Origin of the sequence: Actinotalea subterranea, assembly GCF_008364845.1 — a bacterium.
Lineage (GTDB): Bacteria > Actinomycetota > Actinomycetes > Actinomycetales > Cellulomonadaceae > Actinotalea > Actinotalea subterranea.
On record NZ_VTTP01000004.1, the window covers coordinates 56,372 to 113,440 of the forward strand.

Annotated in this window: 50 protein-coding genes and 1 tRNA gene (2 of these 51 only partly in view); 37 read left to right on the plus strand and 14 right to left on the minus strand. The window is 75.1% G+C overall.

All coding sequences use genetic code 11. The features are described 5' to 3' along the window. The 5 genes from FZ988_RS08955 to FZ988_RS08975 form a co-directional block, all read left to right on the plus strand. On the plus strand, positions 1-394 hold the 3' portion of the coding sequence (locus FZ988_RS08955; RefSeq protein WP_149203686.1) for an ABC transporter ATP-binding protein. Its footprint begins 362 nt before the window's first position; the window shows 394 of its 756 coding nt (coding positions 363-756); its start codon lies beyond the left edge, outside the window; the stop codon is at positions 392-394. Beyond that, positions 391-1,623, plus strand: coding sequence for an ABC transporter permease (locus FZ988_RS08960; RefSeq protein ID WP_149203687.1), 1,233 nt, complete (start codon positions 391-393; stop codon positions 1,621-1,623). Before FZ988_RS08955 ends, FZ988_RS08960 begins: the two co-directional genes overlap by 4 nt. 127 nt (positions 1,624-1,750) lie before the next feature. After that, a complete protein-coding gene (locus tag FZ988_RS08965) occupies positions 1,751-2,869 on the plus strand; it encodes a hypothetical protein (RefSeq protein ID WP_149203688.1) in 1,119 nt (372 codons plus the stop codon). Between the two features lie 154 nt (positions 2,870-3,023). Further along, on the plus strand, positions 3,024-5,036 hold the full coding sequence (locus FZ988_RS08970) for an efflux RND transporter periplasmic adaptor subunit (protein ID WP_188079050.1): 2,013 nt from the start codon (positions 3,024-3,026) through the stop codon (positions 5,034-5,036). 478 nt (positions 5,037-5,514) lie between these two features. Further along, on the plus strand, positions 5,515-6,252 hold the full coding sequence (locus FZ988_RS08975; RefSeq protein WP_149203690.1) for a hypothetical protein: 738 nt from the start codon (positions 5,515-5,517) through the stop codon (positions 6,250-6,252). Positions 6,253-6,382: 130 nt separating this feature from the next. Here FZ988_RS08975 and FZ988_RS08980 read toward each other — a convergent pair whose 3' ends face one another. Together FZ988_RS08980 and FZ988_RS08985 are read right to left on the minus strand one after the other, a co-directional pair. Next, a complete protein-coding gene (locus FZ988_RS08980; RefSeq protein WP_223145079.1) occupies positions 6,383-8,014 on the minus strand; it encodes a sensor histidine kinase in 1,632 nt (543 codons plus the stop codon). Then, positions 8,011-8,796 (minus strand): response regulator transcription factor, encoded by a 786-nt coding sequence (locus FZ988_RS08985; protein WP_149203691.1) that lies wholly within the window; start codon positions 8,794-8,796, stop codon positions 8,011-8,013. Before FZ988_RS08985 ends, FZ988_RS08980 begins: the two co-directional genes overlap by 4 nt. A gap of 144 nt (positions 8,797-8,940) precedes the next feature. Between FZ988_RS08985 and FZ988_RS08990 the strand changes: the two genes are divergently transcribed. Both FZ988_RS08990 and topA read left to right on the plus strand, forming a co-directional pair. Beyond that, a complete protein-coding gene (locus FZ988_RS08990; RefSeq protein ID WP_149203692.1) occupies positions 8,941-9,876 on the plus strand; it encodes a phosphatase PAP2 family protein in 936 nt (311 codons plus the stop codon). Positions 9,877-10,079: 203 nt separating this feature from the next. Next, the gene (gene topA / locus FZ988_RS08995) at positions 10,080-12,926 is read left to right on the plus strand and encodes a type I DNA topoisomerase (protein WP_149203693.1); all 2,847 of its coding nucleotides are present in this window, start codon (positions 10,080-10,082) and stop codon (positions 12,924-12,926) included. A 36-nt stretch (positions 12,927-12,962) separates the two neighbouring features. Here topA and FZ988_RS09000 read toward each other — a convergent pair whose 3' ends face one another. Beyond that, positions 12,963-13,241, minus strand: a complete 279-nt coding sequence (locus FZ988_RS09000; protein WP_246169361.1) for a CDGSH iron-sulfur domain-containing protein — start codon at positions 13,239-13,241, stop codon at positions 12,963-12,965. 149 nt (positions 13,242-13,390) lie between these two features. On the opposite strand from FZ988_RS09000, the gene FZ988_RS09005 reads away from it, so the two are divergent. The 9 genes from FZ988_RS09005 to FZ988_RS09045 all read left to right on the plus strand — a co-directional run bounded on the left by FZ988_RS09005 (position 13,391) and on the right by FZ988_RS09045 (position 23,936). Then, the gene (locus FZ988_RS09005; RefSeq protein WP_149203694.1) at positions 13,391-14,413 is read left to right on the plus strand and encodes an iron-containing redox enzyme family protein; all 1,023 of its coding nucleotides are present in this window, start codon (positions 13,391-13,393) and stop codon (positions 14,411-14,413) included. 19 nt (positions 14,414-14,432) lie between these two features. Further along, positions 14,433-15,440 (plus strand): Gfo/Idh/MocA family protein, encoded by a 1,008-nt coding sequence (locus tag FZ988_RS09010; RefSeq protein WP_149203695.1) that lies wholly within the window; start codon positions 14,433-14,435, stop codon positions 15,438-15,440. Between the two features lie 55 nt (positions 15,441-15,495). Further along, entirely contained in the window at positions 15,496-16,218 is a 723-nt protein-coding gene (gene tmk / locus FZ988_RS09015) for a dTMP kinase (RefSeq protein ID WP_149203696.1), read from the plus strand. Continuing rightward, the gene (locus FZ988_RS09020) at positions 16,215-17,351 is read left to right on the plus strand and encodes a DNA polymerase III subunit delta' (protein WP_149203697.1); all 1,137 of its coding nucleotides are present in this window, start codon (positions 16,215-16,217) and stop codon (positions 17,349-17,351) included. Before tmk ends, FZ988_RS09020 begins: the two co-directional genes overlap by 4 nt. A 281-nt stretch (positions 17,352-17,632) precedes the next feature. Further along, positions 17,633-19,144 (plus strand): alpha/beta hydrolase, encoded by a 1,512-nt coding sequence (locus FZ988_RS09025; protein WP_246169362.1) that lies wholly within the window; start codon positions 17,633-17,635, stop codon positions 19,142-19,144. Between the two features lie 103 nt (positions 19,145-19,247). After that, positions 19,248-19,320, plus strand: a tRNA-Thr gene (locus tag FZ988_RS09030). 135 nt (positions 19,321-19,455) lie between these two features. Beyond that, positions 19,456-19,890: a VOC family protein gene (locus FZ988_RS09035; protein ID WP_149203698.1), complete on the plus strand. Its 435-nt coding sequence runs from the start codon at positions 19,456-19,458 to the stop codon at positions 19,888-19,890. A gap of 215 nt (positions 19,891-20,105) precedes the next feature. Next, positions 20,106-22,034 (plus strand): S8 family peptidase, encoded by a 1,929-nt coding sequence (locus FZ988_RS09040; protein ID WP_149203699.1) that lies wholly within the window; start codon positions 20,106-20,108, stop codon positions 22,032-22,034. Positions 22,035-22,574: 540 nt separating this feature from the next. Further along, positions 22,575-23,936, plus strand: a complete 1,362-nt coding sequence (locus tag FZ988_RS09045; protein WP_246169364.1) for a DUF4153 domain-containing protein — start codon at positions 22,575-22,577, stop codon at positions 23,934-23,936. Positions 23,937-24,048: 112 nt separating this feature from the next. On the opposite strand, the gene FZ988_RS09050 is transcribed toward FZ988_RS09045, so the two are convergent. Then, positions 24,049-24,282: a PLDc N-terminal domain-containing protein gene (locus FZ988_RS09050; protein ID WP_149203701.1), complete on the minus strand. Its 234-nt coding sequence runs from the start codon at positions 24,280-24,282 to the stop codon at positions 24,049-24,051. A gap of 217 nt (positions 24,283-24,499) precedes the next feature. Here FZ988_RS09050 and FZ988_RS09055 point away from each other — a divergent pair, with 217 nt between their 5' ends. The 4 genes from FZ988_RS09055 (at position 24,500) to FZ988_RS09070 (ending at position 27,514) form a co-directional block, all read left to right on the plus strand. Then, positions 24,500-24,721, plus strand: a complete 222-nt coding sequence (locus tag FZ988_RS09055; protein ID WP_149203702.1) for a hypothetical protein — start codon at positions 24,500-24,502, stop codon at positions 24,719-24,721. A 76-nt stretch (positions 24,722-24,797) separates the two neighbouring features. After that, positions 24,798-25,847 carry a LacI family DNA-binding transcriptional regulator gene (locus FZ988_RS09060; protein WP_246169365.1) on the plus strand — a complete coding sequence of 350 codons (1,050 nt, stop codon included), beginning with the start codon at positions 24,798-24,800 and terminating at the stop codon, positions 25,845-25,847. A gap of 94 nt (positions 25,848-25,941) precedes the next feature. Then, complete coding sequence (locus FZ988_RS09065; RefSeq protein WP_149203704.1) at positions 25,942-26,628, plus strand: DUF4956 domain-containing protein; 687 nt, start codon at positions 25,942-25,944, stop codon at positions 26,626-26,628. Between the two features lie 10 nt (positions 26,629-26,638). Further along, positions 26,639-27,514, plus strand: a complete 876-nt coding sequence (locus FZ988_RS09070) for a VTC domain-containing protein (protein ID WP_246169367.1) — start codon at positions 26,639-26,641, stop codon at positions 27,512-27,514. Positions 27,515-27,652: 138 nt separating this feature from the next. On the opposite strand, the gene ligD is transcribed toward FZ988_RS09070, so the two are convergent. The 4 genes from ligD to FZ988_RS09090 all read right to left on the minus strand — a co-directional run bounded on the left by ligD (position 27,653) and on the right by FZ988_RS09090 (position 32,866). Then, positions 27,653-28,780 carry a non-homologous end-joining DNA ligase gene (gene ligD, locus FZ988_RS09075; protein WP_149203705.1) on the minus strand — a complete coding sequence of 376 codons (1,128 nt, stop codon included), beginning with the start codon at positions 28,778-28,780 and terminating at the stop codon, positions 27,653-27,655. 154 nt (positions 28,781-28,934) lie between these two features. Then, entirely contained in the window at positions 28,935-31,853 is a 2,919-nt protein-coding gene (locus FZ988_RS09080) for a helix-turn-helix transcriptional regulator (protein WP_246169368.1), read from the minus strand. Between the two features lie 415 nt (positions 31,854-32,268). After that, complete coding sequence (locus FZ988_RS09085; RefSeq protein WP_149203707.1) at positions 32,269-32,505, minus strand: hypothetical protein; 237 nt, start codon at positions 32,503-32,505, stop codon at positions 32,269-32,271. Positions 32,506-32,596: 91 nt separating this feature from the next. Then, the gene (locus FZ988_RS09090; protein WP_149203708.1) at positions 32,597-32,866 is read right to left on the minus strand and encodes a DUF2277 domain-containing protein; all 270 of its coding nucleotides are present in this window, start codon (positions 32,864-32,866) and stop codon (positions 32,597-32,599) included. Positions 32,867-32,940: 74 nt separating this feature from the next. On the opposite strand from FZ988_RS09090, the gene FZ988_RS09095 reads away from it, so the two are divergent. The 6 genes from FZ988_RS09095 to FZ988_RS09120 all read left to right on the plus strand — a co-directional run bounded on the left by FZ988_RS09095 (position 32,941) and on the right by FZ988_RS09120 (position 38,150). Further along, positions 32,941-33,558: a pentapeptide repeat-containing protein gene (locus FZ988_RS09095; RefSeq protein WP_149203709.1), complete on the plus strand. Its 618-nt coding sequence runs from the start codon at positions 32,941-32,943 to the stop codon at positions 33,556-33,558. 9 nt (positions 33,559-33,567) lie between these two features. Then, entirely contained in the window at positions 33,568-34,554 is a 987-nt protein-coding gene (locus FZ988_RS09100) for a hypothetical protein (RefSeq protein ID WP_149203710.1), read from the plus strand. 25 nt (positions 34,555-34,579) lie between these two features. Further along, a complete protein-coding gene (locus FZ988_RS09105) occupies positions 34,580-34,843 on the plus strand; it encodes a hypothetical protein (protein WP_149203711.1) in 264 nt (87 codons plus the stop codon). 229 nt (positions 34,844-35,072) lie between these two features. Then, complete coding sequence (locus FZ988_RS09110; RefSeq protein ID WP_149203712.1) at positions 35,073-35,609, plus strand: ATP-binding protein; 537 nt, start codon at positions 35,073-35,075, stop codon at positions 35,607-35,609. A 78-nt stretch (positions 35,610-35,687) separates the two neighbouring features. Continuing rightward, the gene (locus FZ988_RS09115) at positions 35,688-37,187 is read left to right on the plus strand and encodes a thioredoxin domain-containing protein (protein ID WP_149203713.1); all 1,500 of its coding nucleotides are present in this window, start codon (positions 35,688-35,690) and stop codon (positions 37,185-37,187) included. Positions 37,188-37,253: 66 nt separating this feature from the next. After that, positions 37,254-38,150: a CPBP family intramembrane metalloprotease gene (locus FZ988_RS09120; protein WP_246169370.1), complete on the plus strand. Its 897-nt coding sequence runs from the start codon at positions 37,254-37,256 to the stop codon at positions 38,148-38,150. A gap of 88 nt (positions 38,151-38,238) precedes the next feature. On the opposite strand, the gene FZ988_RS09125 is transcribed toward FZ988_RS09120, so the two are convergent. After that, positions 38,239-42,219, minus strand: a complete 3,981-nt coding sequence (locus tag FZ988_RS09125; RefSeq protein ID WP_149203714.1) for a S8 family serine peptidase — start codon at positions 42,217-42,219, stop codon at positions 38,239-38,241. A 351-nt stretch (positions 42,220-42,570) separates the two neighbouring features. Here FZ988_RS09125 and FZ988_RS09130 point away from each other — a divergent pair, with 351 nt between their 5' ends. Then, complete coding sequence (locus tag FZ988_RS09130) at positions 42,571-42,948, plus strand: PspC domain-containing protein (RefSeq protein WP_149203715.1); 378 nt, start codon at positions 42,571-42,573, stop codon at positions 42,946-42,948. Here FZ988_RS09130 and FZ988_RS09135 read toward each other — a convergent pair. Next, positions 42,927-43,169: a hypothetical protein gene (locus tag FZ988_RS09135; RefSeq protein WP_149203716.1), complete on the minus strand. Its 243-nt coding sequence runs from the start codon at positions 43,167-43,169 to the stop codon at positions 42,927-42,929. The genes FZ988_RS09130 and FZ988_RS09135 overlap by 22 nt on opposite strands. A gap of 209 nt (positions 43,170-43,378) precedes the next feature. On the opposite strand from FZ988_RS09135, the gene surE reads away from it, so the two are divergent. After that, complete coding sequence (gene surE / locus FZ988_RS09140; protein ID WP_149203717.1) at positions 43,379-44,158, plus strand: 5'/3'-nucleotidase SurE; 780 nt, start codon at positions 43,379-43,381, stop codon at positions 44,156-44,158. Positions 44,159-44,204: 46 nt separating this feature from the next. Here surE and FZ988_RS09145 read toward each other — a convergent pair whose 3' ends face one another. After that, positions 44,205-45,704 (minus strand): MFS transporter, encoded by a 1,500-nt coding sequence (locus tag FZ988_RS09145; protein WP_246169371.1) that lies wholly within the window; start codon positions 45,702-45,704, stop codon positions 44,205-44,207. A 79-nt stretch (positions 45,705-45,783) separates the two neighbouring features. Here FZ988_RS09145 and soxR point away from each other — a divergent pair, with 79 nt between their 5' ends. From soxR to FZ988_RS09165, 4 genes are all read left to right on the plus strand, one after another. Further along, positions 45,784-46,245: a redox-sensitive transcriptional activator SoxR gene (gene soxR, locus FZ988_RS09150; protein ID WP_149203718.1), complete on the plus strand. Its 462-nt coding sequence runs from the start codon at positions 45,784-45,786 to the stop codon at positions 46,243-46,245. Positions 46,246-46,264: 19 nt separating this feature from the next. Continuing rightward, complete coding sequence (locus FZ988_RS09155) at positions 46,265-46,828, plus strand: GNAT family N-acetyltransferase (protein ID WP_246169373.1); 564 nt, start codon at positions 46,265-46,267, stop codon at positions 46,826-46,828. Positions 46,829-46,912: 84 nt separating this feature from the next. Next, positions 46,913-47,905: a hypothetical protein gene (locus FZ988_RS09160; protein WP_188079051.1), complete on the plus strand. Its 993-nt coding sequence runs from the start codon at positions 46,913-46,915 to the stop codon at positions 47,903-47,905. Then, positions 47,902-48,261 (plus strand): GntR family transcriptional regulator, encoded by a 360-nt coding sequence (locus FZ988_RS09165; protein WP_149203720.1) that lies wholly within the window; start codon positions 47,902-47,904, stop codon positions 48,259-48,261. Before FZ988_RS09160 ends, FZ988_RS09165 begins: the two co-directional genes overlap by 4 nt. Before the next feature lie 96 nt (positions 48,262-48,357). On the opposite strand, the gene FZ988_RS09170 is transcribed toward FZ988_RS09165, so the two are convergent. Continuing rightward, on the minus strand, positions 48,358-49,089 hold the full coding sequence (locus FZ988_RS09170) for a glutamine amidotransferase (protein WP_149203721.1): 732 nt from the start codon (positions 49,087-49,089) through the stop codon (positions 48,358-48,360). A 212-nt stretch (positions 49,090-49,301) separates the two neighbouring features. On the opposite strand from FZ988_RS09170, the gene FZ988_RS09175 reads away from it, so the two are divergent. Further along, positions 49,302-49,505 (plus strand): cold-shock protein, encoded by a 204-nt coding sequence (locus FZ988_RS09175; RefSeq protein ID WP_024285769.1) that lies wholly within the window; start codon positions 49,302-49,304, stop codon positions 49,503-49,505. A gap of 47 nt (positions 49,506-49,552) precedes the next feature. Here the strand turns inward: FZ988_RS09175 and FZ988_RS09180 are convergent, their stop codons facing one another. Beyond that, positions 49,553-50,803 carry a sensor domain-containing diguanylate cyclase gene (locus tag FZ988_RS09180; RefSeq protein ID WP_246169404.1) on the minus strand — a complete coding sequence of 417 codons (1,251 nt, stop codon included), beginning with the start codon at positions 50,801-50,803 and terminating at the stop codon, positions 49,553-49,555. A 198-nt stretch (positions 50,804-51,001) separates the two neighbouring features. On the opposite strand from FZ988_RS09180, the gene FZ988_RS09185 reads away from it, so the two are divergent. The 4 genes from FZ988_RS09185 (at position 51,002) to FZ988_RS09200 (ending at position 56,566) form a co-directional block, all read left to right on the plus strand. After that, on the plus strand, positions 51,002-51,568 hold the full coding sequence (locus FZ988_RS09185) for an RNA polymerase sigma factor (protein WP_149203723.1): 567 nt from the start codon (positions 51,002-51,004) through the stop codon (positions 51,566-51,568). A gap of 133 nt (positions 51,569-51,701) precedes the next feature. Continuing rightward, positions 51,702-53,150 (plus strand): hypothetical protein, encoded by a 1,449-nt coding sequence (locus FZ988_RS09190; protein WP_149203724.1) that lies wholly within the window; start codon positions 51,702-51,704, stop codon positions 53,148-53,150. A 290-nt stretch (positions 53,151-53,440) separates the two neighbouring features. Then, entirely contained in the window at positions 53,441-55,591 is a 2,151-nt protein-coding gene (locus FZ988_RS09195) for a MinD/ParA family ATP-binding protein (protein ID WP_149203725.1), read from the plus strand. Between the two features lie 39 nt (positions 55,592-55,630). After that, complete coding sequence (locus FZ988_RS09200) at positions 55,631-56,566, plus strand: SDR family NAD(P)-dependent oxidoreductase (protein ID WP_149203726.1); 936 nt, start codon at positions 55,631-55,633, stop codon at positions 56,564-56,566. Between the two features lie 67 nt (positions 56,567-56,633). Here FZ988_RS09200 and FZ988_RS09205 read toward each other — a convergent pair whose 3' ends face one another. Then, positions 56,634-57,069 carry the 3' portion of a glycosyltransferase gene (locus FZ988_RS09205; protein WP_149203727.1) on the minus strand. Its footprint extends 614 nt past the window's final position, so 436 of the gene's 1,050 nt are visible here — the last part of the coding sequence; the start codon falls outside the window, past its right edge; its stop codon occupies positions 56,634-56,636.

Sequence of the window (57,069 nt, forward strand, 5' to 3'; positions counted from 1 at the left end):
GTCGCTCGCCGCGTGGCGCAACGTCGAGCTGCCCCTCGTGTACGGGCACGTGCCCGGGCCGGAGCGGCGGCGTCGTGCCGTCGAGGCGCTCGAGCGGGTGGGCCTCGGCTCGAAGCTCGCGAACCGGCCGGGCGAGATGTCCGGCGGCCAGCAGCAGCGCGTCGCCGTCGCGCGGGCGCTGGTGGGTGAGCCGGCGCTGATCCTCGCCGACGAGCCCACCGGCAACCTCGACTCGACGTCGAGCGCCGACGTGCTCGGCCTCTTCGACGAACTCCACGCGCAGGGCCGCACGATCGTGCTGATCACGCACGAGCTCGAGGTCGCCCAGCACGCACGGCGCATCGTGCGCGTGCGCGACGGCCGCATCCAGAGCGACGAGGTGAACCCCCGATGACCTGGACCGAGACCCTGCGGACCGGCTGGGCGGCGATCCGCTCGCACGGGCTGCGCTCGACGTTGACGGTGCTCGGCATCCTCATCGGGATCGCCGCGGTGATCCTGACCGTCGGCCTGGGTCTGGGCACGCAGAAGGACGTGAGCGAGCAGATCAGCTCGCTCGGCTCCAACCTGCTCATCGTCACGCCCGGCTCCAGCACCGACTCCGACGGCATGCGCGGCGGGTTCGGCTCGGCCGCGACCCTGACGCGCTCGGACGCGCAGGCCCTCGCGTCTGAGGTCAACACGCCCGACGTCGCCGGTGTCGCCCCGGAGAAGTCGACGAGCCTCGCCGTCGAGACCTCCGAGACGAACTGGACGACCACGGTCGTCGGGACGACGCCGGAGTGGCTCGACGTGCGCTCACGCGAGCTGTCCTCGGGCGAGTTCTTCACGGCCGACGACGACGCGGAGGCGGCCGCCGTCGTCGTGCTGGGCTCCCAGACGGCGACCGAGCTGTTCGGCTCCACGGACGTCGTCGGGCAGGTCGTCACGATCGCGGACACGCCCTTCACGGTCGTCGGGGTGCTCGCGTCCGAGGGTGCCGCAGCGTCGGCCGACCTGGACGACCTGGCCGTGATCCCGCTGACGACGGCCGCCGAGCAGGTGGTCGGCGGGAGCAGCCGGAGCTCGGTCTCGACCATCTACGTGCAGGCGGCCTCGGCCGACCAGCTCGCGGCCGCCTACCAGGAGACCGAGACGACGCTGCTCAACCTGCACTCGATCACCGATGCGGACTCCGCCGACTTCTCCATCAACAGCCAGGACTCGCTCGTGAGCACGGCGACGGCGGTCTACCGGACCCTCACCGTGCTGCTCACGGGCATCGCGGGCCTGTCCCTGCTCGTCGGGGGCATCGGCGTCATGAACATCATGCTCGTGTCCGTCACGGAGCGGACCCGCGAGATCGGCCTGCGCAAGGCGCTCGGTGCACCGCCGTGGGCGATCCGCCGCCAGTTCCTCGTCGAGGCGACGGTGCTCGGCCTGGCGGGCGGCCTGCTCGGGGCCGCGCTGGGCATCGTGTCGGCGCGGGTGCTGCCCGACCTCCTCGACACGTCGATCGTCGTCTCCGGCGCGGCGGTGGCCGGCTCGGTCGTCGTCGCGATGGGCATCGGCCTCGTGTTCGGCGTGTACCCGGCGACGCGGGCCGCACGCCTCGCGCCCATCGACGCGCTGCGAAGCGAGTGAGCACCGCGAAGCGAGTGAGCACCGCGAAGCGCGTCAGCACCGCGCAGCGAGTGAGCACCGCGCAGCGACTGGCCGCCCTGCGGCGACACCCAGACCCCGAACCCCCGACCACGACCCGGAGGACCCCATGACACGCACCACGACCCGCCCCGCCCTCGCCCCGCACGTGCGCGGAGGCGTCGCCCCGGACCGGCCGGGCCGACGGCGCCGCGCACCCGGACGTCGGGCCGTGACCGTGACGGCGCTGGTGACCGTCGCGGGCCTGGCGCTGGTTGGCTGCTCGGGCGACGCGTCCGCGACCGACGCCACCACCGAGGCCGCCTCGGCCGGAACGACCACCGACGCCGCGAGCGGCGGGGGTGCGCAGGACCGTGGCGGGGCCTCGGGGCTCGTCGCCTCGGTCACCGACGGTGTGCTCCAGGTGCAGTCGGACGACTCGCAGACCGCCGTGACCGTCACCGGCACCACGACCGTGTCCCGGACCGTCGCGGCGACGCTCGCCGACGTGACGGTGGGCTCATGCGTCGTCGCCGTGGCGCTCCCGACCGGCGTGCCTGGCAGCGATGGCACGGATGGCACGGACGGCACGGACGGCACGGACGGCACGGATGGGACGGACGACACGGCCGCGGGCGACGCCGGGTCGACGGAGGACGCCGACACCGACGTCTCCGGAGGGCTGAGCGCCGACGGGTCCGCGGGTTCGGGTGGCGCCGACTCGTCGACGGCCACGTCCGTGATGATCAGCACCCCGGTCGACGGCGCCTGCACGGTCGCTGGCCTCGGCGGCGGCATGCCCACGGGCGAGATGCCGGACCTGCCTGAGGGCGTCGCGCCCACCGACATGCCGACGGCACCGGCCGACGCCGGCTCGGATGCGGGCGCGCCGGCCTCGGATGACGAGCGGCCCTCGGGCGCCATGCCCGGCGGGTTCGGAGGCGCGACGTCGGGCCTCGTCACCGCCGTCTCGGGCGAGACGATCACGGTCGACGCCACGGGGAGCGACGGGACCTCGACGGCGGCGACCGTGACCGTCGCCGCCGGCACGAGCTACACGACCACGGTCGCCGCCGACGCGAGCGCCATCGCCGTCGGGATGTGCGCGAGCGTCCAGGGCGAGACGGACACGCGCGGCGGGATGACCGCCGAGACGCTCACCCTCTCGGACGCCGTCGACGGCGCCTGCACGAGCGGCCTGCCGGGCGCACGCGGTGGGCGCATGGGCGCCGGGACCGGCGATGAGTGACCTCGGGCCCGCCACCCGGGCGACCAGCGCACCCGAAGCGGTCGGCGGGGCGGGCGGCCGGACGACCCGCGCACCCGAAGCGGTCGGCGGGGCGGGCGGCAGGGCGGCCCGTCGCGCCCGACGCCGGCGGCGCGTCGTCCTGACCGTGGGCGTGGTGACCGCAGTCGCGTGCGTGGCGGGAACCGGCGCGGCGCTCGCGGCCGGTGGCGCGCCCGAGGACCGCTACCGCACCGCCGTCGCGGCGCAGGCGGCCATCGAGCAGACCGTGGAGGCGGTCGGGACGGTCGAGTCGTCCGCCCGGTACGACGCCGCGTTCGCGGTGGCAGGCACCGTCGCGTCCGTGCAGGTCGGCGTCGGCGACACCGTCGCGGCCGGCGACCTTCTCGCCTCACTCGACCCGACGGCGCTCGCCGACACGCTCGAGGAGGCCGAGTCCGCGCTCGCGGACGCCGAGCAGAAGCTCGAGGACGACCTCGAGTCGCAGACGTCGAGCGCGACCACCACGACGGCCACGACCTCGACGGCCGGCACCGCGAGCACCGGCACCGCGAGCACCGGGACGACCTCTGCCGGCAGCGGGACGACCTCGGGCTCTACGAGCCCCGGGCAGGGGACCACGGGCGGATCGGCCGACGACCCGTCCGGCACGGGTGGCGGCGCGACGGCCGACCCGGCGGTGACGGCGGCCGTTGCCGCCGTGACCGCCGCTCAGGCGACGCTCCTCGCCCAGCACGCGACGGTTGCCACCCTCCTCGACACCGCGACGGCGTCGCTCGACGCGTCCCGCACGGCCTGCGCAGCGGTGCTCGCCGACCCCGCCACGGCGGTGAGCGCGGCTCCCGGCGAGGGCGCCGCGACCGACGACGACCAGGCTGCGGATGTCGCGGAGACCCCCATCGGACCCGCCGCGGACGGGACGGGCACGGGTGCAACGAGCGACCCGAGCGGCACGGGTGGGGCGACCGGCACGAGCGGAACGACCGGCACGACGGCGACCGGCACGACCGGAACGACTGGCACCGTCACGGCCGGAACGACTGGCACCGTCACGGCCGAGGAGGTCACCGCCTGCCAGGACGCGCTGGCCGTCACCCTGGCCGACCAGGAGGCGGTCGAGGCAGGTCAGGCGACGCTCATGACCCAGGCGACCGCGCTGGATGCGGCGGTCACGGCCGCCCAGCAGGCGCTCGCGGCCGCGTCCGTGACCGGCGCCTCCGGCAGCACCGGGACCACGGGGAGCGCGGGGACGGCGTCGGGCACCGGCTCGTCGGCCGCGTCCGGCAGCGCGGCGGCAGGTGCGTCGTCGTCGAGCGCCTCAAGTCCGGCGTCGGCGGCCTCGGCCTCCGCGGGCGGGCTGACGTCGTCGGGCGCGGCGTCGGGCAGCGGTGCGACGAGCGCGTCGTCGGTAGCGTCGGCCGCCGACGTCCTCGCCGACCAGGCCGCCATCGACCTCGCCGAGGCCCAGGTGGCGATCGCCCGGAACGCGCTCGGCCGCGTCGACCTCACCAGTCCGCTCGCCGGAACGGTCGCGGCCGTGTCCGTCGCGTCCGGCGACACGGTCACGGCGTCCTCCACGACCGCCGTGATCACGATCCTCGGCGACGCGGGCCACCTCGTGAGCACGACCGTGCCCCTCACCGTCGTCGACACGGTCGAGGTCGGTCAGACGGCGCAGGTCACGGTCGCGAGCACCGACGAGGCGCTCACCGGCACGGTCAGCAGCATCGGTGTACTGGACGTCTCCACGTCGTCCGACCCGTCGTACGCCGTCCTCGTCGCGCTCGACCCGACCGATGCCCCCCTGTTCGAGGGTGGCTCCGCGCAGGTGGTCATCACTGTGAGCGGCACCGACGCGGGCGTCGCGGTCCCGACGTCGGCCGTGCACGTGACGGGGGCCACCGCGACGGTCCAGGTCCTCGCCGACGGCACCGTGGCGGACGTCGAGGTGGGCGTCGGTGCCGTCGGGTCCGAGCTCACCGAGATCGTCTCGGGGCTCGACGCCGGCGCGGAGGTGGTCCTCGCGGACCTCGAGGCGCCGCTCGAGAGCGACGCCGACACCGAGACAGAGTCCGGCCTGAGCGGTCTCGGCGGCACCACGGAGACGACGACGGTGCCCACCGGCCCGGGCGGTGGGAGGCCGCCGGGCGCGGGCGGCTTCGGCGGCTGACGCCTGCGACCGTCACCGTCCGCCCGGCGGCGCCGGGTCCACGATCTCCCAGGTCACCCCCTCGACCTGGGAAGGCGGCCCCCTCACGCCCCCTGCGTGAGGGGGCCGTCCCCGCGACGGCGCCCCGCCCTCGCCCGCCCACCCCGCCGCCCCGCCCCGCCCCGCCCTGCCCCGCCCCGTGGGCTCGCCCGCCCCCACCCAGTGGGCTCGCCCCGCCGCGCCGAGTCTCACGGGCCCGCCCACCTCGCCGCCTCGCCCCGCCGCGCCGCGTCCGTGAGGTCGGTACCTCCTGCCGAGGTCGACCCGTAGAAGGCCCGATCTCAGCATCAGGGGCCGACCTCGGCGCCGGCGCGCGCGGTGTCGGGCTGGTTCACAGGTGGTGGTCAGGCCGGGTCCAGGTGCACCGCAGGTGGCGTCGCGAGGCTGAGGCCCAGCTTGAGCGGCGCCGGACGGCCCGCCAGACAGGAGGAGGATCCCGATGACCGAGAACCCGCTGGGCGCCGACGAGCCGCCTCGCACCACCGCCGAAGGCCCGACGCCCGACGCCGACCCGACGCCCGCCGCCCCGGATGCCGCAACGGGTGCCGACCCGACCCCCGCCGCTCCGGATGCCGCGACGGGTGCCGACCCGACGCCCCCGGCCAGCCCCGACCCGACCCCCGCTGCCAGCCCGGCGCCGACCCTCGCAACCCGCTCGGTCCCGGACGCCGCGGCCGGTGCACCCGCGTCAGGTCCGCCGTCGGTCGGAGCCCCCATCACCGGTCCGGGCCCGGGCAGCGCGCCGGGTAGCTCCTTCCCCGCGGAGACCGCATCGGCGGGAGCGCTGGGGCGCGGTGAGCGTCTGAGCTCGCGTCTGCGCGCGCGGCCTGTGCTCGCCGGGATCGTGGGTGGCGCCGTCGTGGCGCTCGTCGGGTTCGGCGCGGGCTTCGGCGTCGGGCACGCGGTCGGCGACGACCAGGTGGGGTACGGCATCCTGCAGCGTGGGCAGGTGGCGCGCGACGGGCTGCCCGGCATGCCGGCGGCGCCGGGTGGGCGAGGTGCCATACCCGGCGACCTAGACGACGACGGCTCGGGCACGTTGCCCTCTGTCCCCGACGAGGACTCCTCGACGGACAGCAACAGCAGCCGGCGCGGGTCGCGCGGCTCGGACGACGGCACCGGCTCGAGCGCCGACTCCGGGACCGACGCGGAGACGAGCGCGGACACGACCACCTGACCTGCGCAAGAGGGTGGATGTGAGGGCCCCGGGTCCCCTGCGGAAGCTGACCGCGGGGGACCCGAGCACTGCGTGCACCGGCCGCACCGCCGTCCCGCCTTCGCTACGCGCCCCAGGCCCCGCCCCGCCGCTACTCGCCTCGGGCTTCGCCCGCCGCGGGGAGCCGCACGGCGAACGTCGTCGCCCCGGGCGTGCTGTCGACGGTCAGGGTGCCGCGGTGCGCGGCGACGACGGCGTGGGCGATCGCGAGGCCGAGCCCGCTCGACCCGGTGCCCGGCGTCCGCGCCGCGTCCCCGCGCACGAACCGGTCGAACAGGTGCTCGCGCAGGCCGGGTGCGATCCCGGGCCCGTCGTCGCGGACCTCGAGGAGGACGTCGTCCCCGTCGAGGCGGACCGACGTGACGACCGTGGTCCCGGGCGGTGTGTGCACGCGCGCGTTGGAGAGCAGGTTGACGAGCACCTGGCGCAGGCGGTCCTCGTCGCCGACGACGAGGGCGGGCGCGTCGGTCGTCTCGCCTGCCTCGAGGTCGAGGTCGAGGTCCGTGAGGTCGAGGCTCTCGAGGTCCTCGAGGTCCTCGAGGTCCGCGTCCTCCAGCGCGGGCCGGTCACCCGACGCCGGGGCCGTCTCGCCGGGCAGCTCGAGCCGCCAGTGGTGCCCGGGGCCGGCGACGTGCGCGTCCATGACGGCGTCGACCGCGAGCGCGCACAGGTCGACCTCGGCGCTCGCGAGCGGCCGCCCCGCGTCGAGGCGTGCGAGCAGGAGCATGTCCTCGACGAGCGTCGTCATGCGACGCGCCTCGGACTCGACGCGCTCCATGGCGCGCACGGCGTCGTCGGGCAGGTCGTCGGGCAGGCGGCGGACGAGCTCGGCGTAGCCCCGGATCGACGCGAGGGGTGTGCGCAGCTCGTGGCTCGCGTCGGCGACGAACTGCCGTACCTGCGTCTCGCTGCTCTGCCGGGCGGCGAGCGCGCCCTCGACGTGGCCGAGCAGCTGGTTGAGGGCCGCGCCGACCTGCCCGACCTCGGTCGCCGGGTCGGTGTCCTTCGCCGGGACCCGCTCGGCGAGCAGGACCTCGCCCTCGTGCAGCGGGAGCTCGGCGACCCGGGTCGCGGTCGCCGCGACGCGTTCGAGGGGGCGCAGCTCGCGTCGCACGAGGACCGTCCCGGTGACGGCGGCCGCACCGATCGCGAGGGCCGCGACGAGCCCCTCGACCATGAGGTACTCGCGGACGGTCGCAGTCGCGTCGGCCGAGGACAGACCCGTGACCAGCAGGTCCCCGGACTCGGTGGTGACCGCGACGACCCGGTACTCGCCGAGCTCGTCGAGGTGCACGGTGCGTGCGACGCCGTCCGCGGCGACCGCGGCGAGCACCGCCTCCTGGTCGGCGGTCAACTCCTGGAGGTCGCCCGCGTCGTCGATGTACTCGGAGCGCACCTCGCCGTCCTGGAGCGTGAGCGTGACGGTCCCGGCCCCCTGCCCGCGGGCGTCGAACGCGGGCGGCCGGTCGCCGTCGGGCAGAGGGTCGGGCAGGTCCTCGGGCACGTCGTCGCCCGACAGCTCGCCGCCGGGCGGGAACCCGCCGGGGAACCCCTCCTGCGCCAGGGCGGCACGCTCGCTCGTCGCCGCGAGCCGCTCGTCGAGCTGAGCCACGAGCGACCCGCGGAGCGCCAGCGTCGACACGAGGCCCATCGCCGCGGCGACCACGGCGACGAGCGTGATGACGACCGCGACGAGCCGACGGCGCAGGCTCGGCCGCCTCATCGGGCGGCGTCCGCCTCGGCGGGCTTGAGCACGTAGCCGACTCCGCGCAGGGTGTGGATCATCGGGGCGCGGCCGGCGTCGATCTTGCGCCGCAGGTAGGAGATGTACAGCTCGACGATGTTCGCCTGCCCGCCGAAGTCGTACTGCCACACGCGGTCCAGGATCTGCGCCTTGGACAGCACCCGGCGCGGGTTGCGCATGAGGTAGCGGAGCAGCTCGAACTCGGTCGCGGTGAGCCGGATGTCCGCCCCGCCGCGCGTGACCTCGTGGCTGTCCTCGTCCATGACGAGGTCCCCGACGACGAGCGTCGCGTCCTCGTGCGCCGTCATCGCCCCGGCGCGCCGCAGGAGCGCCCGCAGCCGGGCGACGACCTCCTCGAGGCTGAACGGCTTGGTCACGTAGTCGTCGCCACCGGCGGTGAGCCCCGCCACCCGGTCCTCCACGGCGTCCTTGGCCGTGAGGAACAGGACGGGGACGGACGGGTTGAACGACCGCAGGCGGCGCAGCACCTCGAGCCCGGACAGGTCGGGGAGCATGATGTCGAGGAGCACGACGTCGGGGTCCGACGCGCGGGCGGCCCGCAGCGCGGCGTGGCCGTCGAGCGCGGTCTGCACCTGCCACCCCTCGTAGCGCAGGGCGGTGGCGAGGAGGTCGCCGAGCGACGGCTCGTCGTCGACCACGAGCGCGCGGATCGGCCCGCCGTCCGCACGGGTCAGGTGCACGCGCGCGGCGTGCTCGCGGTGGGGTGCACGTGCGTCGGGCGCGGTCGGTGCGGTGCTCATGCGGCCAGCCTCCCCGTCGTGCCTGCTGGTCTCCTGAGAGGAGTCTGTGAGCCACCTGTGACGTGGGCGCCGCGGCGCACCTGCCGGGCCCGCGCCCAGGCGCGCGAGGGGCGACGAGGCCCCGTCGTCGCCTACCGTGGGTGGATGGCACTTCCCCCGGCCTTCCCGCCCGAGACCGCCCCCGTGGCCGGTCCGGGCGAGGACGTGCCCGACGAGCGTCGCCCGGCGCCGCGTCGTGCGCTGTGGTTCGGGGCCCTCACCGCGATGGTCGGAGCCGTCGGCGTGTGGGGCGTGTGGCGCTTCTTCGTCGGCTCGCGCACCGGACGGCTGATGGACCACGCCGCGCTCGAGGGCGCCGGCTTCGGCCGCAACACCCTGTGGGACGGCGCGCAGAACGTGCTCGACGTGATCTCCGTCCCGTTCCTGGTGGTCGTGCTGCTCTCGACGATGCTGCTCGCGGTGCTGCGGCGCCGGGTCGTGCTGGCGGTGCAGGTCGCGCTCCTCGTGGGCGGGGCGAACCTGACGACCCAGGTCCTGAAGAAGGTGGTGCTCGAGCGGCCCGAGCTCGGCACGTCGGACCTCCTGCTCAACTCGCTCCCGAGCGGGCACACGACGGCGGCGGCGTCGGTCGCGGCCGCGCTCGTGCTCGTCGTGCCGCGGCGCCTGCGTCCGGCGGCCGCGGTCGTCGGGGTCGTGTACACCGTGGCGACAGGCATGTCGACGCTCGTCGCGGGCTGGCACCGGCCGAGCGACGTCACGGCGGCCGTGCTCGTCGTCCTCACGTGGTCGGGCGTCGCGACGATGGTCGGCGCGCTGTACGAGGTCTCACGGTCCGCGCCGTCGGGCTCGCGCGTCGGGGCCGCCGTGACGACCGTGCTGCTCCTCGGCGCGCTGGCCGCCGGGGCAGGTGCGGGCGTCGCGCTCTACCGGGACCTGCCCAGGGCCGAGTCGGGGCTCGACTCCACCGCGGACCTCCTGACCGCGTACGGCGGCGGTGCGCTGGGCGTCGTCGCCGTGAGCTGCGCGACCTTCGCCGCACTGCTCTTCCTGCGGCACCTCCTGGACCCGCGCGACACCTGACCCGAGCCTGCGCGCGGCGCCCCGCCCGGGTCCCCGACGACAGGTCGTACGCGCTCCTCCCGGGCCCCGCCCGGCGTCGTCGGACGACGGCGTGGTGCCTGCTGCGCGGCCGGAGGTCGTAGAGTGCCCGATCGACGGTGCTCTGCACGCACCGTGCGCCGGCCGCGGGACGCGGCTCGGCCCCGTCCAGGAAGCAGGTCCGCATGCCCGCAGGTCGCAAGCTCGTGATCGTGGAGTCGCCCGCCAAGGCGCGCACGATCGCCGGCTACCTCGGAGACGGCTACACGGTCGAGGCGTCCGTGGGTCACATCCGCGACCTCCCGCAGCCGTCCGAGCTCCCCGCGGACATGAAGAAGGGGCCGTTCGGCAAGTTCGCGGTCGACGTGGACCACGGCTTCGAGCCGTACTACGTGGTCGACGCGGACAAGAAGAAGAAGGTCGCGGAGCTCAAGCGGGCGCTCAAGGAGTCCGACGAGCTCTACCTCGCGACCGATGAGGACCGCGAGGGCGAGGCCATCGCCTGGCACCTGCTCCAGGAGCTCAAGCCCAAGGTCCCCGTCAAGCGCATGGTGTTCCACGAGATCACCCGCGAGGCGATCCAGCGGGCGCTGGAGAGCACGCGTGACCTGGACGTGCGCCTCGTGGACGCCCAGGAGACGCGGCGCATCCTCGACCGGCTCTACGGGTACGAGGTCTCCCCGGTCCTGTGGCGCAAGGTCCGCCAGGGGCTGTCGGCGGGCCGCGTGCAGTCCGTCGCGACGCGCCTCGTCGTCGAGCGTGAGCGCGAGCGCATGGCGTTCCGGGCCGCCGACTACTGGGACGTGACAGGCACGTTCGTGCAGGCCGCCCCGTCGGTCGAGGCCGAGGAGGGCTCGTTCGGTGCGCGCCTGGTCCAGGTCGACGGCCGACGCGTCGCCAGCGGGCGGGACTTCGACGACCGCGGGCAGCTCAAGGGCGCGGACGTCGTGCACCTGGACGAGTCGCGGGCGACGGCGCTCGCCGCCGGGCTCCAGGACGCGGACTTCGCGGTGCTGAGCCTCGAGACCAAGCCGTACACGCGCCGCCCGGCCGCGCCGTTCACCACGTCGACCCTCCAGCAGGAGGCGAGCCGCAAGCTCCGCATGGGCTCCCGGCAGACGATGCGCACCGCGCAGGGGCTGTACGAGAACGGCTACATCACCTACATGCGTACGGACTCGCCCGCGCTGTCGACGCAGGCCATCGACGCCGCACGGCGCCAGGCGGCCGAGCTGTACGGCCCCGAGTTCGTCCCCGACAAGCCCCGCGTCTACGCGAACAAGGCGAAGGGTGCGCAGGAGGCCCACGAGGCCATCCGGCCCGCGGGCGACCACTTCCGCACCCCGGCGCAGGTCGCACGCGAGCTCTCCGGCGACCAGTTCCGGCTCTACGAGCTGATCTGGAAGCGCACCGTTGCGTCGCAGATGGCGGACGCGCGCGGCTCGACGGCATCCGTCCGCGTCGGTGCGACGACGACGGCGGCCGCGGGTGGGCACGCCGGCAGCGCCGCGGTCTTCGCGGCGTCGGGCACCGTCATCACCTTCCGTGGCTTCCTCGCCGCGTACGAGGAGGGTCGCGACGTCGAGCGCTACTCCGACGACGAGCCCGCGGCCGGCGGGTCCCGCCGCGGCGCGCGCGGACGTGCGGCGGCCGGCGCGGACGACGCCGAGCAGGGGGGCGACGCGGCGTCGACGCGCAGCGAGGACGCCCGCCTGCCCCAGATGGCGGAGGGCGACCGGCTCCTCGGCTCGGAGCTCGCGGCCGACGGGCACCGCACGTCACCGCCGCCGCGCTTCACCGAGGCGAGCCTGATCAAGGCGCTCGAGGAGCGCGGCATCGGTCGCCCCTCGACGTACGCCGCGACGATCTCGGTCATCCAGGACCGCGGCTACGTCACCAACCGTGGCCAGGCCCTCGTGCCGTCGTGGCTCGCGTTCGCCGTGACCCGGCTGCTCGAGGAGAACCTCGACCGCCTCGTCGACTACGACTTCACTGCCGCGATGGAGCAGGACCTCGACGCGATCGCCGCGGGTGACAAGGAGCGCGTCGCGTGGCTGACGAGCTTCTACTTCGGCGAGCAGTCCGGTTCGGCCGCGCCGGAGGGCCTGCGTGACCTCGTCGCGAGCCTCGGCGACATCGACGCGCGTGACGTGAACTCGATCGACATCGGCGACGGCATCACCCTGCGCGTGGGCCGGTACGGGCCCTACCTCGAGGGCCCGGCCGCGGAGGGCGACGACCCCGAGACGCCGCGCCGAGCCTCGGTGCCCGACGAGCTGGCGCCCGACGAGCTCACCGTCGAGAAGGCCCGTGAGCTCCTGGAGACGCGGCCCGACGGCGACCTCGTGCTCGGCCAGGACCCGACGACGGGGACGACCATCGTCGCCAAGAACGGTCGCTACGGCCCGTACGTCACCGAGCTGCTGCCCGAGCCCGAGCTCGACCCGGGCCTGTCCGCCGCCGCCAAGAAGAAGGCGCTGGCCGCGCAGCCGAAGCCCCGCACGGCGTCGCTGCTCAAGACCATGCAGCTGCCGGGCATCACGCTCGAGGACGCGCTGCGGCTCCTGTCGCTGCCGCGCGTCGTCGGTGTGGACCCCGCGTCGGGCGACGAGATCACGGCCCAGAACGGGCGCTACGGCCCGTACCTGAAGAAGGGCACGGACTCGCGCACCCTGCCGACCGAGGAGGCGATGTTCGACATCACCCTCGAGGAGGCCCTGGCGATCTACGCCGAGCCCAAGCGTGGGCGCGGTGCGACCTCGGCCCCGCCGCTGCGCGAGCTCGGCGCCGACCCGGTCTCGGGCAAGCCCGTCGTCGTCAAGGAGGGCCGGTTCGGTCCGTACGTGACGGACGGCGAGACCAACGCGACGCTCCGCAAGGAGGACGCCGTCGAGTCCGTGACGCTCGAGCGGGCAGCCGAGCTCCTCGCGGAGAAGCGGGCCCGCGGGCCCGTGAAGAAGACCGGCCGTGCGCCCGCCCGCAAGGCCCCGGCGAAGAAGGCCGCCCCGAAGAAGGCGGCCGCCAAGAAGTAGTCCGCGAGGCTCCGGGGCGGGTCGCCGTCCCGGAGGTCAGACGGGCTCGTCGTCCGTGGTGAACCCGATGACCTTGTGGCTGCCGTCGCAGTAGGGCTTGATGCCCGACGCGCCGCACCGGCACAGCGCGACGGTCGACCGGCGTCGGGGTGCAGGTTCACCGCTCGCGAGCAGGATCTCGACGTCGCCGCGCACCAGCAGCGGGCCGTCGGGGCAGGCCGTCACCGAGGCCCACGGCGTGCGCGCGGGGGCCGGTTCGGGCGTGGGCGCGGGTTCGTCCCTGCCTGGCGCCGTCCTGATGTCGCGGATGCTCACGCGGCAAGTCAACCTCGCATCGACGCCGTCCGCCCGCGGAGGGAGGGCACACGGTCCGGATGCGTGGGCGGCGGCCCGGTGCGAGCCTGTGGTCGGGCCCGCCGTGGCTCGCCGCGCGTCCGCGGCGGGGCGGGCACGTGGAGGAACCGATGCGACGACCCGCTCCCCGAGGACCACTGACGACGGTGCTGCTCGACGCCCTGGTCGGCACCCCCGGCCCCGTGCCGGCGGTGCTCGAGGCGGCCGAGCGGGCGGCGTCGGGGTCGAGCGACGTCCTTGCCGACGAGGACGTCCAGCTCGCTCTGCTCGTGCTGTACGAGCTGCACTACCGCGGCGTCGACGGCGTGGACGACGCCTGGGAGTGGGAGCCGGACCTCCTGCGTGTGCGGGGCGTCCTCGAGCGCCCCTTCGAGGCGGCGATCCGTGACCTGGTGCCGGTTCCCGCGACCGACGCGCGGACGGCCCCGGAGATCGCCCGGGCCCTGTTCGACCTGACCTCCGCCGACGACGGCCCGAGCGTGTCCGCGTACATCGCGAAGAGGGCGACGGACGCCCAGCTCCACGAGTTCGTCGTGCACCGCTCGATCTACCACCTCAAGGAGGCCGACCCGCACAGCTGGGCCCTGCCGCGCCTGAGCGGGCGGCCCAAGTCCGCGCTCATTGAGATCCAGGCGGACGAGTACGGCGGCGGGCGCCCCGGGTACATCCACTCCGAGCTGTTCGCGGGGACGATGCGCGCGCTGGGCCTGGACGACGCGTACGGCGCGTATGTGGACCGGGTACCGGCGCCGACGCTCGCCTCGGTCAACATGATGAGCCTGTTCGGCCTGCACCGACGCCTGCGCGGGGCGATCACGGGCCACCTCGCGGCGTTCGAGATGACGTCGTCGATCCCGTGCCGCAAGTACGCCAACGGGTTCCGCCGCCACGGGTACGGCGACGACGTGACGGGGTACTTCGACGAGCACGTCGAGGCCGACGCGGTGCACGAGCAGATCGCCGGCCGTGACCTCGCGGGCGCGCTCGCGGAGCTCGAGCCGCAGGTGCGCGACGACGTGCTGTGGGGCGCGGCCGCGTACCTGGCCGTCGACGGGCTCGCCGGGGCCCGGATGCTCGAGGACTGGGAGCAGGGCCGGTCGGCGCTGCGGGGGCAGGCGCCGATCGCGGCGTGACGGCGCTAGCGTTTGCCCCATGACACACGCCGAGGACCCGCGCACCGCCCCGCCCATCCGCTGGGGGATCCTGGGACCCGGCTGGATCGCCAACACGTTCGCGACGGCGGTCAACCGCTACACGCGCGCCCAGCTCGTCGCCGTCGGATCCCGCAACCGTGACCGCGCCGAGCGGTTCGCGACGCACCACGGCATCCCGACCGTGCACGTCGGCTACCAGGCGCTGGTCGACGACCCGCAGGTCGACGCGGTCTACGTCGCCTCGCCCCACTCCGAGCACCGTGAGCACGCCCTGCTGGCGATCGCGGCGGGCAAGCACGTGCTCGTCGAGAAGTCGTTCACGCGCAACGCGGCCGAGGCTCAGGAGGTCCTCGACGCCGCCCGTGCCGCGGGCGTCTTCGTCATGGAGGCGATGTGGACGCGCTTCCTGCCGCACGTCGTGGCGCTGCGCTCGGTGCTCGCCCGGGGTGACATCGGCGAGGTCGTGACGGTCATCGCCGACCACGGCCAGGCGTTCGGCCACCTGCCGGTCACGCACCGCATCCACGCGCCCGAGCTCGCGGGCGGGGCGCTCCTCGACCTCGGCGTGTACCCGGTCTCGTTCGCGCACGACGTGCTCGGCGTGCCCGACCGCATCCAGGCCGTCGGCTCGCTGACGCCCGCGGGCGTGGACGGCCAGATCAGCATCGCCCTCGGCTTCGGTGAGCGCGCGCAGGCGGCGCTGAGCACCACGCTGTGGTCGCACACGGGCACGACGGCGATGATCGGCGGCACGACCGGTCGCATCGAGGTCACGGGCGACTTCTACCGCCCGGCCTCGTTCACGGTGGTCCGCGAGGACGGCACGCGGTGGACGTACGACAGGGAGGTCGACGGGGGCTTCCAGTACCAGGCGGCCGAGGTCGCCCGGCGCGTCGCCGAGGGGGCGACCGAGAGCCCGGTCATGACGTGGCAGAACACGCTCGAGGTCATGGCGACGATGGACGAGATCCGCCGCCAGGTGGGCGTGGTCTACCCGGGGGAGTGAGGGCGGCGGCTCCCGGGGCGCGGTCGATGTCCGGGTGCCCGACTACCCTGACGCCGTGACCTCGACCACCCCTGCGACCGGTGCGGCGCGCGCCAGCACCCCGCCGGGTGCCTTCGTCTCGTTCGAGGGCGGCGACGGCGTCGGCAAGTCGACGCAGCTCGCGCTCCTCGCGCGGTGGCTCGAGGAGCAGGGCTGGGCCGTCGTCAGCACGCGCGAGCCGGGTGGTACGACGCTCGGCCTGGAGCTGCGCGACGCCGTCCTGCACGGCGAGCACGTGAGCGCACGCACCGAGGCGCTGCTCTACGCGACGGACCGGGCGCACCACGTGGACACGGTGGTGCGGCCCGCGCTCGCCCGCGGCGCGGTCGTCCTGACCGACCGGTACCTCGACTCGTCCGTCGCCTACCAGGGCAACGGCCGGGACCTCGGAGCCCAGGAGGTCGAGAACCTCTCGCTCTGGGCCACCGAGGGCCTGCTGCCGGACCTGACGGTGCTCCTCGACCTCGATCCGTCGGTCGGCCTCACGCGGCTCACGGGCAGCCCCGACCGGCTCGAGAGCGCCGGTGCGGAGTTCCACGCACGCACGCGGCAGGCGTTCCTCGACCGCGCGGCGGCCGACACCTCGGGGCGCTGGCTCGTCGTCGACGCGTCCGCCGACGTCAACGCGATCCACGCCCAGGTGCGCGCACGCGTCGCCGCGTTGCCGCAGGTCGTCGCCGGCCCGCCTGCCGTGGCGGCCCCCGCGGGCGCGGCCGAAGCCGCGGACGGCACCGCATGAGCGTCTGGGACGACGTCGTGGGTCAGGCGGCCGCGGTCGACGTGCTGCGCGCCGCGACCCTCTCGCCCGAGGCCATGACGCACGCGTGGCTCATCACCGGGCCGCCCGGCTCGGGCCGCTCGAACGCCGCGCGCGCGTTCGCCGCGGCCCTCCAGTGCGAGGCGGGGGGCTGCGGGCACTGCCAGGCGTGCACGACGTCGCTCGCGGGCACGCACGCGGACGTCACCGTGGTCGCGACCGAGAAGGTCACGATCTCGATCGAGGAGGTGCGCGACCTCATCGGGCTCGCGCAGCGGACCCCGTCGCAGGGGCGGTGGCGCGTGATCGTCCTCGAGGACGCCGACCGGATGGTCGAGCGCACGTCCAACGTGCTCCTCAAGGCGATCGAGGAGCCCCCTCCGCGCACCGTCTGGCTGCTGTGCGCGCCGAGCCCGCAGGACGTCGTCGTGACCATCCGCTCGCGGTGCCGTGGCGTCGCGCTGCGGATCCCGCCGGTCGCCGACGTGGTCGCGCTGCTCGTCTCGCGGGACGGTGTGGACCCGGAGGTCGCGGACGTCGCGGCGCGTGCCGCCCAGAGCCACATCGGGCTGGCCCGGCGCCTCGCGCGCGACCCCCAGGCCCGCGAGCGGCGTGCACGCACGCTCAACCTCGCGGCGACGATCCGGGGCGTGGGCGACGCGGTGCTCGCGGCGGGCGACCTCGTCGAGGTCGCGACCGCGGAGTCGAAGGCCGCGACGGAGGACCGGGACGCCGCCGAGAAGGCGGCGCTGCTGCACACGCTGGGCGCCGAGGGCGGCCAGACCCTGCCGCCCAGCCTGCGCGCCCAGGTCCGTCAGCTCGAGGACGAGCAGAAGAGGCGCGCGACCCGGGCCCAGCGCGACGTGCTCGACCGCTCCCTCACGGACCTGCTGTCGTTCTACCGGGACGTCCTCGTGGTCCAGCTCGGTGCCGACGTCGCGCTCGTCAACGCCGCGCAGGAGGCCGACGTGCGTCGCGTCGCCGCGGAGGGCCGCGCGGAGCAGACGATCCGGCGGATGGACGCGATCGGCGAGGCGCGGACCAGGTTGGCGGGCAACGTCGCGCCGCTGCTCGCCATGGAGGCCATGGCCGTCGCGCTGCGCCCGCAGGGCTGACCGGGCGTCCGGCAGGCAGGCCTGGGCCCCCAGGGCTGACGGGCGTCGGGCAGGCATACCTGCACCCCAGGGCTGACCGGTGCCCGGGTGCTGCGGTTCACACGCTTCCCACACACGCGCGGGCGGGTTGGCCACCCGGCATTCGTTACCGTTGCTCCGTGCCGCTCGCCGTGAACCCCGCCAGTCCCCGCTCGTCCCGTTCCCGGACCGCGGCCCGACCGCGCTCCGGCCCCGGTGGGCCCGTCGCAGGCCCCGCCCGCGTACGCGTCCGCGCAGCCGCGGTGATCGCGCTGACGGCCGTCGTGCTCGCCGGTTGCGCGGCGCCCAAGGTCCAGTCGAAGCCCAAGGGTGAGGGCACGGCGTCGGGCACGGCGACGGCACCCGCGGAGCTGACGACGCTCGACGCGTTCTACGAGCAGGAGATCACCTGGGAGGCGTGCGACTCGTACGAGTGCGCGACCGTCCAGGTGCCGCTCGACTGGGACGCGCCCGAGGCCGGCGCGATCGGCCTCGCCCTCAAGCGCTCGCTCGCCACCGGTGCGTCCGAGGACCGCCTCGGCTCGTTGCTCATCAACCCCGGCGGCCCGGGGGCGTCGGGCACGGAGTTCGTCGACTACGCGGTCAGCGGGGTCATGGGCGACCCGGTCCTCGACGCGTACGACGTCGTGGGCTTCGACCCGCGCGGTGTCGGCGGCTCCACCGCGGTCGACTGCGGCACGGATGCGGTCCTCGACGAGTTCTTCACGGCCGACGTGCCCATGGCGAGCCAGGCGGACGTCGACGCCGCGCGTGAGCGCACTCGTGTGTTCGGGGAGTCGTGCCTCGAGGCGACCGGCCCGCTGCTCGGCGAGGTCGACACGGTGAGTGCCGCGCGGGACCTCGACGTGCTCCGCGCCGTGCTCGGCGACGAGAAGCTGAACTACGCGGGCTTCTCCTACGGGACCTTCCTGGGCGCGACGTACGCGGGGCTGTACCCCGAGAACGTGGGACGCCTGCTGCTCGACGGGGCGCTCGACCCCTCCATGAGCAACGACGACCTGGTCATCGGCCAGGCCATCGGCTTCGAGGAGGCGCTCTCCGCCTACGTCGAGGACTGCCAGGCGGGCGCGAGCTGCCCGCTGCGGGGCTCCGTCGAGGAGGGCAAGCAGCAGATCCTCGACCTCGTGACGCGGGTCGAGGCGAAGCCGATCGACGCGGGCGGCGGCGAGGTCCTCAACGGTGCGCTGGCGTTCTACGGCATCGTCGTGACCCTGTACGACGACGCGTCCTGGCCGAGCCTGACCATGGCCCTCGACGAGGCGATCCGCGACAACACGGGTGCGATCCTGCTCGAGCTCGCCGGCTACTACCTCGATCGCACGGGCGACGGTGCGTACCTGTCGAACTCCATGGAGGCGTTCACCGCGATCAACTGCCTCGACTACCCCGTCGTCGAGCGCAGCTACGACGAGATGCTCGCGTTCGCCGACGAGGTCGCGGTCAGCGCACCGACGTTCGGCCGCGAGTTCGTCATGGCGGTCGGCTGCGAGGCGTGGCCCTTCCAGTCGCAGGTCGAGCGGGCTCCCATCACCGCCGAGGGTGCGGCGCCGATCCTCGTCGTCGGCACCACGGGCGACCCGGCGACGCCGTACGAGTGGAGCGTGGCGCTCGCCGACCAGCTCGAGTCGGGCCACCTGCTGACGTTCGAGGGCGAGGGCCACACGGCCTACGGCCGCGGCGGCCCGTGCATCGGTGACGCCGTGGACGCCTACCTCGTCGAGGGGACGCTGCCAGAGGAGGGGCTCGTCTGCTGAGGCCTTCCGACGGCCCGACGGCGCGTGGCGAGGCTCGCTTTGGCTCCTCGGCATGCGATCGGTACAGTAGGGCCCGCTCGTAGCACGCACGCGTGCGACCAGCGCCGCCTTAGCTCAGTCGGTAGAGCGTCTCACTCGTAATGAGAAGGTCATCAGTTCGATTCTGATAGGCGGCTCCCTCCACGAAGGCCCCCTCGCCAGCGGAAACGCGGCGGCGGGGCCTTCGTCTGTCCGCACCGGTGACGGCCGCGGCCCGCGGACGGCGCGCGATCCGGATGCCCCAGGGCGGCTCCCGTGCGTACGGTGGGTCGGTGCCTTCCGTCAAGCAGGTCCAGGTCACGTTCGACTGCACCGAGCCCCAACGGGTCGGACGCTTCTGGTGCGAGGTGCTCGGGTACGTCGAGCCGACCCCGCCCGAGGGGTTCGCCACCTGGGAGGACGTCGACCGCTCGCTCCCGCCCGAGGACCAGGGCCGGTGGTACGCGTGCGAGGACCCGACGGGCGTCGGCCCGCGGCTGTTCTTCCAGCGCGTCCCCGAGGGCAAGGTCGTCAAGAACCGGGTGCACCTGGACGTGCGCGTCGGCACCGGCCTCGTGGGCCACGAGCGCGTCGCCGCGCTGGAGGCGGAGTGCTCGCGCCTCGTCGCGCTCGGCGGGACACGCGTGCGGCTCATGCTCGCCGACGAGCAGAACGAGTCGTGCCTCGTGATGCAGGACGTCGAGGGCAACGAGTTCTGCCTGGACTGATCGCCCGGGCCTGACGCGCCCCCGCAGACTCTGTGACAGCGGGTGTTGACTCGTGTCACAGGGGTCACCTACGGTCTCCCCCACGACGCGCCGCGCAGCCGTCGGGCAGGGGGACAGCGTGCGCCACGACGACGTCGCGCACCTGGTCGTCACCACCTCGCCGGCCTGCGTCCGACGGTCGCCCGTGATCGACGCACTCCGAGAGGTAGGCCTTCATGCAGGTCACATCCGCGCTGCGGCACCGCCCGCAGACCACCGACCAGACCCCGTCGCGCACCGGACGTCGGCTCGCCGCCGGCCTGGCAGCGGGCGTGCTCCTCGCGTCGTCGGGCGCGTTCGCCGGGGCCGCGTCAGCGACCGTGCCGGCCGACGCGGCCTCCGGGGGAGCCCGCGCCGAGGCCACCGCGGGCACACCGGGTGCTGCGCCGCCGCCCGGTGAGGCGGTCACGCCCGACCCGGGTGTCACGGACCGCCTCATCGTGAAGTACCGCACCCAGGGCCCGGGCGGGGCGCCCGGCGCGACCACCCAGGAGGAGCGCCGCGACCGGATCCAGACGGCGGCCCAGTCCGTGGGTGCCTCCGTCGAGCACGTACGACGCACCGGACAGGGTGCCGAGGTCTGGAGCCTCGGGACCGCCGTCCCCGAGGCCGACGTCGCGGCGATCGCCGCCGAGGTGGCGGCCGCCGACCCGACCGTCGAGTACGCAGAGCCCGACCGGATCCTCCACCCGCTCGCCGCGGCGCCGAACGACCCGCGCTGGTCCGAGCTGTGGGCCCTGCAGACGAGCAGCGTCGGCATCAACGTGCTGAGCGCGTGGGACACCACGCGGGGTGCGGGCGTCAACGTCGCGGTGATCGACACGGGCTACCGCCCGCACGCGGACCTGGCTGCGAACGTCGTCGGCGGGTACGACATGATCGCGGACACCTCGGTGTCCAACGACGGGAACGGCCGCGACGCGGATGCCGCCGACCCGGGCGACCACACCGCGGCGAACCAGTGCGGGGCAGGCGAGCCCGCGACCGCGTCGAGCTGGCACGGGACCCACGTGGCTGGGACCATCGCCGCCGTCGCGGGCAACGGGGCCGGCGTCGCGGGGGTCGCACCGGCGGCGAAGGTCGTGCCGCTGCGCGTCCTCGGCACGTGCGGTGGCTACACGTCCGACATCGCGGACGCCATGGTGTGGGCCTCGGGCGGCACCGTGACCGGCGTGCCAGCCAACCCGAACCGCGCCCGCGTGCTGAACCTGTCGCTCGGCGGCAGCGGCACGTGCGACACGACCAGCCAGCGCGCGATCACCACCGCGCGCGCCAACGGCGCCGTCGTCGTGGTCGCGGCGGGCAACGAGAACCGTGACGTGTCCCAGTCGAGCCCCGCGAACTGCTCCGGCGTCGTCGCCGTCGCCGCGTACGGACCGACCGGCGCGCGTGCGTACTACTCCAACTACGGCTCCCTCGTCGACGTCGCCGCACCCGGTGGCGACCAGAGCGGTGGCTCGAGCCGGGGCATCCTGTCGACCCTGAACGCGGGCACGGCCGGCCCCGGGGCCGACTCGTACGCGTACTTCCAGGGCACGTCGATGGCCACGCCGCACGTCGCGGCGGTCGCGGCCCTCATGCTCTCGGCCAACAGCGCGCTCACACCCGACCAGGTCGAGACGATGCTCCGGTCGACCGCGCGTCCCTTCGTCGCGACCTGCTCGGGCTGCGGCGCCGGCATGCTCGACGCCGCGGCGGCAGTCGCCGCAGCGAAGGGCGGGGGCACGACGACGCCGCCGCCGACCGGGACCGAGGCGGAGCCGAACAACACCCGCGGGACGGCCAACGCCGTCGGTGCGCCGTCGACCGTCAGCGCCGCGATCGGCTCGTCGAGCGACACCGACTACTTCGCGGTGAGCCTGCCAGCCGGGGCGACCCTGACGGCGACGCTCACGCCCGGCTCGACGAGCGCCGACTACGACCTGTACCTCTACAACGCGAGCGGGAGCCTCGTCGCGTCGAGCGAGCTCGGGGCGGGCCGCGCGGACGCGGCATCCACGCGTAACGCCGGGTCGACGACCGCGACCTACTACGCGCGCGTCGCCTACTACTCCGGCGGCACCGGAGCCGGCCCCGGGGCCTACAGCCTCGCCCTCGGCTGGTGACCCGCACCGGCCGCGCGTCCTGCCGGGCGCGCGGCCGGCCGGCCGAACGCGGGTGATGTCGCAGGTCAGCGGCATGCACAACGTCTGCACCGACCTCCACGTGCCTGCACAGAACGTGCACCGGACCCGCTCGCCGACGAACCGCCCCGGGGGGCGCGGATCTCTAGCGTGACGCTCATGAGCGATGCCCCTGCCCCGCCGACACCCCCTCGCCCTTCACGGGCCCCGGCCGCGGGCGACGGCGCAGGCATCCCCGCCCACCCGCACGGCGCGGTGGGAGGCCCGCCCGGGGGGGTCGGGGGTGAGGGCCCGCCTGCGGGTCAGGCACGCGTCATGGGGATGCCGCCGGGCGGGTTCGGTTCGGCGCCCCGGTCGCCCGGCGGACCGGGCGCGACGGCCCTGCCGGCAGGCGTCCCAGGCGCCGGGTACCCGCCGCACCTGGGCCCGGGCGTCACGGTCCACCGGCCGCCGAGCCGCCTGGCTCACGCGTTGGCGCGGTTCTGGGCGGAGCGCGAGCGGCCGGTGCCGAGCAGCGCCCTGGTGACCAGCGGCATCGTCGGGGTCGCCGGCGGCGGCCTCCTCGTCGGGCACCACCTGGGACTCGGGGCCGCGGCCGTGGGGCTCGCGCTCTGGGCTGCGGCAGTCCCCGCGCTCGTCCGACGTCGGGCGTGGCTCGACCTCGTGACCGTCGGCCTAGCTGTCCTGCTCGTCGCGATGGTCGCCGTACGCGACGCGGGGTGGGTCGTCGCGCTGTGCCTCCTCGCTGCGGCGATGCTCTCCACGGTGGCGGCGACGTCGGCCAGAGGTGGCCCCGCGGTGCTGGCGAGCGGTGCGAGCTGGGCCGCCGGCGTCGTGCGCACCCTGCCGTGGCTCGTGCGGGGTGCCGGGACGCTCGCCGGGCCTCGCAGGGGCCAGGTCCTCGTGGCCGCGCGCAGCCTCGCCGTCACGGCCGGGCTGCTCCTCGTCTTCGGCGTCCTGTTCACGAGCGCGGACGCGGTGTTCGCGAGCTACGTCCCCCGGCTCGAGCTCGAGCTGCTCCCCGGGCAGGTCGTCGTGGGCCTGCTCGTCGCGGTGGCGTCGGCGACGCTCGCCCACCTCGCGCTCGCGCCCCCGCCGTGGTCGGGTGTGCGTCTGCCGCTGGGGCGTCCGGCGAGGCTGGGGGAGTGGCTCCTGCCGCTCGTGGCGCTCGACGCGCTCGTCCTCGCATTCGTGCTCGTCCAGCTCGGCGGGGTGCTGGGTGGGCACCGCCACGTCCTCGGGACGGCCGGCCTCAGCTACGCGGAGTACGCGCGCCAGGGGTTCGCGCAGCTCGTCGCGGTCACCGCGCTGACGCTCGTCGTGGTGGCCGTCGCGGCGCGGCGCGCCCCGCGCGAGACCGGGCGGGAGCGGTTGATCTCCCGGCTCGTGCTCGGTGTGCTGTGCGTCGGCACGCTGGGCGTGGTCGCGTCCGCGCTGCGTCGCATGGACCTGTACGTCGAGGCGTTCGGGCTGACGCGCCTGCGGCTCTTCGTGGTGATGGCCGAGGTCGTGCTCGGCGTGGTGCTGCTCCTCCTCCTCGCGGCGGGTGTGCGCTGGCGCGCGGGGTGGCTGCCGCGTGCCGTCGTGCACGTGGCGGGTGCGGGCGTGCTCGCCCTCGCGCTCGTGAACCCCGACGCGCTGATCGCGCGCCACAACCTCACGGCGGACCTCGAGGTCCCCGTCGACACGGTCTACCTCGCCGGCCTGTCAGCCGACGCCGTGCCCGCGCTGCACGCGCTCGACGACCCGCTCTGGGCGTGCCTCGTGCGCGGCGGGACCGACGGCGGTGCCGCCGCGTGGAACCTGGGCCGTGCGCGCGCGTCCGAGCTGGCCGGATCAGCCCCGGGCGGCAGCACGTGCGCGGACGCCTACGCCAAGCGCTGACCGCAACGCCCACGCGTGCGCCAGGTGCCGGCGCCTGAGCGAGCCCCGACGGCCGGCGGCCGCGGCCTGCCGAGCGTCGCGCCACCGGCGCACCCCGGGGTGGCCCGACCGGTCACGGGACGGCGGCGGCGTGGTGGTTCACACCGCGCCAGAAGTACAGGATCGGGCCGAGGAAGTTGACCGCGATCACCAGCGCCCAGACTCCCTTGCGACCCCTGACCTGTGCGGCGGGCCGGAACGCGAGGTCCGTCCAGGCGGTCGCGGCGAGGGACAGCTGGACGGACGCCGCCGTGAGGGCGGCGGCCTTCTGGCCGTCCGTGAGGTCCTTCCATCGGTAGGTGGTCATGGGACTCCTCCTCTGTGCGGGCGCTCGGACGTGCCGGGTGCCCGTCTTCCACGCTTCTCGCGGTCGCCAGGTGCGGACAGAGCCGTTGGTCCCGGCTCGAGACGCGGTGCTCGGGTCGCCGTGCACGGGCGGGTGCCATCCGCCCCGAGAAAGCCCTTGACCGGTACAGAAGCCGAGATCTACTGTATCGGTACAGAACCCAACGGACGGAGGAACCATGGACGGCGCACCACTCGCACTGCTCCTCTCACGAGCCTCGGTGATCCGCGAGGTCGAGAGCGCCCGACCGGGCGCACCCGTCGTCCCCGCAGGACGCCCGCGGCGCCCGCGGCGCCCGCGCGTCCCCCGGACCCGCACCGCACTCGCGGGCGCCCTGCACCGGGCGGCCGAGGCCCTGACCCCGCACGTCGACTGCGAGGCCGGCACCCAGGCCGGCTGACGTGCCCGAGGACCGTCACCCGGGCTCCACGGCCTACCCTGTCCAGCATGGACACGAGGGCGGTGCCGTGGCCCGGGTGACGCTGCAGACGGTCGCCGACCGGGTGGGTGTGAGCCGCATGACGGTCTCCAACGCCTTCTCGCGACCGGACCAGCTCTCCGCCGAGCTGCGCCGTCGGATCCTCGCCGCCGCGGACGAGCTCGGCTACGTCGGGCCGGACCCCGCCGCGCGTGCCCTCGCCCGCGGGACCACCGGCGCCGTCGGCGTCCTCATGAAGGACTCCGTCGGAGCGGCCTTCGACGACGACGTCGCCACCGGCTTCTTCGCAGCCGTCGCCGGCGAGCTCGCCCCCACCGGCCTCGCGCTGACCCTGCTCCCGTCGAACGGGTCGGCGGACCTCGTGCCCGCCCGTGACATCGCCATGGACGGCGCGCTCGTCTACTCGTGCGCGGGCGACAGCCCTGCGCTGCAGTGGCTCATCAAGCGCAAGCTGCCCCTGGTCTTCGTCGAGCAGCCGCCCGTCGCCGGCGCGGACAGCGTGGTGCTCGACGACCAGGGTGGTGCTGGTGCGGCCGCCGAGCACCTGCTGGGCCTCGGCCACCGGCACCTCGGCCTGCTCACCATCGCGTGGAGCAGGCCCGCGGGCATCATGGCCGACCCGCGCCTGGCGGGCGACGGGTACGTCTCGACCGAGCGGGTCGCCGGGTGGCTCGACGTCATCGAGGCCGCCGGGGCGCGCGTCACCGCCGTGCAGACCCACACGAACAGCGAGCGCGACGCCTACGACGGCGCGCTCCTCATGCTCGACCGCGACGACCGCCCGACGGGCGTGCTCTGCTTCTCGGACCTCATGGCCTGGGGGGTCATCCACGCGGCCCACGACCTGGGCCTGCGGGTCCCCGAGGACGTGTCTGTCGTCGGCTTCGACGACAGCCCGCTCGCGAGCCGCATCCGCCCCGCGCTCACCACGATCCGGCAGGACGCGGCGGCGAAGGGCCGCGCCGCGGCGAGCGCCCTCACCGCGGCCATCGAGCGCGCGCGGACCGACGAGCCGCACGAGCCCCAGCAGGTGCGGCTGCCGGCCGAGCTCGTGGTGCGCCTGAGCACGGCCCCACCACCGTCCTGACCTCTCTCAGGCTCCGCACAGCGACGCCACAGCGACGGCGCAGTGCACCTGCGTAGACCTGCTCCTGACGCTGAACCCGCACAAGGAGCCACTCATGAACGACGCCGTCCTGCTGATCGCCGACCTCGTGGCGGTCACCGCGCTGACCTACGGGTCCTACTACCGCAAGCACCGCCGCCGCGACATGGTGCTCGCGTACATGGGGCTCAACGTCGGCGTCCTCGCCGTCTCCACCGTCCTGACGGGCTCCGGCGTCGGCCTCGGGCTGGGGCTCGGCCTCTTCGGCGTGCTCTCGATCATCCGCCTGCGCTCCACCGAGATCAGCCAGGAGGAGGTCGCGTACTACTTCGCGGCACTGGCCCTCGGGCTGATCTTCGGTCTCGCGCCGGAGCCCCTGTGGCTCGCGCCGGCGCTGGGGGCGCTCCTCGTCGGAGTCGTCGTCCTCGTCGACCACCAGCCGCGCGCCGCGGGCAGCCGCCGTCAGCTCGTCACGCTCGACCGCGTCATCTCGGACGAGGCCGCGCTCGCGGCGCATCTCGCGACGGTGCTCGGCGGGACCGGCAGGCCCGTCGTCGTGCACCGCGTCGTCGTGCAGGGGACGGACCTCGTCCGGGACGCGATGACGGTCGACGTGCGCTACCAGGTCGCTGCGACGGCCCGGCGGCGCACCACGGGCGGGGAACGGCTCGCGGCCCGCGACGCCGACGGGCGTCAGGTGCGCGAGACGGACGTCCCGTCCAGCCCTCGTGACGTGCCGGCCGACGCCCTCGCCTGGCGCTGAGGCGGTCCCGGTGCCCCTCATCGAGCAGCTGCCCGCGATCGACCTCGAACGTGTCCAGGCGCTAGCAGACCTCCAGACGCGCGTGGACCGCAAGTACGTCCTGACCACGGCGGTCCTCGACCGCCTCGCGCAGGCCACCCTCGCCGACGCCGCCGTGCTGACGATCGACGGCCGCACGGCCTTCGGGTACGAGTCGGTGTACTTCGACACCCCGGACCTGCTCACCCACCGCGCGGCCGCCCACGAGCGTCGCCGCCGGTACAAGGTCCGCACCCGGACGTACCTGGACTCGGGGACGTGCGTCCTCGAGCTCAAGACGCGCGGCGCGCGCGACGAGACCGTCAAGCGCCGGGTCCCGCACCCCGTCGACCGGCGCGCCGAGCTCACGGCCGACGACGTCGACGCGCTGCGCGAGTGGCTCGGCGTCCAGGCCCCGGTGGACGAGCTACGGCCCAGCCTCCGCACGACCTACCGCCGGTGCACCGTGGTCGACGTCGCGTCCGGGGCCCGCCTGACCGTCGACTCCGACCTGCGGCTCGCCGCACCGGAGCCCGCCCGCGGGACCGCGGGCCCGGGCGCCGGGTCGCCGGCCGACCGGCTCCCCGCCGGGTCGCCGGCCGACCGGCTCCCCGCCGGGTCGCCGGCCGACCGGCTCCCCGGTGGGTCGACCACCGCCGGGGCCGAAGTGGTCCTGCGCGGGCGGCTCGTGCTGGAGATCAAGTCCGCCGGACCGGCGACGCCGGCGGACCGGTGGCTCTGGGCGGCCGGCCACCGACCCGAGCGGATCAGCAAGTACAGCGTGGGCCTCGCGGCACTCGACCCGACCCTGCCAGCGAACCGTTGGGCGCGCAGCCTGACCCGGCACTTCGGCGCCGGGCGGGCCTGACCCGGGCGTCCGCACCGAGGCGCCACGCGGCACCACGGGTGGCGCCGCTCGGGGCGACGGGGCGGCGCGGGTGGCGGGCAGCGGGGTGGCGGGCAGCGGGGTGGCGGGGCGGCGCGGGGCCCGGCCGCCGGCCGTGCCTCAGCGGGGCCGGTCCCGGTCCTTGCTCGGCTGGACCCGCTTGGGCTCGCCCGGCATCTTCGGGTACTCGGGCGGGTACGGCAGGTCCTCGTGCCCGTGGTCGCGCTCGTCCTTGTCCGCGAGCTCCAGCAGCGGCTCGAGCGAGAAGGCCCGACGCTCGACGCCGTCGGGCATCGCCGCGCCGGTGAGCGCGCCGAGGTCGTCACGGGCGAGGGGAGGGGCGCTGAGCGGGGCGAAGAGGTCGCCGACCTCAGCGAACCGGGCGGGCATCGTCGTGACGTCGAAGTCGTCGGGGTGCACCTGACCGACCTCGTCCCAGCGCAGCGGCGCGGAGACGGTCGCGCGGGCGTTGGCCCGGATCGAGTAGGCCGAGGCGATGGTCCGGTCACGCGCCATCTGGTTGTAGTCGATGAAGATCTTCTGGCCGCGCTCCTCCTTCCACCACTTCATGGTGACCTGCTCGGGCAGGCGGCGTTCGATCTCGCGGCCGAGCGCGATCGTCGCGCGTCGCGCCTGCGTGAACGTCCAGCGCGGCTCGATCGGGACGAACACGTGGATGCCCCGCCCGCCGGACGTCTTGGGCCAGCCCTCCATGCCCAGCTCGTGCAGCAGCTCGCGGACGTGCGGTGCGACGCGTGCGGCGTCGTCGAAGTCGGTCCCGGGCTGGGGGTCGAGGTCGATGCGCATCTGGTCGGGCGCGTCGACGTCGGTCGCCCGCACCGGCCACGGGTGGAAGGTGAGCGTCCCCATGTTGGCGGCCCAGCCGACGACCGCCAGCTCGGTGGGGCACACCTCGTCCGCGGTACGACCGCTCGGGAACGCGATGGTCGACGTGCGGACGTAGTCGGGAGCGCCCTGCGGGACCCGCTTCTGGTAGAAGGCGTCACCTGTCGAGTCCGCGCGGGTCGCCATCTTCGCGCCCTCGAAGAAGCCCTTGGGCCAGCGCTCGAGGGTCGTGGGCCGCTCACGCAGCGCGCCGAGGATGCCGTCACCCACGGAGAGGAAGTACTGGACGACGTCGAGCTTGGTCAGCCCGCGTGCGGGGAACACCACCCGGTCCGGACTGCTGACGCGGACGGTCCGCTCACCTACCTGGAGCTCCACCGCCGGCGTGGTCGCGCGCGCCATGCAGGCCACCGTAGATGCTCACGCTTGGCCTGGCGAGGGGGCGGCGGGGCGGGGCACATCGGTCTCGAGCCCGTGCTCACGCGTCGCCGGAGGCCGCGGTGCTCACGCGTCGCCGGACGTCGCCGTGCTTACGCGTCTCCGGACGCCGCCGTCCTCACGCGTCGCCGGACGCTGCGAGGATGCCTCGCCGGTGGGCGACCGTCACGGCCTCGGTCCGGCCCGACGCCCCGAGCTTGGCGAGCACGTTGGACACGTGCACGCTGACCGTCTTGCCGCTGATGAACAGGCGCTCCCCGATCTGCCGGTTGCTCAGGCCCTCGGCGACGAGCGCGAGCACCTCGGACTCCCGCGCGGTGAGCAGCTCGACGCCGGACGGGCGCGCGCCGGGGACGTCGAGGCGCCCGCGACGGGCGAGGGCCTGCGTCGCGGTCTCGAGCGGGCGCGCGCCCATGGCCCGGGCGACGGTGGCCGCGGCGGCGAGCTGGGCCTGTGCCGCGACGCGGTCGCCGGCCTCGAGGAGCGACTCGGCCCACCGCCACCGGCTGCGCGCCTCCTCGTAGCGGTAGCCGTAGGCGAAGGCGACGGTGGCCTCGTGCCACAGCTCGGGGTCGTTGCGTCCCGTCAGACGCCCGTGCTCCGCCCGTGCGCGCGCAAGCCAGCCGCGCCCCTCGGGCCCGAGCCGACCGCCCCGCGGTCGGCCGCGCTCGGCCGTGCGGATGGCACGCTCCAGGAGCTCGTCGCCGCGACGCACCTTGAGGATCGGGTCGATGCCCGCGAGCCGGTCGGCCTGCGCACCGTCGGCGAGCGCGGCGAGGCCGAGGGCCGCGAGCCAGATGCCGCCGAGGAAGTAGTCGTTCCAGGCGCGGCCCAGGTGCTCGATGACGGCCGTGGCGACGTCGACGGCCTCGTCCGTGCGCCCCACCCACGTCAACGCGTCGGTCGTGCACCCGCCCGCGACGAGCGCGACCTGGCCGTCGCGGTCCCAGTGCGAGTCGAGCGCTCGGCCACGCTCGACCGCGTCCGTGTCGCCCCGGGCGACGGCGGCGTACAGGCGGACCGCCGCGAGCACGTTGGCGGCGCTCGGCGGCGGGGCGACGTCGAACGGCGGGGAGGCCGTGAGGTCGCCGTGCGCGTAGCGCACGAGGTCGCAGAACACCCTGAGCTGCACGCCGTACGCGCTCCAGGTCAGCCCGGCCGCGCGCGCCCGGGCGAGGCCCTCCTCGGTGAGGCGGGACGCGTCGTCGAGCAGGCCCGCGTAGTACTGGTTGGCCGCGAGGTTGAACCCGACGCGCAGCTCGGTCACGAGGTCGCCCGCGTCGTGCGCGCGCTGCCGGGCGCGCGTGAGCAGGTCGGCGGACCGTTGGCGGTCGTCGACCACGAGCACGGCCAGGGTCGCGAGCGCATCGGCCTCGACGGCGGCGTCCCCGAGGCGCCGCGCCTCCTCGACGGCCGCCTCGGCGCTGCGCGTCGCCTCGACGTCACGGTCCTTGGAGACGGCCGTGCGCGCGTGGATCGCCAGCGCCCAGGCGTGCGCGAGGTTCGGCGGGTCGTCGGGGATCGACGCCAGGGCGAGGGATGCCTCCGCCAGCGACTCGTCGTCACGGTCGATCGCGAGCAGGTGCCGCGCGAGCTCGGACCGCAGCACGCCCTGCCGGACCGGGTCGTCGGCGGCGGCGGTGACCGCCTCCCGTCCGAGGGCAGCGGCCCGGTCGTCGAGCCCCGCACGGCTCGCCGCCGCGGCGGCCGACGCGGCGACCTCGATCCGGTCGTGACCGCTGTGCCGCTCGGCGTCCGGGACCGATGCCCACAGGCTCAGGACCGCCTCGAGGTGGCGCAGCTCCTCGGCCGGCGCCAGGACGCCGCCGGCGTCCCGCGCGGCGTCGAGCGAGGCGCGCAGGGCCGTCGGTGCGTCGTGGCACCGCAGCGCGTGGTGGGCGAGCTGCGCGGCGGAGCCGAGGCCGGGCTCGGCCACGAGCGTGTCCCGGTACGCCCGGTGCAGCGTGACGCGCTCGCCGGGCAGCAGGTCCGCGTACACGGCCTCGGCGAGCAGGGCGTGCTGGAAGGCGAGCCGTCCGTCCTCGCCGCTGAGCACGTGCCCTGCGACCGCCTCCCGCAGCGCGCCGTCGAACGCGTCACCGGCCAGGCCGGGGTCGGACGCGGAGGCCGCACGCAGGAGCGGCTCGCTGACGGTCCGGCCGGCGACCGAGGCGACGCGCGCGAGGTGCTGGACGGTGGGGTCGAGCCGCTCGAGCCGAGCCCGCAGCACGTCCGCGAGGGACCACGGCAGGCCCGGGCCGGCGCCCGCGTCGAGCAGCTCCTCCGCGAAGTACGCGTTCCCCTCGGAGCGCGCCATGACGCTGCGCAGCGTGTCCTCGGGGGGCGTGTGCCCGGTGAGGGCCGTCGCGAACTCGCGCAGCTCCTCGTCGGTGAACGGCCCGAGGTCCATGCGCTCCACGCGCGGGTGGCGCCACAGCTCGGCGAGCATGGGCCTCAGCGGGTGCCGCCGGTGCAGGTCGTCGGTGCGGTAGGTGGCGACCACCAGGAGGTGCTCGTCACGCATGCGGGCCACGAGGAACCGCAGCACGTCGCGGCTCGAGGAGTCCGCCCAGTGCAGGTCCTCGACGAGGAGGACCAGCGGTGCGCCGGGGCGTCCGACGCCGCCGAGAGCCGCGGCGATCCCGTCGAAGAGCTGGAGCCTGCCCGCCTCGTCCTCCGCGCGGGACAGGCTCTCGCGTCCGGCCGAGGGCAGGAGGCGGGCGAGGGCCGGGCGGGCCTCGAGCGCGCGGTCCACGACGTCCCCGTGGGCGCGCAGCTGGGCGAGGGCCTCGGCGAAGGGGAGGTACGGGAGCCCGACCTCGCCCAGGTCGACGCAGTGGACGGTGACGGCCGTGGCGCCGGCCTGCGTCGCGAGGTCGCTGACGTGGGTGAGGAGGCGTGTCTTGCCGACGCCCGCGTCCGCCCCCAGGAGGACCGCGCTGGGCTCCCCCCGGCCCGCGCGCTCCAGGGCGTCCCTGAAGGCTCGGACCTGCGCGTCGCGGGCGACGAACGGTCTGCTCATCGCGCTACGGGCCATGCCCCCGATCCTTGCAGCGCCCACTGACGCCCGGAAGGTTCGTCCGGCGATGCGGACCGATCGGTCGACGGCCCCCCGGCTGGCCCCTGCGCGGGCGAGGTCGCGGCGCGAGCGTTCTCGCGGCGACGGCGCCACGTCCGGCGCGCGCGGCCCCCTCCCGCGGACGGCCCACGGCCCGCACCGGCCATGCGCTCACGGCGGTCGGCGAGGTCCGCCCGGTAGATGAGCTCGGTCTCGAGCTCTGGTCCCCATGTCGCGTTCATCTCGGCCTCCGGCTCGACGTGCAGGCTGACTGCCTGCACGTCACACCGTGCCGATGAGGCGCCGCACCGCGGATCGGGCGGGTGACGGGTATGTGGCTGAGGTCCGGGTCCGCGGCCGCCTAAGGATCCTTAGGCGGGTCGGGGACCCGGGTTCAGAGCCGCTCGAGACGCGGGCTGTCGAGCGCGACGCGCAGACGCTCGCCGTCGCCGAAGTCCACGATGACCGCCTGGTCGCCGTCGAGAGCGATGACGCGGCCGAGGCCGTGCCGTTCGTGGGACACACGTGCACCGACCGGGATCGGCACCGCCTTGGCCAGGGCGGCCTCCCGGGCGGCGTTGAAGGGACTGGTGGCGAGGTACCGGCGCTTGCCGGTCGGATGGGAAGGCATCAGGACAAGTGTCCTCCTCCGCGGGGGTCCGGAACACCGCGTGTCCCGGACGGGGTCACCGGGGCGGCTGCTACCGGCGTCGACGGGGGTGTCATGAGGCGTACCGGGCGGCGGAACGGGCGCGGCGCTTGGCCGCCTCGACCTCGCGGTCCTTGGGCGGGGCCGCGGTCACGAGCGCCTCGAGCAGGTGACGGGTCGCGTGCGCGACGTCCTCGACCGCGCGGTCGAACGCCTCGCGGTTCGCCTGGGAGGGCTTCGTGGTGCCGGCGACCTTGCGCACGTACTGCAGCGCGGCCGCGTGCACCTCGTCCGGCGTCGCGGCCGGCTCGAAGTTGTGCAGAGGGCGGATGTTGCGGCACATGCTCCGACGGTACGACCCACCCGGCCCCCCTGTCGCGGGTCCCTCGTGTCCGAGGGGTGCGGCAGGATCGGCGCATGGCTGACGGGCGAGGTCCGGCGACGACGTCGCGGGTGGTGGGCGAGGACTGGTACGCCCGGGTGCTGACCGACGAGCGGTTCGAGCGCGTCGCGTTCGTCGACGTGGACATGACGGAGGTGACGGCCGAGCGCACCACGTTCGAGGAGTGCGTGCTCCGCGGCGTCCGGTTCAACGCGGCCGTGCTCACCGAGTCGGCGTTCGTGAACTGCACGTTCGTGCGCTGCACCTTCTTCGACACGCGTCTGGTGCGCTGCAAGCTGGTCGGCTCGGCGTTCGACGGCTGCACCTTCCAGGTCATGACGGTCGAGGGGGGCAACTGGAGCTTCGTCGGGCTCGCGGGCGCGGACCTGCGGACGGCGCGCATCACCGGCGCACGCATGCGCGAGGCGGACCTCACGGGTGCAAGGCTCGAGAACGCCGTGCTGCGCGACGCGGACCTGACGTCGGCCACGCTGCACCGCGCCGACCTGCGGTCGTGCGACCTGCGGGGGAGCGACCTCACCGGCATCGATCCCGGGACGGTGGACCTGAGGGGAGCCGTCGTGACGGTCGACCAGGCGGTGCTGGTGGCCGAGGCGCTCGGGCTCGATGTCAGGGCCGCCGGTGAGGGCTAGCCTGGCCCCATGAGCAGGGCTGCCCAGCACGGCCCACCGGTCTTCCGGTCGACCCCCGAGTACGACGCGTTCGGTCCGTGGGTCCTGCCGGTCACGGGCCCGGACGAGGTGCCGCCCCTCTTCCGCCGCCACCCCATCGACTTCACGGGCACGCAGCTCGTCCTCAAGGTCCCCCGGCCGATCGAGCGCCGTGACGCGCTGCCGTCGATGGACCTCTACGACCACCTGCTGATCCTCCAGACGAGCGGCCTCACGGTCCTCACGAGGGTCGAGGACCAGGTCCGCACGCACGTCGTGGCGCCGTCCGAGCTGCTCGCGATCGAGGACGCCACGGACCTGCTCGACGGTCGCCTCACCCTCTTCACCGCCCTGCCCGAGGGGCCCGTGACCGTCCACTACAACGGGTCCTCGCGGGACGTCGTCGGGCAGCTCGTCGACGGGCTGCGGGCCTTCTGGGGCGGCGGCCCCCGGGCCAGGTCGGCCGACGCGGCGGGCGTGGCCGGCGAGGCCGCGGGCGTCGAGCCGCCCACCCAGCTGGGCCTGACCGCGCTGGGCCCGGACGTCGCGCTGGTCACCGCGTACCGCGAGCTCGCGCGCACGGAGCCGTGGATCCGCCTGCTCAGCGCCCAGGCCCGGCAGCAGGTCGTCCCCGCGGGTCAGGGCGCGGGGGCTGCCCTCGCGCGTGCGCTGCACACCCTGTGGCCGATGACGGTGCAGGGCGCGATCGTCACGGGTGACGGCCGTGAGCTCCAGGTGGTGCACCGCCGCGAGTGGTGGCTCCGTGGTCGGCGTCCCGTGCACTCGCTTGCACGCACCGTGATCCCCCTCGCGCGCGTCGTCGGCATCGAGGCCGAGGACGACCCGCGGTACGCGGGCGTGCGGGTGCTGACCGTCGTCATCGGACCGGCCCGCATCTCGTTCCCGGTCGCCGCGGCGTCCGCGACGGAGGACGGCGTCCGGGCGGGGCACCGGGCGGCGTCCGGAGCGGCAGGGTGACCTGCCGGGCGGGCACACTGGTCCCGTGAGCACCGAAGAACCCGTCAGCGCGGCGCTCCGGGACGCCAAGGCCCGTGCGCGCTCGTCCCACTACACGGTGGGGACGCTCCAGTCGGACCCCGACGGGACGGTCTGGCTCGAGTGCTCGTGCGGCACGGTGCTGCGCAACGGACCCACGTGGACGCTCGACGAGCACGTCCGGCTCCACCGCGCCGAGGCCAAGTACCTCGAGCTCTCCGCGTCCGCGCCGCCCGGCATCCCGCGCCTCATCGAGCTCGCGCGCGGGTGAGCGGCCCTGGCGCGGCGCGTGGCAACCGGCTCGTGACGACGGTTCCCCGCGGGCCCACGGCGTCGCGGGTCACGACGAGGTCACGACCTGGCGGTGGCCGCGCCGCGCGCTGGACGGCGCACGGGCGGGAGGGGATACGGTCGTCTCGGCGCGCCAGCAGCGCCGCGATGCCGCACCCTGGGAGGGTGCCGCATGGCTGTCCGTCGATGAACGCACCGCAGGAGGGTCGATGAGTGGCGACCGAGCCCGCCGCACGTCGTCCGGGAGCACCCTGCGTCTGGTCGGCGGTGCGCAGAGCACCGAGCAGACCGCGGAGCAGACGGCCGAGGACGGGGAGCCAGGCGCGTCCCCGGAGGTGCCCGAGCCGGGCGCGGAGCCCGGTCTGATCAGCATCGTCCTGCCCGGTCAGCGGCAGTCCGTCGCGATCGGCCGGCACTGGGTGGTCCGCACGAGCGCCGAGCACGGCGTCACCGGCATGGCGAACCAGGTCGTCGAGCTCCTCTCGAGCGAGCTCCTCGCGAACGCCGTCCTCCACGGTGCGGAGGGCAGCGCGATCGGCGTCCAGCTGCGGCGCACGGCCGAGGCGCTGCGCGTGTCGGTCAGCGACGCCGGGGCCAGCACACCGGTCGTGCTGCACCGCGAGCCGTCCGCGCCCAACGGCCGCGGCATGGCGATCGTCGAGGCGATGTCGAGCCGGTGGGGCGTCGACGAGCACGACGAGGGCGGCAAGACGGTGTGGTTCGAGCTCGACCTCGAGGACTTCTAGGCAAGGACGTTGTGCCCACCCCCGGGCGCGCCGCCCGCCGAGAATGGCAGCGTCGCTCATCAGGGACGAGGGGGCCGCATGGCACCGACGACGGTGACGCCCCGCGGCGTCGTCCGCGGTGCCCGCCTTGCACCGCGCGCACCGCGCTCACCGAGCGCACCGAGCGCACTGCGCTCGCAGAGGGTCGTCCCGGTTCTGCTGACGTCGCTGGCCGCGCTGGTGATGGGCCTCCTGACGCTCCTCGGCGCCGCCCCCGCCGCGGCTGCGACCGACGTCGTGCCCGCTGCGCAGAGTGCGCCAGCCGGGCCGGCCACACTCGCAGCCGCCGGGCTCGCCACCGACACGGCGCCGGAACCCGTCGAGCTCACCCTGTACTGGGGCGACGGCTGCCCGCGGTGCGAGGCCGAGCGGGAGTGGCTCCAGGACGCCGTCGAGCGTGTGCCCACCCTGACCGTCACGGAGCACGAGGTCTGGTTCGACGAGGCCGGCCAGGACGTGTTCGTCGCGGCGGGTGAGGAGCTCGGCTTCGAGGCGTCGTCGGTCCCGACCACTGTGATCGGCGAGCGCGTGTGGATCGGCTGGACCGACGCGATCGCCGAGGACGTCGGCGCCGCGATCGACCTCGCGGCCGGCGGTGAGCCCGTACCCGCGGGCGTCTACGGGACGCCCGGAGCGGGCACGTGCTCCCAGGAGGACCTCGCGTGCGCCGCAGACGAGGAGAGCGGTGCGACGGTCGACGTCCCGCTCCTCGGCGAGGTGGACCTGGGGGAGAGCTCCCTGCTCGTCTCGACGCTCGTCATCGGGTTCGTCGACGGCGTGAACCCGTGCTCGCTGTGGGTCATCTCGGTGCTGCTGACGATCGTCGTCCGCACGGCCTCGCGACGCCGGGTGCTGGCGATCGGCTTCACGTTCCTCACGGTGACCGCGGCGATGTACGCGGTGTACATGGCCGGCATCTACTCCGCCCTGACGGTGGTGCGTCACCTGGGGGCCATCCAGGTCGGCGTCGCGATCGCCGCGGGCATCTTCGGTGCCGTGAGCGTCAAGGACTACTTCGCGTTCAAGAAGGGCCTGTCGTTCACCATCAAGGACTCCGCGAAGCCGGGGATCTACAAGCGCGTGCGGACGGCGGCCGGGCACCACGCCCTGGTCCCGGCGCTCGCGGCGACCATCGCGCTCGCGGTCGCGGTGTCGTTGCTCGAGACGCCGTGCACGGCGGGGTTCCCGGTGCTGTGGACCGGCCTGCTGCAGGCCAACGGGGTCGGGCTCGCGGAGGCTGCCGGGCTCTTCCTCGTGTACATGGTGCCGTTCCTGCTCGACGAGCTCGTCGTGTTCGGCCTCGCCGTCGTGACGATGCGCGCGACCAAGATGCAGGAGAAGCACGGCCAGCTGCTCAAGCTGGTCGCCGGCGTGACGATGCTCGCGCTCGCCGGCGCGATGGTGGTGGACCCGTCCGTCATGGAGAGCCCGCTCGGCGCGCTGCTCCTGTTCGCCGGCGCCTTCGCGCTCGCGGGGATCATCCACGCGGTCACGACCCGTGTGCGCCGTGCCCGCACGACCAGCCCGGCCGAGGTCTGAGCCAGGCGCCGACGACGGCGTGCCCCTCGCGTGGCGCCACCGGGCGGGTGGCCGCAGACTCGGCCCATGCGCAGCGTGGCGGGGCCTGCGGGCCGGACGACAGCCCGGGAGGCTGTCGCCGCAGCCCTGCCGCGGCATGCGGCGGCCGTGGTCCCGGCGGTCCTCGTCGCCGCGTCGGGGGTGCTGCTCTTCGGCCTCGGGCAGCCCGTGCCCGGCTATCTCGCGCTAGCCGGCGCCCTGCTGGTGGCGGCGGCGCTCGGCGCCACGGTGCTCGGTCCGGCGACCGCGCAGGGATGGCGTGGGCCACGCTGGGCGCTGCTGCGCGACCTGAGCCTCATCGCCCTGGGCGTCGTCGTCATGAGCGTCACGCCCGTGAACACCGAGGTCACGGATGCGCACATCGTGCGCATGGGCAGTGCCATGGTGCTCGCCGTCGGGCTGCCCTACCTCGTCTCGCGCCACGTGTACCGCGACCATGCGATCCGGTTCCCGCTCCGCGCGGGGCGGTGGACGCGTTTCGAGCGGGTGTGGCTGGTCGCCATCGTCGGCATCGGGTACGCGCTGCTGCCCGTCTACATGATCCGCACCGGCGTCTACGAGAACTGGCCGGCGGTGTCCGACGCCGAGGGGGTCGCCCGGCTCTTCGTGGGCACCAACGCGCTGGGCATCTGGGACGAGCTCTTCTTCGTGTGCACGTGCTTCACGCTGCTGCGCCGGCACCTGGCCGACTGGCAGGCGAACCTCGTCCAGGCGGCGCTGTTCACGTCGTTCCTGCACGAGCTCGGCTTCCACGCCTGGGGCCCGTACCTGATCTTCCCGTTCGCGCTCGTGCAGGGGTACACGTTCAAGGTCACGCGGTCGCTCACGTACATCGTGTGCGTGCACCTGCTGTTCGACCTCGTGCTGTTCGGGGTCCTCGTGCACGCCCACAACCGCGCGTGGCTCGACGTGTTCGTCTACTGACGGGCCCGCGCGGCCTGACGCACCCCGGCCCCCACGCTCACGCGCGGGGGCCGGGGCATCGGTGTCCGTGCCGGGTCAGCTCACCGGGTCACCGCCCGCGTCGCGTGACGACGCGCAGGTCGCGCTCCACCGACGACGGGGCCACCTGGTCATTGCCCGAGTAGGCGATCGTCAGGTGGTGCGTCCCGACCGCGAGCTGCCTGGGCAGCACCACGACCGCGGCACCCGTGCGGCCGTGGCTCAGCACCCGGGCCGACGCGATGACCTCGCCGCCCTCGAGCACCTCGACGGCGCCCGTGGGCCGGGCCCCGTCCGAGCGGACGACGGCCGTCACCAGGGCCGTCGAGCCCTGGCGAACGGTCGACGGGAACAGGTGCGCGGACAGGTGCGACGCGGCTCGCGCCGTGACCTCCACCGTGACGGGCTCGGACGTCGAGCCCGCCCATGCCGCGACGTCGGGCGCGAACACGGCGGTGAGCGTGTGGCTGCCCACGCCGAGCGCGACGTCCGCTCGCGCGGTCCCGCTGACGACGGGTGTCGTGGCGACCTCCGTCTCACCCTCGAGGAACCGGACGGTCCCGGTCGCCTCGGCCGGCGCGACGGTCGCGACGAGCGTCTGCGTGCCGCCCTCCCGCAGGTCACCCTCGACCGCGAGGGTCGTGGTCGTGGCCGTCGCGACCGGTGCGGTCACGTCGACGACCTCGGCCCGACGCCCGTCGGGGTTGTGCGTGTGCAGCAGGAGCACCTGGCTGTCGCCCGTCGTGGCCGACCGGTTCACCGTGAACGGTGTGCCGGGGGCACCGAGGAACCACAGCGAGCCCGCGGCCTCGGCGCCTGCGTCGAACCACAGCGCCGGGGAGTACGGGTCGACCGTGAACGGCTCGGTCTCGTCGACGATCTTGCTGGCGGCCGACGCGTACGGCGAGTAGGTCGCGACGAGGATCGTCGGCGTCGAACCCGGCGTGATGCCGACGGCGTCGAGGTCGAGCGGCGCCACCACGACGTCGCTGTCGAACACCGTGGTGTCGACGTCGCCCCACAGCCCGTTCGCGCCCGTGAGGTCGAGCAGCGCGCCCAGGGAGTAGCCGTCCTCGGCCGAGTACTCGAGCGCGTACGTCTCGACGGTCGTCAGGTCGACGTCCGGGGAGTACTTCTGCACGTGCGTCTCGAGGTCCCAGATGCCGTCGCCGTCGATGTCGGTGTTGATGATCGGCACGACGTTCGTGCCGAGGCTCGCCCACTCGCCCTCGGTGGCGATGCCGATGCCGAGGGTCCCGTGCCCGTCGACGGCAGGGTCTGCCCCCGCGGCGACGAGCTGGGGTGCGGTCGAGCTGACGCCGACGTAGCGGAGGTCGCCCGCCGCGATGGACGACGGCGAGCTCTGCTCACCGGGCTCGCCCTCGAGCTGGGGGCTCGTCGCGGCGAGCACGAACGGCGCGACGAGCGACGTGAAGCCACCCTGGTCGACACCCCGACCCGTGAGCGTCAACGGCGCGGACGTGGCCGCCGCGTCGGCGAACGCCACGGGCTCGGCCGCAAGGTCGCTCACGAGGCGCGGCGCAGCCTGGACAGGAACCCGGAGCTCCGGGCCGCCCGACGGCGTGAGCACGAGGCGACCTGACAGGCTCGCGACGTAGTCCCGCGGGACCTCGACGCCCAGGTCGTAGCTCGGCGTCGACGTCGGGTCGAGGTCCTTCGCCAGGGTCGTCGGGTCGGCCGTGAGGGTCACGGTCACGAGGCCCTCGGCCCCCGGGGCGAGCGTGAGCGACGCGGGCGTCGTCGTGATGGTCGCCGCGCCGGCCGTCGTCGCGGCCTCGAACGCCGTGCCGAACGTCCGGGCCTCCGCCCCGGTGTTCCGGACGGTCACGGTCTTGTGCTGGACGACCGTCTCGGCCCCCACCGGGACGACGCCGAACGTGACCGACACGAGCGAGGGGTCCTCGGTCGCGTACGCGATGACCTCGGCCTGCGTCGCGTCGAGGGCGTCGACGCGACCGGACCCGACCCGCTCGGGGCCGTAGACGGCGCCCGTCTGGCCCGGCTCGCTGAACACGTCGTGCGTCGCCGTGTTCATGACCGCGGCCTTGATCTGCGCGGGTGACCAGTCCGGGTGCGCCGCTGCGACGAGCGCGGAGATGCCCGCGACGTGCGGCGTCGCCATGGACGTGCCGGACTTGGTCGACGTGGAGTCACCCGAGCCGGACGACGCGGAGGAGATGAGCGTGCCCGGTGCGGCGACGTCGGGCTTGACGATGCCGAGCGAGCCGTGGACGCCGCGTGAGGAGCCCGAGGCCAGGGTGTCGGCGAGGGCCGGCTCCGTGACGAACGCCGCGTTGGCCAGCGAGGGCCCGATGCGGACGGACAGGGTGCCCGCCTGGACCTCCGGCAGGAGCGCGTCCGTCGAGGCGGCCGTGAGCTGTGCACCGGGGATCGCGGCGTTGCCCGCGATGCCCGCGGAGAACACGCTCAGCTCGGTGCCGATGAGGACGCCGACGGCGCCGGCGGCCTGGGCGTTGTTCCACCGGGCGACGCTGCCGCAGGGCCGGGTGGTGTCGTCGTCGTCCCAGGACAGCCACGCGATCTTGCCGGTGAGCGCGGCCGTGTGGTCGGCGAGCGAGGTGCAGCCCGTCACACCCTCGCCGAGGTACGCGACGGGTGCGGTGACGTCGGCGGTGCCCGCGTAGTTGACGCTGTTCTGCGCCGCGTGGACGCCCACGAGGCCGGCGTCGGTCGCGGCGGCGACCTCGACGGCGTCGTACGTCTGGGTGCTCGCGACCGAGTTGGCGACGGTCAGCGCGCTGCGCGCGTTGCCCGGGCTGCCCCCGACGTCCGTGATGTCGCCCGCGTTGCCGGAGGCGATGACCGAGAGCACGCCGAGGTCGCTCAGCTGGTCGATGAACAGGTTCTCGGGGTCGTCCGCCGGGCTCGTGTCGGAGCCGAGGGAGAGGTTGAGGATGTCCAGGTGGTCGTTGAAGTCGAGGTCGCCGTTCGGGTCGGCGGCCCACTCGAGGGCCTGGATGACGAGGCCGGTGCTGCCACCCGCGTCGCCGAAGACCTTGAGCGCGTAGATGCCGGCGTCCGGCGCGGTGCCGGGGCCGACCGTCCAGTCGGTCAGGTCGGTGAGCGTGGAGTAGTCGCCGCGGAACGTCGTCCCGTCGGCCTGGACGCCGTAGCCCGCGGCGCTGCCGGCGACGTGCGTGCCGTGACCACCACCTGCGCCGTCGGGCGCGTCGATCGGGTTCTCGTCGGGCGACGGCGTGGTCGTCGCGCCCGGCGTCGTGGAGTCGGGGTCGGCGTCGTACAGCGGCCCGGCGAAGTCGTGACCGCCGAGGAACTTGGTCCCGTCGACCGCGTCGGCCGGGATCGGCCCGGTGCCGTCGGTGCCGTACGCCGCGGCGTACGCCTCGGCGGTGCCGGGTCCGCCGAAGTCGGCGTGCGTGTAGTCGACGCCGGTGTCGATGATGCCGATGGTGACGCCCTCGCCGGTCTGGCCCGTGCTCGTCCACGTGTCGAGCGCGCGGGTGAACACGTCGGCGCCCTTGTTGGCGGGCGTCTTGGGCACGATGAGGTGCACGGCGACGACGGCGTCCTGGCCGGCGAGCGCGCGGATGGCCGCGGCGTCGCCCTCGACGACGGCACCCGCGACGAGGTTCGAGGTCACGGACACGGTCTCGGGTGCCGGCGTGGCCGAGCGTGCGGCCGCCTGGTCGGCGACGACCTGCTCGGCGAGCTGCTCGACGTCCTCGGCGGCGGCGGAGACCTCGGCGTCGCTGCCGCCGGCCTCGGCGGTGTCCAGGGCGGACGGCGCGTCGAGCTGGACGAAGGCGGTCACGTCGCCGGACGCCTCGAGGAGGGAGGACCCGACCTTCTCGGCCGGCGTCTGGCCGGACTCGGCGTCCCCGCCGGGCCGGACGAGGTCACGGCCGTCGACGACCGGGAGGCCCGACTCGGGCGTGGGTGGCGGTTCGGGGGCTCCCGGGGCGGCGAACGCCCCGGAGGTCCCCAGGGTCAGCGGGACGGCCAGCGCGGCACTCGTGAGTGCGGCGAGGACAGGTCGGCGACGGCTCATGGCGCTCTTTCCCTCGATCGGGCATGGCACGCCTTGAGGTCGTGGAGGCCGACACGTCGTTGTGTACCCCCACGGCCCACGACGTGGGGGAACCCTAGCGCCGGGTGAAGTCCCGGGTGAAGTCCCCCAGTCGTGATCCGTCTCGACCCGCGTGACTCGGCCGCCCGGCGCGGGGGTGCGGCACCGCGGGACGCCGCGGCACCCCGAGCGCGTGCGCCCGGGGCCCCGACCGGACCTCAGGGGCGTCTCGGGGTCGGTTCCGGGGCGTTCCCGGAGGTGGCGGCGTGGGTGCGCGGACGACGATGGTCACGTCCGAACGACGACCGACCTACCCGACTGCAGGAGCACCCCGTGAACATCCATGACGACCTCTACCGGCGCGGCCTCGTGCGGCCCAGGGACCGGCGCGTCATCGCCGGCGTGTGCGCCGGGATCGCGAACCGCCTGGGCATCGACCCGTGGGCGACCCGGCTCCTGTTCCTGCTGGTCCTCATGGTGCTGCCGGGCAGCCCGCTCCTGATCTACCCGATCCTGTGGATCCTCATGCCGGACGAGGCCCCGCGCGTCGCGCCCTACGGCGAGCCGTACGCGCAGGCGGCCAATGGCCAGCCCTACGCCCAGACGCAGCAGCCCCAGGGCCAGTACCCGCAGGGCCCGTACGCGCAGGCACCGTCCGGCCAGCCCACGTACGGCGCATCGCCCGAGGGTCAGGACGCGAGGCCGAGCTGACCGCCGACGGCGGCCCGGGCGGCGGCCTGCGCGGCGGCCACGACGGCGGAGTACGAGGGGGCGAACTCGGGCGCGGGGCCGCCGAAGAAGCAGCGGCAGGCGCCGTCGAGGTGCCACAGGAGCGACGACGGCCGGGCGACGCACGGGACCGGGATCCCCGACCCGGTCGCCCGGTCCTCGGGCGGGGTGGGGACGACGCCGGCAACCTCGCCCGTCCTCATGTCGTCACGATCGACCGGGCCCGGCCGAGCCTGAGAGGTTTGCGTGTGAGCGCTCACCTCGGGCTCCGCCCACGCGCGCGGCGCGGTGCGCGGGACGTCGACGACGGCAGGTGTGGGCACGCTGCCATGGTGCGGCAGCGGGGTCGCGCTCCCCGTGAAGCCATCCGCGTGTCGCGCGATGTTCACTCGCGAGGGCTCATCATGGCGACATGCGTGCACTGATCACGAACGACGACGGCATCGACTCGCCCGGCCTCGCCGTGCTGGCCCGTGTCGCGCTCGAGGCGGGCTACGACGTCGTGGTCGCGGCGCCCGCCGAGGAGCACTCGGGGGCCAGCGCCTCGCTGCTCGGCGTCGAGCACGGCGGTCGCGTCGTGAGCCGGGAGGCGCGCGCACCCGGTCTGCCGGACGGCGTGCCGTCCTACGCCGTCCGCGGCGCACCCGCGCTCATCACGTTCCTCGCGGCGCACGACGCGTTCGGCCCGCGACCGGACGTGGTGCTCTCGGGCGTGAACCGGGGGGCCAACACCGGTCACTCCGTGCTCCACTCGGGGACGGTCGGCGCCGCCCTGTCCGCGGTCACGCAGGGCATCCACGGCCTCGCGGTCTCGTCCGCTGCGATGCGCCCGGCGCACTGGGGCACGGCGGGTGCCGTCGCGGCGCACGGGCTGCGCTGGCTCATGTCCCGCCCCGCGACCGACGGCGTGCTCAACGTCAACGTCCCCGACGTGCCCCTCGCCGACCTGCGCGGCGTGCGCAGCGCCCCGCTCGCGTCCTTCGGCGCGGTGCAGGCGCAGGTCGCCGAGCTCGAGCAGGGCCGCCTGACGCTCACGTTCGAGGAGATCGACCCGATGCGTGACGCCGCGTCCGACGCGGGGCTGCTCGCGTCCGGCTGGGCCACCCTGACGCTCGTCCGTGCGCCGTGGTTCGACGCCTCCGCCGAGCTGCCCGAGCTGGCCGGGCCGCCGCCGTCCCTCGGCGACGCCTGACGCCTGACGCCTGACGCCTGACGCCTGACGCCTGACGCCTGACGCGTCACGCCGCGCGCACGCGACCGGCCACGCCCGCCCCGAGGATCGCGAGGCCGCCGGCGAGGCCGAAGCACGCGAGGAACGCCGCCACGGGCCCCACGGGCAGCAGGACCGCGAACAGCGGCCCGCTGGCCGCGAGCACGAGGGCGACCGTGAGCGACTCGTTGACCTGCAGGGCCGAGCTGTTGGCCCCCTGCTCCGACGGTGCCGAGAGACGCAGGGTGAGCACGCTCAGGGTCGGGTAGCTGACCCCCATGCCCAGGCCCGACAGGCCCCAGCCGACCATGCTCACGGCGACGGGTACGGCCGTCCACACGCCGAGCGCCGCGAGGGCGATGCCGACGCCCAGCGCGAGTGCGCCGAGCTGGAGCACCCGACGGTCGTCCCACCTGCCCTCGTTGTGGCCCCGCAGCCACGAACCGGCCGACCAGAGCAGCGCCGCGCCGGTCAGCGCGAGGCCCGCGACGGCCTGGCTCAGCCCGCGTTCGGTGATGAGCAGGAGCGGGAGGTACACCTCGGCGCCGAAGAACGCGGCCCCCGTCAGGCCGCGCACGAGCACGACGGTCGGCAGGCCGCGCGCCGCGCGCAGCGTCCCGCGCGGCAGGAGGCGCGGGACGCCGAGGGCGAGCAGCGCGAGCCCGAGCGCGAGCGTCGCGATCGCCACGGTGCGGTCGTCGGCGTGCTCCCAGAGCTCGGGCTGCCCGCCCCGGTGCAGCGCCAGCGCGCCGGCCCCGGCGGCCGCGGCGCGCAGCAGCTGGACGCGCCCGCCGGGCCGCGGCGCCCCTCCGTCCTGGGCCTCGTCGGGGTGGGTCGCCGGCCGAGGTGTCGGGTGGAGCGCGGGCCGCAGGGCGAGGAGGGCCGGGACCGTCAGGAGGGGCACGGCGAGGAACACCCAGCGCCACCCGAGGTGCTCGGCGATGGCGCCGGCGATCGCGGGCCCGACGATCGAGGGAAGGATCCACGCGGCGGCGAACGCCGAGAAGACCCTGGGCTGCACCGCGTCGGAGTAGCGGCGCGCGACGAGCACGTACAGCGCGACCGTGAACATGCCGGACCCGAGCCCCTGGACGAGCCGACCGCCCACGACCGTCTCCATCGTGGTGGCCGTCCCCGCGACGACGAGGCCGATCACGAACAGGGCGACGCCGGTGAGCAGCGGCTGTGCGTGCCCGCGCCGGTCGGCCCACCCGCCGGCCGCGACCATCCCGAGGACGCCCGCGGCGACGGGTGCGGCGAACGCCATCGCGTAGAGCGAGAGCCCGCCGAGCGCGTCGACGACCGACGGCATCGTGGTGGTCACGGCGAGCTGCTCGAACGCGGCGAGGGCGACGAGCGCGACCATGCCGAGCGTCACGGCGCGGTGCTCGGGGTCGAGCGGCGAGGTGCTCGTCGGTGCCCCGCCGCGGACCGGGGCCTCGGTGGGGCGAGCTCCGGCCGCGGTCGGTGCGGTCGGTGGGGTGGCGTTCGTCGGCGTGCTGCCGCCGTGGGGGGTGGTCGTGGTCACGTGTCTCCTCGTCGTCCGCCCCGTAGCCTGATACCTCAACGGTGGTTGAGGTCAAGCGATATCCCGGGGGGCGTCGACCGTGGTGGAAGCCGAGCTCACGGTGGGCCAGGTCGCCCGGCGGACCGGTGTGCCGGTCTCGACCCTGCACTTCTACGAGCGGGAGGGCCTGCTCCTCAGCCGACGGACGGTCGGCAACCAGCGCCGGTACCCGCGCGACGCCGTGCGTCGGGTGTCCTTCGTCCGTGTCTCCCAGCGCGTGGGCATTCCGCTCGCTCGGATCCGCGCGGCCCTCGAGACCCTGCCCGAGGGGCGCACGCCCTCGCGCGCCGACTGGGCGCGGCTGTCGGCCGGGTGGCGCGACGAGCTCGACCGGCGCATCGACGAGCTCGAGCGGCTGCGGGACGGGCTGGACGACTGCATCGGCTGCGGGTGCCTGTCGCTGGACCGGTGCCGGCTCGCGAACCCGGATGATGCGCTCGCGGACGAGGGGCCGGGACCGCGGCGGCTCCTGGCGGACGGCAGCGCGTCGGATCGGACCTAGTGCCCGCACAGGTGCGCGGGTGACCCACGAGACTGGCCCGGTGGTGACCCTCGTCTCCGACCGCCTCGTGCTCCGTCCCTTCCGTGCGTCGGACGGGGACGGTCTCGCGACGTTCCTGACCGACCCGGACGTGCTCCGCTTCGAGCCCTACGGCGCGTTCGACCCGGCCGAGTGCGCCGACGAGGCCGCCCGGCGCGCCCAGAACGCGGACTTCCGGGCGGTCTGCCTGCGCGCGGGCTCGTCCGACCTGATCGGCAGCCTCTGGTTCCACCGCACCGAGCCCGACGCGTACCGCACCTGGGAGCTCGGGTACGTGTTCGCGCGCGCCGCCTGGCACCAGGGCTACGCGACGGAGGCGTGCAGGCGCGTCCTCGACCACGCCTTCGCGGATCTCGGGGCCCACCGGGTGGTCGCGCACTGCGACCCGCGGAACACCCCGTCCTGGCGTCTGCTCGCGCGCCTGGGGATGCGGCGCGAGGCGCACCACCGGTCCGCGGCCACGTTTGCGGACGACGACGCCGGGCGGCCCGTGTGGCACGACGCGTACGTGTACGCGGTGCTCGCCGAGGAGTGGAAGGCCTGACAGGTCGGCGCGTCGGACCGGGGTTTTCTGTATCAGGTCTGTAGTGCTACATTGCTACAGAACCCGATACAGAAGGTGGTCCTGATGACCCTCGCGGGATACGTCATCCTGTTCGGAGCGGCGGGCCTCGCCACGCTGCTCTGGTACGCGCTGCCCTCCGGCCGCAAGCGCTCGGCCCATGCGTTCGCACGCCGCGTCGACCTGGCTCTCGACCCCACCGTCGAGGCGACGGTGACCGCACGGCTCGTGAGGACCGGCCGTGTCGGCCTGCTCAGCGGCGTGGGCGCCGGGATCGTCACGGCGTGGACGCTCGACGCCACCGCCGGCGTCCTGGAGTCCCCGTACGCGATCCTCGCCGTGCTCGCGGGGTTCTTCGCCGGCAACGCCGTCGGCAGCGGGGCGCTCGGCTGGTGGGAGGCGCGACGTCCGGTACCCGCGGACGCGCCCCGGATCGCGCGCGCCGAGACCCCGACGCACGCCGACTACGTCGCGGGCCACGAGCGCTGGGGCGCGTGGGGCGCCGCAGCGGTCTCCGCGCTGCTCGCCGCGGGCCTCGCGATGATCGACTCGACCGGCTTCATCGAGCTCGGTGACCTCCCTGTGGGCCTCATGCTCGGCGCGGTGCTCGTCCCCGCCGCGGCCGCCGGCGTCGAGGAGCTCGTGGCGCGCAGGCTCATCGACCGTCGCCAGGTCGCCGCGACGCCGCTCGAGCTCGCCTGGGACGACGCGCTGCGGGCGCACACCCTCCGGGACATGATCACGGTCCCGCTCGTCGCCGGGATCTGGGCGCCGTTCCTCGTGCTCAGCGTGATCTCCGACGGCCTCGAGGGCGGGTGGCCCGCGAACCAGGGCGTCGGCCTCGTCTCGGGCCTCGTCCTGATCCTCCTGCTCGCGGCCGGCGGCATGGGCGTGGTGAGCATCGCCCTGCGCCCGGCCCGGCACTTCCGGTCGCGGCTGTGGCCGAGCGCCCCGGTGCCCGGCGGCACGGGCGGGGCCGGCGCGGACGGCGGGGCCGGGACGGGCGGTGGGGCCGTCGGCAGCGCCGGTGGCGCGACCCTCGGGCTCGGTGCTCGATGACGCTCCTCGTGATCGACCCCGCGTCCCACGTACCGCCCTACGAGCAGGTGCGCAGCCAGATCGAGGCGCTCGCCGACGCGGGGGACCTCGCGCCCGGGCACCGCCTGCCCACCGTGCGTCGGCTCGCCGACGACCTCGGGCTCGCCGCCAACACGGTCGCGCGCGCCTACCGCGAGCTCGAGCAGGCCGGCGTCGTCGTGACCCGCGGTCGCAACGGCACGTTCATCGCCCTGCGCGGCTCCGACCGCGAGCGTGAGGCGCGCGTCAGCGCGGTGCAGTTCGCGCGACGCATGCGCGAGCTCGAGGTCGGGCCCGAGCAGGCGCTCGACCTCGTCCGCGCGGCCCTCTCGGGCTGAGGGCTGGTCCGGCGGCGCCCGGTCCGACCGCCCCGCCCGGTCCGACCGCCCCGCCCGGTCCGGACGCCCCGCCGCTCCGGGCCGGGCGCGTGCAGCTCACCGCGCGTAGCGCTCGACGAAGCGCGCCAGGATGCGCGGCGGCTCGTGGACCGTCGCCCGGCTCAGCTCGCCGATCACGCGGCCGAGCTCGTCGGGCGGGAAGTACCCGGCGTGGCGGTACACCTCGACGCGCGCGACGATCCCGGGCACGTCGAGCTCCGGGTGGAACTGCGTCGCGTAGAGGTTGCGGCCCACGCGGAACGCCTGGACGGGGCACGCGGGGGACGTCGCCAGGACGACGGCCCCGCGGGGCAGCGTGCGGACGGCCTCCTTGTGGCCCACGAACGCGTCGAACGTGGGTGACAGGCCGGCGAAGACCGGGTCGGCGCGGCCGTGCGCGGTCAGGGTGACGGGCACCGCGCCGACCGGCTCGCCGTACGTGCGGTCCACGGTGCCGCCGAGGTGCACGCCGAGCGTCCCGACGCCGTAGCAGGCGCCGAGGAACGGGAAGTCCCGGGCGACGACCTCGTCGAGGAGCCCGGAGAGCTCGCGCTCGACCCGGTGCTGCACGGGCGACTTCTGCTCGTCGGGGTCGCTCGTGTTGAAGGGGCTGCCGCCGACGACGATCCCCGAGTAGTCGTCGAGGTCGATCGGCGGCAGGGGCCCCGCCTCGAGGCGCACGTGGTGGACCTGGTCCGCGGTGAGCCCCCCGAAGCGGAGGATCGCCTCGAGCTCGCCGGCCGCAGCGTCGTCCTCGGCCCTCGTGGCCAGCAGCAGGAAGGGCCTCACGGTCCCCGAGCGTAGTCGGGTTGCCCGAAGGTCTGGCGGTTCTGCCGTCGATGCCGTAGCGTGGCCGCTGAAGTTGCTGTGCTTGCACGTCTCGAGTGCGCCCGGCCCCTCGGCCAGGCGCATTTTCCTTACCAGGATGCGGACGACGAACACCGCGATTTGACGCGGTCCCGACACGCGGGGCCGTCCGAACACTCCTGAAGGAGACAGCCATGGCTACTGGCACCGTGAAGTGGTTCAACGCCGAGAAGGGCTTCGGCTTCATCGCCCCCGACGACGGCGGCGCCGACGTCTTCGCCCACTACTCCGCGATCGCGACGAGCGGCTACCGCTCGCTCGAGGAGAACCAGAAGGTCGAGTTCGAGGTCAAGCAGGGCCCCAAGGGCCCCCAGGCGGACAACATCCGCCCGCTCTGATCTTCCTCACCTGAGGAGCTCCGTCGAGGGCTGAACCCCCCGACACCTCACCGAACGCCCCGGTCCTCGTGACCGGGGCGTTCGTGCGTCCGGGCACGCTTCGCCACGTACATCGCCTGGTCGGCCGCCGCGAGCAGACCGGCCGCGTCCCGCGCCTGCGACGTGTCCGCCGAGCCGATGCTCGCTCCGCACGGGACCGTCGTCCCGTCCGGCAGCGTGACGGGCGCGGCGAGCGCCTCCCGGACCCGCCGGAGCAGGGCCTCGCTCTGCGCCGGGTCCGACTCGTGGACGACGACGAACTCGTCACCGCCGCGCCGGGCGACCACGTCGGCCTCGCGCACCGTCGCCTGCAGGCGACGGGCGACCTCGATGAGGACGACGTCGCCCGCGGCATGACCGTGCGTGTCGTTGATCGACTTGAAGCCGTCGAGGTCCAGGTACGTCACGACGACGGGTGTGCCCGCCCGGCGGGTCCGGGCCAGCGTCGCGTGGAGCAGCACGTCGAGGAGCCGGCGGTTCGCGAGACCCGTCAGCGGGTCGCGCAGCGCGAGGTCGGCCAGGTCCGCCTGGAGCCGGCGGATCTCGGTCACGTCACGGCCGGTGCCCTGCAGCGCGCCGGCGACGCGGCTCACCTGGAGCTCGAGGACCATCCAGGCGCCGTCGGCGCAGCGCACGCGCAGGTCGAACCGTGGCGGGCCGTCACCGCCCCGCAGCGCCCGCTCGGCGAGGGCCAGGCCGTCCTCGTCGAGGATCGAGCGCAGGTGCGTGAGGTCGTCGCCGAAGTCCTCGCGCGCCCAGCCCGTCATGCGCTCGACGGACGGGCTCAGGTAGGCCAGGTGCGGCGCGGGGTGGGTGGTCAGACGCCAGACCGCGTCCGCCGAGCGGTCCGCGAGCTCGCGGAACAGCGCCTCGCTCACGGCGAGCTGCTGCTCGGCGGCGTGGCGCTCTGTCACGTCACGGCCGACGGCGAGGATGTGCGCACCGTCGGGCCCGGGCAGGTACCTGTCCGCCCACTCGACCCACCGGTCGGGGATGCGGGGGGAGGGGCGCGGCACCGGGTCGTACAGGAAGGGGGTGTCCGGGCCGAGCTTGCTGACCTGCGCGCGCAGGCCGTCCATCTCGCCGTCGTGCAGCAGCTCGTCCATCCGGCGGCCGATGAGCTCGGCCGGCTCGGACTCGTGCTGCGCGGCCCAGGCGCGGTTGCAGTAGAGGAGGACCAGCCCGTCGACCGTGTACCGCGCGACCCGCTCGGTCAGCAGGTCGAGCGTCTCCGCGAGGGCGCGGTAGTGGTCGTCCATCTCGGGCACGTTGCTGGTCCTCTCCGCGCTGGCCCGTCGCCGTGTCGCCCTGGTCTCGTACTATCGGCGGCGATCCGGACGCGATGAGGGGCCTAGGTCCCTGCTCCGGGGCGGGCACGCGCGGGCAGTGAGCGGGATCACGTGCCGAGACCGTCCGTGGGCACGTGCAAGGCGCGGCGCGCTGGCGACACAGGGCAGATGAGCAGCACTCTGGCTCTGCCGAACCGAGACCTGGGAGACCCGATGCGCGACGACGCCTGGTTCGAGGCGCTCTTCCGCGCGCACTCCACGGCCGTCTACCGGTACTTCCTGCGCCGTGCCGCGGCCGACGACGCGCAGGACCTGGCCGCCGACGTCCTGGCCACCGCGTGGCGGCGTCGCGACGACGTGCCCGCCGGGGCCGAGCTGCCGTGGCTGTACCGGACCGCCGGGTACGTCCTGGCGAACCACCGTCGCAAGGGCCGCCCGACGCCCGTCGCGGACGTGCCGGAGGAGGTGGACGACGCCGACCCGGCCGAGCTCGCCGTCGACGACGACGAGGTCCGCGCCGTGCTCGGTGCGCTCGCGCCGAGGGACCGTCGCATCCTGCTGCTGCACGCCTGGGAGGGTGTGGACGGCGACGAGCTGGCCGCGATCCTGGGCGTGAGCCGGGGCGGCGCCGACGCCGCCCTGTCGCGTGCACGCGCGCGCCTGCGGCAGGCGTGGGCGGACCGGGACGCCACGGCTGCGGAGCTGCCCGGCACGCACGGGTCACCCCTCGCGTGACCCACCGCCGTCCCGGACCGGTGGGCGGGAGCGGCGCACGTCCCGGGCTCGCACGCCCGCAAGCCGGTGGACGCAGACGACACAGACGACATGAGAGGCCCGCCCCCGGCGGGACGCATCGAGGAGGTCCGCCGTGAACGACACCACACCCCCGGCCGCAGGCTCCGGCGCGGACGACCCGACGCCGCAGGAGCGTGCCTCCGTCGAGCGGCTGCGTGCCGCGGACCCGGCGGCGACCGCGCACCCGGACGTCGAGGCGCTGCGGCGAGAGACGGACGAGCGGCGCGAGGAGCCGCTCGACACCGCCGTCCCCGCCCGCGACGAGCTGGCCGCACGGCGCACGCGGTGGTCGAGCTGGCCGGCGCGTGCGGGCGTGGCGGCGGCCGCGCTCGTCATCGGCGGCGGTGGCTACGCCCTCGGGGCCGCCACCCCCGAGGGGGCCGAGCCCGCCGCGGACGTCATCTCGCTCACCGAGGCGCAGCCGGGGCAGGTGCCGGCAGCCGGCGCGGAGGACGCGGCCTCCGCGGGCACGCTCGCGGACAGCCGGCTCTTCTGGCCCGGCTACGGCGGCCGCACGGTGTTCACGGCATCCGGCCTGTCCCAGGACGGCGGGACGGCGAAGGCGTGGGGCCTCGACCCCTCGCAGGCCCTCACGCAGGAGGCGGTCGAGCGGGCCGCGGCGGCCCTGGGCGTGCCCGGTGCCGCCACGCAGTCCGACGGCATGTGGACGGTCGGCGCCACCGACGGGTCCGGCCCGACGGTGTCCGTGTACCCGGACGGCACCGCCTCGTTCAGCTTCTACGACCCCACCAAGGACCCGTGGAGCTGCGTCGCGCCGACCGACGGCGCCGCATCGACGCAGGGGTCGGCCGGGACCGCTCCCGACGAGGGGGCAGGCGGAGGGTCGGACGACGTCACCACCGACGCCGTCGACCCGTCGGTCGGCATCGCGCTGCCCGAGCCCGTGCCGTGCGAGCAGCGCGACCTCGGCGCGGCACCGACGGGCGACGCCGCTGCCGCGCAGGTCCGCGACACGCTCGGTGCCCTCGGCCTGGACCCGGCGTCCTTCGAGGTCGTCGTCGAGGACTCGACGGACACCGCGTGGACGAGCGTCACGGCCTACCACGTGGTCGACGGGCAGCGCTCGGGCCTGATCTGGAGCGCCGCGCTGAGCGGCGGCGGGCTCCAGTCCGTCAACGGGCCGCTCGCCACGCTCGTGGACCTCGGCGCGTACGACGTGGTGAGCCCCACCGAGGCGGTCGAGCGGCTCGGCGACCCGCGCTTCGGTGCGGGCGGCGGACCGATCGCGTACCTCGAGGACACCATGGCTGCCCGCGAGGGGGACCAGGCCTCGGTCTCGCCGCTGCAGACCGTGCCGCCGACCGCGGTGCCCGGAAGCCCCATCGCGTGGCCCGTGGACCAGGTCACGATCGTCGAGGCCCGGCTCGGCGTCGCCCTGCACACCCAGGCCGACGGTGCGGCCGTCCTCGTGCCCACGTACGAGCTCACGGGGGACGACGGGGGCATCTGGTCGGTCGTGGCGGTCGCCGACGCGCAGCTCGACATGACGCCCCTGCCCTGACGGGCCTGGGTGAGCCGGCACGGGCCGGCCGGTGCCGGCCGGCCGTGCGCTGGTGGGCCGCGCTGCCGGCTGTGCGCGGGCGGCCCGCGCGGCCAGCCGTGCGCTGGCGGCCTGCCGGCCAGCCGTGGCCGGGCGGGCCTGCCCGGCCCCCCGGCGGGGATCGGCGGACCCTGTACCGTGCGCTCCCGCCGCCAGCAGCGTAGGTTCGGTGCCGCACGACGGCGCCACCCGGGCGCCGTCCGTCCTGGTGCGCGTCGGACGACGCGCCGTCGGTGGGGGTGAGTCCGTCCGTGGAGGAACGCGAGGCATCGGGTGCGGGGCGACCCCTGACCCGGCGGGAGCTGCGCGCGCTCCGGGCGGCCGGGGAGAACGGTGCCGAGGACCAGGGCGCTCCGGACCACGGCTCCGAGGACGCAGGCGTCCCGGACGCGCACGCCCACGACCTCACGCCCCGGACGGGCCGTCGCCGCGCCGACGAGCCGGCGGCGCCTGAGCCGGCAGCACCCCAGCCGGGCGACCCCGAGCTGACCGCCGAGCTCCCGCGCGTCGCGTCGGAGCCACGGCCCGCGCCGGAGGCACCGCCCGCGGCAACGCCCGAGCAGCAGCCCGTGCCGGAGCAGCAGCCCACGCCGGAGCCGCAGCCCGCGCCGGCGGACGCGGAGCCTCCGAACGACCCGTGGGCCGCCGCCGTCGGCTGGTCGCTGCACCAGCAGGTGCCCCGCACGCTCCCGCCTGAGCCGGACGTCGACGACGTCCGGTGGGAGCCCGTGGCGCCCGCTAGCCCCGACGCCGAGCCGACCGCTCCGCGGCGCGCATCGGTGATGGGCCGGGGCACGCCCGGCGTCGCCGGGCGACCGGGGCCGAGCCCGGCGCGGACCGCCTTCGGGCCGGGGGCGTCGAGCGGTGCGCAGACGGCCCAGGGTGCGAGCCCCTGGGTCCCGTCGTCAGGGGCGGGTGCCACCCCCGCACTGCCGCCCCGGGAGGCTGTGCCCGCCGGGACCTCGCAGCCCGGTCCGACCTCGTCCGCACCGACGGACGAGCCCGCCCCGGCCGTGCCGGTCTGGCCAGCCGTGGCGGACCCCGCCGCGCCCGGCGTGCCCGAGCGTCGCTCCACGTCGACCCCTCGCGACACCGCCTCGACCCCTCGGGGCGCCGCTTCGGCCCCGCGGGGCGCCGCCCCGGACGCTGCCGGCCCTCCGGCCGCCGCGCAGGGCTTCCCCGGCGCCGTGGACGGGTCCGGCCCGCCGCTCCCCGGCCGCGTCGCACAGACCTGGCCGGGCCCCGCTGTCGGCGCGTCGACGACCGCACTGCCCTGGGGCCCCGCGGCCGGAGCCTCCGTCGCGCCCGCCGGGGGAGCTGGTCCCAGCGCCGGCGCGGCGGCCGGTGCGGACCACGACGCGCAGCTGGCCTCCTCGGGGGTCGACGGGTTCGACGTCGACCACGACCTCGGGGTGCCGTCGGAGGTCGAGACGCCGTTCGGGCAGGTCCCGGGCGCCCGACCCGGCGAGCTGCCCACGCTCACCGACCTGCTCGCGGCCCGGCCCGCGCCCGCGTCCGGACCCGCGGAGATGGGGTGGCAGGGGACGGTGCGGCGGCTCACCGGCGGCCTCGTCGCACCCGCGCCCGGCCGCCCCGAGCAGCTGCACCGCACGGCCGTCGCCACGGTGCAGCGCGGACTGGACGGCCCCAAGACGATCGTCGTCATCAACCCCAAGGGCGGGGCGCACAAGACCACTGCGACGCTCCTGCTGGCCGCGACCTTCGGGCTGCACCGCGGGGGCTCCACGCTCGCCTGGGACAACAACGAGACGCGGGGGACGCTCGGCTGGCGCTCGCGTGCGGCGGCGCACCACAACACCGCCGTGAACCTTCTCCAGGACCTGGACAAGTTCGCCGACCCCGGCTCGGCGCGCGTCGGCGACCTCGACAGCTACGTGCGTTCGCAGGGGGCGGCGCAGTTCGACGTGCTCGCCTCGGACGAGGACGCCGCGTCCGCCGCGTCGATCGACGCGTTCGCGTTCCGCTCGCTGCACCGCACGCTCGCGCGGTTCTACCGGGTCATGGTGGTCGACACCGGCAACAACATGCGCGCGTCCAACTGGCAGGCGGCGATCGAGGCGGCCGACCAGGTGGTCATCGTCTCGACCGTCCGCGAGGACACCGCGCAGTCCGCGGCGTGGGCCGTCGACGCGCTGCGTGCCACGGGCCACGAGGACGTCGTCCGCAACGCCGTGACCGTGCTCTCGGCCCCCGCGCCGCGCGTCGACGAGAGGCTCGCCGAACGGCTGCACGCGCACTTCGGGCGCCTGACGCGCGAGGTCGTCGACGTCCCGTACGAGCCGTCGCTGGTCTCCGGGCGCCCCCTCGACTTCGACGCCCTGACGCCACCGACGCGTGAGGCGTGGCTGCGTGTCACGGCCGCAGTCGCGGAGGGGCTCTGAGGAGCAGCGCACGGCGGGCTCGTGGGCCAGGATGGACGCATGACTGACGCGACGACGCACAGCAGCCAGACGCACGCGACGCAGACGACACCCAGCGTGGACCCGGGGCCCACCGACCAGCGGGTGGGGCCCGCGGTCGAGACGGCCCGCACGGCGGTCGTCACGGGAGCGGGCCGGGGCATCGGACGGGGGCTCGCCCTCGGGCTCGCGGCGCACGGATTCGACGTGGTCCTCGTCGGGCGCACGCCCGAGCGGCTCCACGCGGTCGCCGCGGAGATCACGGACGCCGCGACCGCGGCCGGCCGCACCACGCCGCGCGTCGTCGTCGTCCCGGTCGACCTCACCGACGGGCCGGCGGTCCGCGAGGCTGGGCGCCGCATCGACGCCGAGCTCGACGACCTCGGTGGTGCGGGTCTCCTCGTCAACAACGCGGGTGTCATCGAGCGACGTGAGGCCCCGTTCGCGGAGGACGACGTCGAGGACTCGTGGCGGGTCGTCGAGGCGAACGTGCGCGGACCGCTGCTCGTGACCCACGCCCTGCTGCCCGGGATGCTCTCGCGCGGTGGCGGCCGGGTCGTCAACATCAACTCGGGTGCGGGCCACCGGGGGTCGACGGACTACACGGGGTACGCGATCAGCAAGGGCGCCCTCGCGCGCATGACGACGGTCCTCGACAGCCAGTACCGCGACCAGGGGCTGCGCATCTTCGACCTCGCCCCCGGCGTCGTGCCCACGGACATGACCGCGTCGATGCCGGTGCACGAGGGGCGCACCGAGTGGACCCCGGTCGAGGCGAGCGTCGAGCTGCTCGTCGCGATCGCCTCGGGCGAGCTCGACGCCCTCTCGGGGCGGTTCCTGCGCGCGGGGGCTGACACGGTGGCCGCGCTCACGACGCACGCCTACGACATCGTGGTGACCGACGCCCGACGCCTCCGCCTCGTCCCGTACGGCCCGACGGACCCGCTCGTCCCCTGAGGCCCCGGACGCACCGGTGCCCGGCCCGCACGTCGCGGACCGGGCACCGGGTGCTGGTGGTGCGGTGTCAGGCTCCGAACCACTCGTGGACGCGGTCCGCGATGGCCTTCTCGAAGAGGTCGTCGTCGTGCCGGGCCTTGAGCCACTCCGCGAAGCTGCCGCCCGAGGCCTCGTCGAGCTCACGGCGGCAGGCCGCCGTGTCCGTGACCGCGCGGTACAGCAGGTCCTCGGCCTCGGCGGGCGTCCGGTACACGAACGGGTAGCCCGAGGGCAGGATCGCCCGGACCCAGGGCCGGTCCGGGAACACGCCGATCGCGCCGGCGACGAGCGCCTCGATGTACTCCAGGCCGTACGACTCCTCCGTCGCGGTCGCGAGGAACGCCGTCGTGCGCGCGAGCGCCTCCCAGTAGTCCTCACGGCTCGCGGTCAGCGGCCCGACCCACGCCCAGTCCTTGCGGGACAGGGCCATCGAGCGCTCCGAGATCAGGTGCGACTCGTGGAGC

What these genes read in the sequence shown, in the direction of transcription:
- FZ988_RS09165 (WP_149203720.1), top strand. Translation starts at nt 47,902, where the DNA reads ATGACGCTCCTCGTGATCGACCCCGCGTCCCACGTACCGCCCTACGAG.
- FZ988_RS09120 (WP_246169370.1), top strand. Translation starts at nt 37,254, where the DNA reads ATGCGCAGCGTGGCGGGGCCTGCGGGCCGGACGACAGCCCGGGAGGCT.
- FZ988_RS08960 (WP_149203687.1), top strand. Translation starts at nt 391, where the DNA reads ATGACCTGGACCGAGACCCTGCGGACCGGCTGGGCGGCGATCCGCTCG.
- FZ988_RS09005 (WP_149203694.1), top strand. Translation starts at nt 13,391, where the DNA reads ATGCGACGACCCGCTCCCCGAGGACCACTGACGACGGTGCTGCTCGAC.
- FZ988_RS09040 (WP_149203699.1), top strand. Translation starts at nt 20,106, where the DNA reads ATGCAGGTCACATCCGCGCTGCGGCACCGCCCGCAGACCACCGACCAG.
- FZ988_RS09185 (WP_149203723.1), top strand. Translation starts at nt 51,002, where the DNA reads ATGAGCAGCACTCTGGCTCTGCCGAACCGAGACCTGGGAGACCCGATG.
- ligD (WP_149203705.1), bottom strand. Translation starts at nt 28,780, where the DNA reads ATGGCGCGCGCGACCACGCCGGCGGTGGAGCTCCAGGTAGGTGAGCGG.
- FZ988_RS08965 (WP_149203688.1), top strand. Translation starts at nt 1,751, where the DNA reads ATGACACGCACCACGACCCGCCCCGCCCTCGCCCCGCACGTGCGCGGA.
- FZ988_RS09010 (WP_149203695.1), top strand. Translation starts at nt 14,433, where the DNA reads ATGACACACGCCGAGGACCCGCGCACCGCCCCGCCCATCCGCTGGGGG.
- FZ988_RS09180 (WP_246169404.1), bottom strand. Translation starts at nt 50,803, where the DNA reads ATGGACGACCACTACCGCGCCCTCGCGGAGACGCTCGACCTGCTGACC.
- FZ988_RS09115 (WP_149203713.1), top strand. Translation starts at nt 35,688, where the DNA reads ATGGCACCGACGACGGTGACGCCCCGCGGCGTCGTCCGCGGTGCCCGC.
- FZ988_RS09175 (WP_024285769.1), top strand. Translation starts at nt 49,302, where the DNA reads ATGGCTACTGGCACCGTGAAGTGGTTCAACGCCGAGAAGGGCTTCGGC.
- FZ988_RS09080 (WP_246169368.1), bottom strand. Translation starts at nt 31,853, where the DNA reads ATGGCCCGTAGCGCGATGAGCAGACCGTTCGTCGCCCGCGACGCGCAG.
- FZ988_RS09160 (WP_188079051.1), top strand. Translation starts at nt 46,913, where the DNA reads ATGACCCTCGCGGGATACGTCATCCTGTTCGGAGCGGCGGGCCTCGCC.
- FZ988_RS09055 (WP_149203702.1), top strand. Translation starts at nt 24,500, where the DNA reads ATGGACGGCGCACCACTCGCACTGCTCCTCTCACGAGCCTCGGTGATC.
- FZ988_RS09200 (WP_149203726.1), top strand. Translation starts at nt 55,631, where the DNA reads ATGACTGACGCGACGACGCACAGCAGCCAGACGCACGCGACGCAGACG.
- FZ988_RS09085 (WP_149203707.1), bottom strand. Translation starts at nt 32,505, where the DNA reads ATGCCTTCCCATCCGACCGGCAAGCGCCGGTACCTCGCCACCAGTCCC.
- FZ988_RS09135 (WP_149203716.1), bottom strand. Translation starts at nt 43,169, where the DNA reads ATGAGGACGGGCGAGGTTGCCGGCGTCGTCCCCACCCCGCCCGAGGAC.
- FZ988_RS09095 (WP_149203709.1), top strand. Translation starts at nt 32,941, where the DNA reads ATGGCTGACGGGCGAGGTCCGGCGACGACGTCGCGGGTGGTGGGCGAG.
- FZ988_RS09065 (WP_149203704.1), top strand. Translation starts at nt 25,942, where the DNA reads ATGAACGACGCCGTCCTGCTGATCGCCGACCTCGTGGCGGTCACCGCG.
- FZ988_RS08980 (WP_223145079.1), bottom strand. Translation starts at nt 8,014, where the DNA reads ATGAGGCGGCCGAGCCTGCGCCGTCGGCTCGTCGCGGTCGTCATCACG.
- FZ988_RS09050 (WP_149203701.1), bottom strand. Translation starts at nt 24,282, where the DNA reads ATGACCACCTACCGATGGAAGGACCTCACGGACGGCCAGAAGGCCGCC.
- FZ988_RS09020 (WP_149203697.1), top strand. Translation starts at nt 16,215, where the DNA reads ATGAGCGTCTGGGACGACGTCGTGGGTCAGGCGGCCGCGGTCGACGTG.
- FZ988_RS09090 (WP_149203708.1), bottom strand. Translation starts at nt 32,866, where the DNA reads ATGTGCCGCAACATCCGCCCTCTGCACAACTTCGAGCCGGCCGCGACG.
- surE (WP_149203717.1), top strand. Translation starts at nt 43,379, where the DNA reads ATGCGTGCACTGATCACGAACGACGACGGCATCGACTCGCCCGGCCTC.
- topA (WP_149203693.1), top strand. Translation starts at nt 10,080, where the DNA reads ATGCCCGCAGGTCGCAAGCTCGTGATCGTGGAGTCGCCCGCCAAGGCG.
- FZ988_RS08990 (WP_149203692.1), top strand. Translation starts at nt 8,941, where the DNA reads ATGGCACTTCCCCCGGCCTTCCCGCCCGAGACCGCCCCCGTGGCCGGT.
- FZ988_RS09110 (WP_149203712.1), top strand. Translation starts at nt 35,073, where the DNA reads ATGAGTGGCGACCGAGCCCGCCGCACGTCGTCCGGGAGCACCCTGCGT.
- FZ988_RS09100 (WP_149203710.1), top strand. Translation starts at nt 33,568, where the DNA reads ATGAGCAGGGCTGCCCAGCACGGCCCACCGGTCTTCCGGTCGACCCCC.
- FZ988_RS08975 (WP_149203690.1), top strand. Translation starts at nt 5,515, where the DNA reads ATGACCGAGAACCCGCTGGGCGCCGACGAGCCGCCTCGCACCACCGCC.
- FZ988_RS09125 (WP_149203714.1), bottom strand. Translation starts at nt 42,219, where the DNA reads ATGAGCCGTCGCCGACCTGTCCTCGCCGCACTCACGAGTGCCGCGCTG.
- FZ988_RS08985 (WP_149203691.1), bottom strand. Translation starts at nt 8,796, where the DNA reads ATGAGCACCGCACCGACCGCGCCCGACGCACGTGCACCCCACCGCGAG.